The 54,296-nt window shown below is 72.6% G+C and carries 56 protein-coding genes and 3 pseudogenes (1 of these 59 running past the window's edge); 34 read left to right on the top strand and 25 right to left on the bottom strand.

Going from position 1 to position 54,296, the window contains the following annotated elements; genetic code table 11:
- Window positions 1-100 (top strand): annotated as a pseudogene (locus tag AB0M92_RS11640) (IS5/IS1182 family transposase); the annotation flags it as partial.
- Between the two features lie 315 nt (window positions 101-415).
- Here the strand turns inward: AB0M92_RS11640 and AB0M92_RS11635 are convergent.
- Together AB0M92_RS11635 and AB0M92_RS11630 are read right to left on the bottom strand one after the other, a co-directional pair.
- Window positions 416-1,168 carry a hypothetical protein gene (locus AB0M92_RS11635; protein WP_366101915.1) on the bottom strand — a complete coding sequence of 251 codons (753 nt, stop codon included), beginning with the start codon at window positions 1,166-1,168 and terminating at the stop codon, window positions 416-418.
- Window positions 1,169-1,248: 80 nt separating this feature from the next.
- Window positions 1,249-2,250, bottom strand: a complete 1,002-nt coding sequence (locus AB0M92_RS11630) for an NAD-dependent epimerase/dehydratase family protein (RefSeq protein ID WP_366101914.1) — start codon at window positions 2,248-2,250, stop codon at window positions 1,249-1,251.
- A gap of 171 nt (window positions 2,251-2,421) precedes the next feature.
- Here AB0M92_RS11630 and AB0M92_RS11625 point away from each other — a divergent pair, with 171 nt between their 5' ends.
- On the top strand, window positions 2,422-2,919 hold the full coding sequence (locus tag AB0M92_RS11625; RefSeq protein ID WP_366101931.1) for a MepB family protein: 498 nt from the start codon (window positions 2,422-2,424) through the stop codon (window positions 2,917-2,919).
- A gap of 9 nt (window positions 2,920-2,928) precedes the next feature.
- On the opposite strand, the gene AB0M92_RS11620 is transcribed toward AB0M92_RS11625, so the two are convergent.
- From AB0M92_RS11620 to AB0M92_RS11610, 3 genes are all read right to left on the bottom strand, one after another.
- A complete protein-coding gene (locus tag AB0M92_RS11620; protein ID WP_366101913.1) occupies window positions 2,929-4,032 on the bottom strand; it encodes a mechanosensitive ion channel family protein in 1,104 nt (367 codons plus the stop codon).
- 191 nt (window positions 4,033-4,223) lie between these two features.
- Window positions 4,224-6,962: an exo-beta-D-glucosaminidase gene (locus tag AB0M92_RS11615; RefSeq protein ID WP_366101912.1), complete on the bottom strand. Its 2,739-nt coding sequence runs from the start codon at window positions 6,960-6,962 to the stop codon at window positions 4,224-4,226.
- A gap of 19 nt (window positions 6,963-6,981) precedes the next feature.
- Window positions 6,982-7,683, bottom strand: a complete 702-nt coding sequence (locus AB0M92_RS11610; RefSeq protein ID WP_366101911.1) for a class I SAM-dependent methyltransferase — start codon at window positions 7,681-7,683, stop codon at window positions 6,982-6,984.
- A 286-nt stretch (window positions 7,684-7,969) separates the two neighbouring features.
- Here AB0M92_RS11610 and AB0M92_RS11605 point away from each other — a divergent pair, with 286 nt between their 5' ends.
- Window positions 7,970-9,142: an aminotransferase class V-fold PLP-dependent enzyme gene (locus tag AB0M92_RS11605; protein WP_366101910.1), complete on the top strand. Its 1,173-nt coding sequence runs from the start codon at window positions 7,970-7,972 to the stop codon at window positions 9,140-9,142.
- A gap of 114 nt (window positions 9,143-9,256) precedes the next feature.
- Window positions 9,257-9,838, top strand: a complete 582-nt coding sequence (locus AB0M92_RS11600; RefSeq protein ID WP_366101909.1) for a hypothetical protein — start codon at window positions 9,257-9,259, stop codon at window positions 9,836-9,838.
- 5 nt (window positions 9,839-9,843) lie between these two features.
- Here AB0M92_RS11600 and AB0M92_RS11595 read toward each other — a convergent pair whose 3' ends face one another.
- Entirely contained in the window at window positions 9,844-10,485 is a 642-nt protein-coding gene (locus AB0M92_RS11595; RefSeq protein ID WP_366101908.1) for an SRPBCC family protein, read from the bottom strand.
- Window positions 10,482-10,841, bottom strand: coding sequence for a metalloregulator ArsR/SmtB family transcription factor (locus tag AB0M92_RS11590; RefSeq protein WP_366101907.1), 360 nt, complete (start codon window positions 10,839-10,841; stop codon window positions 10,482-10,484). Before AB0M92_RS11590 ends, AB0M92_RS11595 begins: the two co-directional genes overlap by 4 nt.
- A gap of 128 nt (window positions 10,842-10,969) precedes the next feature.
- On the opposite strand from AB0M92_RS11590, the gene AB0M92_RS11585 reads away from it, so the two are divergent.
- Window positions 10,970-12,391 carry an NADP-dependent succinic semialdehyde dehydrogenase gene (locus AB0M92_RS11585; protein WP_366101906.1) on the top strand — a complete coding sequence of 474 codons (1,422 nt, stop codon included), beginning with the start codon at window positions 10,970-10,972 and terminating at the stop codon, window positions 12,389-12,391.
- A 34-nt stretch (window positions 12,392-12,425) separates the two neighbouring features.
- On the opposite strand, the gene AB0M92_RS11580 is transcribed toward AB0M92_RS11585, so the two are convergent.
- Window positions 12,426-12,779: a PRC-barrel domain-containing protein gene (locus AB0M92_RS11580; protein ID WP_366101905.1), complete on the bottom strand. Its 354-nt coding sequence runs from the start codon at window positions 12,777-12,779 to the stop codon at window positions 12,426-12,428.
- 141 nt (window positions 12,780-12,920) lie between these two features.
- Between AB0M92_RS11580 and AB0M92_RS11575 the strand changes: the two genes are divergently transcribed.
- Complete coding sequence (locus AB0M92_RS11575; protein ID WP_366101904.1) at window positions 12,921-13,610, top strand: HAD family hydrolase; 690 nt, start codon at window positions 12,921-12,923, stop codon at window positions 13,608-13,610.
- Window positions 13,611-13,689: 79 nt separating this feature from the next.
- Here the strand turns inward: AB0M92_RS11575 and AB0M92_RS11570 are convergent, their stop codons facing one another.
- Window positions 13,690-14,271 carry a helix-turn-helix domain-containing protein gene (locus AB0M92_RS11570; protein WP_366101903.1) on the bottom strand — a complete coding sequence of 194 codons (582 nt, stop codon included), beginning with the start codon at window positions 14,269-14,271 and terminating at the stop codon, window positions 13,690-13,692.
- 190 nt (window positions 14,272-14,461) lie between these two features.
- Here AB0M92_RS11570 and AB0M92_RS11565 point away from each other — a divergent pair, with 190 nt between their 5' ends.
- The gene (locus tag AB0M92_RS11565) at window positions 14,462-14,995 is read left to right on the top strand and encodes an ATP-binding protein (RefSeq protein WP_366101902.1); all 534 of its coding nucleotides are present in this window, start codon (window positions 14,462-14,464) and stop codon (window positions 14,993-14,995) included.
- On the opposite strand, the gene AB0M92_RS11560 is transcribed toward AB0M92_RS11565, so the two are convergent.
- Window positions 14,932-15,282: an STAS domain-containing protein gene (locus AB0M92_RS11560; RefSeq protein WP_366101901.1), complete on the bottom strand. Its 351-nt coding sequence runs from the start codon at window positions 15,280-15,282 to the stop codon at window positions 14,932-14,934. The genes AB0M92_RS11565 and AB0M92_RS11560 overlap by 64 nt on opposite strands.
- A gap of 264 nt (window positions 15,283-15,546) precedes the next feature.
- Here AB0M92_RS11560 and AB0M92_RS11555 point away from each other — a divergent pair, with 264 nt between their 5' ends.
- On the top strand, window positions 15,547-15,861 hold the full coding sequence (locus tag AB0M92_RS11555) for a helix-turn-helix domain-containing protein (RefSeq protein WP_366101900.1): 315 nt from the start codon (window positions 15,547-15,549) through the stop codon (window positions 15,859-15,861).
- A gap of 105 nt (window positions 15,862-15,966) precedes the next feature.
- Here the strand turns inward: AB0M92_RS11555 and AB0M92_RS11550 are convergent, their stop codons facing one another.
- Window positions 15,967-16,140 (bottom strand): CsbD family protein, encoded by a 174-nt coding sequence (locus tag AB0M92_RS11550; protein WP_366101899.1) that lies wholly within the window; start codon window positions 16,138-16,140, stop codon window positions 15,967-15,969.
- Window positions 16,141-16,375: 235 nt separating this feature from the next.
- On the opposite strand from AB0M92_RS11550, the gene AB0M92_RS11545 reads away from it, so the two are divergent.
- From AB0M92_RS11545 to AB0M92_RS11525, 5 genes are all read left to right on the top strand, one after another.
- On the top strand, window positions 16,376-17,422 hold the full coding sequence (locus tag AB0M92_RS11545; protein WP_366101898.1) for a hypothetical protein: 1,047 nt from the start codon (window positions 16,376-16,378) through the stop codon (window positions 17,420-17,422).
- Between the two features lie 74 nt (window positions 17,423-17,496).
- Window positions 17,497-17,874: a hypothetical protein gene (locus tag AB0M92_RS11540; RefSeq protein ID WP_366101897.1), complete on the top strand. Its 378-nt coding sequence runs from the start codon at window positions 17,497-17,499 to the stop codon at window positions 17,872-17,874.
- A 54-nt stretch (window positions 17,875-17,928) separates the two neighbouring features.
- A complete protein-coding gene (locus AB0M92_RS11535; protein WP_366101896.1) occupies window positions 17,929-19,401 on the top strand; it encodes an MFS transporter in 1,473 nt (490 codons plus the stop codon).
- Window positions 19,402-19,524: 123 nt separating this feature from the next.
- A complete protein-coding gene (locus AB0M92_RS11530) occupies window positions 19,525-19,680 on the top strand; it encodes a DUF6131 family protein (RefSeq protein ID WP_359173981.1) in 156 nt (51 codons plus the stop codon).
- Window positions 19,681-19,834: 154 nt separating this feature from the next.
- Window positions 19,835-20,230 (top strand): SH3 domain-containing protein, encoded by a 396-nt coding sequence (locus AB0M92_RS11525; protein WP_366101895.1) that lies wholly within the window; start codon window positions 19,835-19,837, stop codon window positions 20,228-20,230.
- Between the two features lie 21 nt (window positions 20,231-20,251).
- Here the strand turns inward: AB0M92_RS11525 and AB0M92_RS11520 are convergent, their stop codons facing one another.
- The gene (locus tag AB0M92_RS11520) at window positions 20,252-21,457 is read right to left on the bottom strand and encodes an aromatic acid exporter family protein (RefSeq protein ID WP_366101894.1); all 1,206 of its coding nucleotides are present in this window, start codon (window positions 21,455-21,457) and stop codon (window positions 20,252-20,254) included.
- A 266-nt stretch (window positions 21,458-21,723) separates the two neighbouring features.
- Here AB0M92_RS11520 and AB0M92_RS11515 point away from each other — a divergent pair, with 266 nt between their 5' ends.
- Complete coding sequence (locus tag AB0M92_RS11515) at window positions 21,724-22,479, top strand: VOC family protein (RefSeq protein ID WP_366101930.1); 756 nt, start codon at window positions 21,724-21,726, stop codon at window positions 22,477-22,479.
- Between the two features lie 49 nt (window positions 22,480-22,528).
- Here AB0M92_RS11515 and AB0M92_RS11510 read toward each other — a convergent pair whose 3' ends face one another.
- The 4 genes from AB0M92_RS11510 to AB0M92_RS11495 form a co-directional block, all read right to left on the bottom strand.
- Window positions 22,529-24,013: a cellulose binding domain-containing protein gene (locus tag AB0M92_RS11510; protein WP_366101893.1), complete on the bottom strand. Its 1,485-nt coding sequence runs from the start codon at window positions 24,011-24,013 to the stop codon at window positions 22,529-22,531.
- A 159-nt stretch (window positions 24,014-24,172) separates the two neighbouring features.
- Complete coding sequence (locus AB0M92_RS11505) at window positions 24,173-24,817, bottom strand: response regulator transcription factor (protein WP_366101892.1); 645 nt, start codon at window positions 24,815-24,817, stop codon at window positions 24,173-24,175.
- Window positions 24,781-26,055, bottom strand: coding sequence for a sensor domain-containing protein (locus AB0M92_RS11500; RefSeq protein WP_366101891.1), 1,275 nt, complete (start codon window positions 26,053-26,055; stop codon window positions 24,781-24,783). Before AB0M92_RS11500 ends, AB0M92_RS11505 begins: the two co-directional genes overlap by 37 nt.
- Window positions 26,052-26,846, bottom strand: a complete 795-nt coding sequence (locus tag AB0M92_RS11495; protein ID WP_366101890.1) for a CPBP family intramembrane glutamic endopeptidase — start codon at window positions 26,844-26,846, stop codon at window positions 26,052-26,054. Before AB0M92_RS11495 ends, AB0M92_RS11500 begins: the two co-directional genes overlap by 4 nt.
- 270 nt (window positions 26,847-27,116) lie before the next feature.
- On the opposite strand from AB0M92_RS11495, the gene AB0M92_RS11490 reads away from it, so the two are divergent.
- From AB0M92_RS11490 to AB0M92_RS11475, 4 genes are all read left to right on the top strand, one after another.
- The gene (locus AB0M92_RS11490; RefSeq protein ID WP_366101929.1) at window positions 27,117-27,680 is read left to right on the top strand and encodes a DM13 domain-containing protein; all 564 of its coding nucleotides are present in this window, start codon (window positions 27,117-27,119) and stop codon (window positions 27,678-27,680) included.
- Between the two features lie 136 nt (window positions 27,681-27,816).
- The gene (locus AB0M92_RS11485; RefSeq protein ID WP_366101889.1) at window positions 27,817-28,860 is read left to right on the top strand and encodes a glycosyl hydrolase family 18 protein; all 1,044 of its coding nucleotides are present in this window, start codon (window positions 27,817-27,819) and stop codon (window positions 28,858-28,860) included.
- A gap of 114 nt (window positions 28,861-28,974) precedes the next feature.
- Window positions 28,975-29,241, top strand: coding sequence for a hypothetical protein (locus AB0M92_RS11480; RefSeq protein WP_366101888.1), 267 nt, complete (start codon window positions 28,975-28,977; stop codon window positions 29,239-29,241).
- Between the two features lie 51 nt (window positions 29,242-29,292).
- Window positions 29,293-29,832, top strand: a complete 540-nt coding sequence (locus AB0M92_RS11475; RefSeq protein WP_366101887.1) for a hypothetical protein — start codon at window positions 29,293-29,295, stop codon at window positions 29,830-29,832.
- Between the two features lie 7 nt (window positions 29,833-29,839).
- On the opposite strand, the gene AB0M92_RS11470 is transcribed toward AB0M92_RS11475, so the two are convergent.
- Window positions 29,840-30,379, bottom strand: coding sequence for a DoxX family protein (locus tag AB0M92_RS11470; RefSeq protein ID WP_366101886.1), 540 nt, complete (start codon window positions 30,377-30,379; stop codon window positions 29,840-29,842).
- A 150-nt stretch (window positions 30,380-30,529) separates the two neighbouring features.
- Here AB0M92_RS11470 and AB0M92_RS11465 point away from each other — a divergent pair, with 150 nt between their 5' ends.
- The 6 genes from AB0M92_RS11465 to AB0M92_RS11440 all read left to right on the top strand — a co-directional run bounded on the left by AB0M92_RS11465 (window position 30,530) and on the right by AB0M92_RS11440 (window position 33,830).
- Window positions 30,530-31,006 carry a Rieske (2Fe-2S) protein gene (locus AB0M92_RS11465; protein ID WP_366101885.1) on the top strand — a complete coding sequence of 159 codons (477 nt, stop codon included), beginning with the start codon at window positions 30,530-30,532 and terminating at the stop codon, window positions 31,004-31,006.
- An 83-nt stretch (window positions 31,007-31,089) separates the two neighbouring features.
- Window positions 31,090-31,935, top strand: coding sequence for a hypothetical protein (locus tag AB0M92_RS11460; RefSeq protein WP_366101884.1), 846 nt, complete (start codon window positions 31,090-31,092; stop codon window positions 31,933-31,935).
- Window positions 31,936-32,021: 86 nt separating this feature from the next.
- Entirely contained in the window at window positions 32,022-32,402 is a 381-nt protein-coding gene (locus AB0M92_RS11455) for a VOC family protein (protein WP_366101883.1), read from the top strand.
- A gap of 150 nt (window positions 32,403-32,552) precedes the next feature.
- Window positions 32,553-32,819 (top strand): PqqD family protein, encoded by a 267-nt coding sequence (locus AB0M92_RS11450; RefSeq protein WP_366101882.1) that lies wholly within the window; start codon window positions 32,553-32,555, stop codon window positions 32,817-32,819.
- A 147-nt stretch (window positions 32,820-32,966) separates the two neighbouring features.
- Complete coding sequence (locus tag AB0M92_RS11445; protein ID WP_366101880.1) at window positions 32,967-33,260, top strand: YciI family protein; 294 nt, start codon at window positions 32,967-32,969, stop codon at window positions 33,258-33,260.
- Between the two features lie 93 nt (window positions 33,261-33,353).
- Window positions 33,354-33,830 (top strand): SRPBCC family protein, encoded by a 477-nt coding sequence (locus tag AB0M92_RS11440; RefSeq protein ID WP_366101879.1) that lies wholly within the window; start codon window positions 33,354-33,356, stop codon window positions 33,828-33,830.
- A 51-nt stretch (window positions 33,831-33,881) separates the two neighbouring features.
- On the opposite strand, the gene AB0M92_RS11435 is transcribed toward AB0M92_RS11440, so the two are convergent.
- Window positions 33,882-34,310, bottom strand: coding sequence for a universal stress protein (locus AB0M92_RS11435; protein WP_366101878.1), 429 nt, complete (start codon window positions 34,308-34,310; stop codon window positions 33,882-33,884).
- A 37-nt stretch (window positions 34,311-34,347) separates the two neighbouring features.
- Window positions 34,348-35,862 carry an APC family permease gene (locus AB0M92_RS11430; RefSeq protein ID WP_366101877.1) on the bottom strand — a complete coding sequence of 505 codons (1,515 nt, stop codon included), beginning with the start codon at window positions 35,860-35,862 and terminating at the stop codon, window positions 34,348-34,350.
- A 136-nt stretch (window positions 35,863-35,998) separates the two neighbouring features.
- Here AB0M92_RS11430 and AB0M92_RS11425 point away from each other — a divergent pair, with 136 nt between their 5' ends.
- Window positions 35,999-37,288 (top strand): Nramp family divalent metal transporter, encoded by a 1,290-nt coding sequence (locus AB0M92_RS11425; RefSeq protein ID WP_366101876.1) that lies wholly within the window; start codon window positions 35,999-36,001, stop codon window positions 37,286-37,288.
- A 129-nt stretch (window positions 37,289-37,417) separates the two neighbouring features.
- Here the strand turns inward: AB0M92_RS11425 and AB0M92_RS11420 are convergent, their stop codons facing one another.
- Window positions 37,418-39,064 carry a hypothetical protein gene (locus tag AB0M92_RS11420; RefSeq protein WP_366101875.1) on the bottom strand — a complete coding sequence of 549 codons (1,647 nt, stop codon included), beginning with the start codon at window positions 39,062-39,064 and terminating at the stop codon, window positions 37,418-37,420.
- Between the two features lie 263 nt (window positions 39,065-39,327).
- Window positions 39,328-40,026 (bottom strand): MerR family transcriptional regulator, encoded by a 699-nt coding sequence (locus AB0M92_RS11415; RefSeq protein ID WP_366101874.1) that lies wholly within the window; start codon window positions 40,024-40,026, stop codon window positions 39,328-39,330.
- Window positions 40,027-40,124: 98 nt separating this feature from the next.
- Here AB0M92_RS11415 and AB0M92_RS11410 point away from each other — a divergent pair, with 98 nt between their 5' ends.
- Window positions 40,125-40,589, top strand: a complete 465-nt coding sequence (locus AB0M92_RS11410; protein ID WP_366101873.1) for a DUF6194 family protein — start codon at window positions 40,125-40,127, stop codon at window positions 40,587-40,589.
- A 91-nt stretch (window positions 40,590-40,680) separates the two neighbouring features.
- Here AB0M92_RS11410 and katG read toward each other — a convergent pair whose 3' ends face one another.
- Entirely contained in the window at window positions 40,681-42,912 is a 2,232-nt protein-coding gene (gene katG, locus AB0M92_RS11405) for a catalase/peroxidase HPI (protein ID WP_366101872.1), read from the bottom strand.
- Window positions 42,913-43,127: 215 nt separating this feature from the next.
- Here katG and AB0M92_RS11400 point away from each other — a divergent pair, with 215 nt between their 5' ends.
- On the top strand, window positions 43,128-43,604 hold the full coding sequence (locus tag AB0M92_RS11400) for a Fur family transcriptional regulator (RefSeq protein WP_366101871.1): 477 nt from the start codon (window positions 43,128-43,130) through the stop codon (window positions 43,602-43,604).
- Here AB0M92_RS11400 and AB0M92_RS11395 read toward each other — a convergent pair.
- Window positions 43,538-44,140 (bottom strand): annotated as a pseudogene (locus AB0M92_RS11395) (WYL domain-containing protein); the annotation flags it as partial. The gene AB0M92_RS11400 and the pseudogene AB0M92_RS11395 sit on opposite strands and share 67 nt — an antisense overlap.
- 29 nt (window positions 44,141-44,169) lie before the next feature.
- Here AB0M92_RS11395 and AB0M92_RS11390 point away from each other — a divergent pair.
- Window positions 44,170-45,030: pseudogene (locus AB0M92_RS11390) on the top strand (winged helix DNA-binding domain-containing protein).
- Between the two features lie 6 nt (window positions 45,031-45,036).
- Here the strand turns inward: AB0M92_RS11390 and AB0M92_RS11385 are convergent.
- Window positions 45,037-46,218, bottom strand: a complete 1,182-nt coding sequence (locus AB0M92_RS11385; RefSeq protein WP_366101870.1) for an MAB_1171c family putative transporter — start codon at window positions 46,216-46,218, stop codon at window positions 45,037-45,039.
- Window positions 46,219-46,285: 67 nt separating this feature from the next.
- On the bottom strand, window positions 46,286-47,224 hold the full coding sequence (locus AB0M92_RS11380; RefSeq protein WP_366101869.1) for a GDSL-type esterase/lipase family protein: 939 nt from the start codon (window positions 47,222-47,224) through the stop codon (window positions 46,286-46,288).
- A 177-nt stretch (window positions 47,225-47,401) separates the two neighbouring features.
- Here AB0M92_RS11380 and AB0M92_RS11375 point away from each other — a divergent pair, with 177 nt between their 5' ends.
- The 6 genes from AB0M92_RS11375 to AB0M92_RS11350 all read left to right on the top strand — a co-directional run.
- Window positions 47,402-47,524, top strand: coding sequence for a hypothetical protein (locus AB0M92_RS11375; protein ID WP_366101868.1), 123 nt, complete (start codon window positions 47,402-47,404; stop codon window positions 47,522-47,524).
- Window positions 47,525-47,571: 47 nt separating this feature from the next.
- Window positions 47,572-48,390, top strand: a complete 819-nt coding sequence (locus tag AB0M92_RS11370; protein ID WP_366101867.1) for a helix-turn-helix transcriptional regulator — start codon at window positions 47,572-47,574, stop codon at window positions 48,388-48,390.
- A 169-nt stretch (window positions 48,391-48,559) separates the two neighbouring features.
- Window positions 48,560-49,963, top strand: a complete 1,404-nt coding sequence (locus AB0M92_RS11365; protein WP_366101866.1) for an amidohydrolase family protein — start codon at window positions 48,560-48,562, stop codon at window positions 49,961-49,963.
- A gap of 63 nt (window positions 49,964-50,026) precedes the next feature.
- Window positions 50,027-50,371 carry a hypothetical protein gene (locus tag AB0M92_RS11360; protein WP_366101865.1) on the top strand — a complete coding sequence of 115 codons (345 nt, stop codon included), beginning with the start codon at window positions 50,027-50,029 and terminating at the stop codon, window positions 50,369-50,371.
- A gap of 4 nt (window positions 50,372-50,375) precedes the next feature.
- Entirely contained in the window at window positions 50,376-53,048 is a 2,673-nt protein-coding gene (locus tag AB0M92_RS11355; RefSeq protein ID WP_366101864.1) for a vWA domain-containing protein, read from the top strand.
- A protein-coding gene (locus AB0M92_RS11350; protein ID WP_366101863.1) for an extracellular solute-binding protein crosses the window boundary here: on the top strand, window positions 53,045-54,296 show its 5' portion. 173 nt of this gene lie beyond the right edge of the window; the window shows 1,252 of its 1,425 coding nt (coding positions 1-1,252); its start codon is at window positions 53,045-53,047; the stop codon falls past the right edge of the window. The genes AB0M92_RS11355 and AB0M92_RS11350 overlap by 4 nt, the downstream gene beginning before the upstream one ends.

Genomic DNA, 54,296 nt, shown 5'->3' with positions numbered 1-54,296 from the left:
GAACTGGAAGATCCTCCGCGACTGCCGCCAGAAAGGAGACGGCCTCCACCACGCCGTCCAAGCCGTCGCCACCATGCACAACCTCGCCATGACACGGTGAAACAACAGGTCAAAAGCCACTCAGGCCCGCCCACGACAGACCTTCTGCAACACCCTTTAGGGAGTGTCGTCAAAGTGGCGTCGTCCGCCCGGGAGGGAGGGGTCGGCGGGGTCTGGTGCGTGCGATCGCGAGGCGGAGGAGGGAATCGACGCGGAGCGTCGGTGACCGACGACAACGCGGCGAGCGTGCGTGCCAGACCCCGCCGACCAGACGAGACTTTGACGACACGACCTAGGGGGTGCCGGGGGCCGCGGGGCGGGCGGGACTTCGCGGACACCCCCTGGGGGGACGGCCGGTCAGGCCACCCGCAGGAGGTCAGCCGTGGTTCAGGCAGGTGAGCGTCACGCTCTCGCTGCGCCCGGTCAGGCCCGCGTCCGGCACGTGCAGCGTGAGGTAGACGGTCACGGTCGACGAGTTGGCCATGACCGGCGCGCTCACCCCCTTGAAGAGGGACACGCTCACGATGCCCGGGGTGAATTCGGCCTTGCCCGAGGCGATCGGGTCGGCGCTGGAGTTGTACGTCCAGTAGTAGCCGACGCTGCCCTTTCCGCTGCCCGTGATCCTGCCGTCGAACTCGAACTTGGGCGGCGTGGTGCAGTCGACCGTCGTCCCGGACTTGGTCAGGGCCATCACCTCGACCTTGGTGACCTTCACGTCCCCCTTGCCGCCGCCCGGATCCTCCCGGGGCGGGGTGGTACAGGTGACGTGCCTGCCCTGCTTCGAGCCGCCGTCCCGGTAGTCGACGCCGTACGTGCCGTAGCGGACGCCCTGCCGGTCGAGTGAGCCGTCGCCGCTCACGGTGGCCCGGAAGGAGGACTTCCCCTCGACCCGCACCGACTGGTTCGGGGCGAATCCGCTGAGGTGGAGGTCGTAGCGCGCGTTCCCGGCCGGCTTGCCACCGCCACTGCCCGGACTCAGCTCGCAGGACGGAGCCGCCGGGACCCGGGCGGCCTCCGCCCCCACCGGGCGGCCCTGGGCCGCGACGGCGGGGGCGAGGGCGACCGAGGAGACGAGGAGCGGGGCCGCGAGGAGTACCAGGAGCCGGTGCCGGTTCGTCTGCCGATTCATCGTGCTGCCCTTCCTGAGAGGAAAGCCCCCGATGTCGGACCACCAGGATATCGGGCGGGCACGAACACGCCGAGGCGCCGCTAGGTGGTGGCGTCCGCCCCCGCCGCCAGCTCCGCCATGCCCGCCGCGAACGGCACCACGGGCCGCCAGTCCAGGACCCGGCGCAGGCGCGCCGAGTCGGCGGTGATGTGCCGGACGTCGCCCAGCCGGTACTCGCCCGTGACCACCGGGTCCGGGCCCCCGCACGCGGCGGCCAGCGCCTTGGCCATGTCGCCGACGGTCCGTGGATCGCCGCTGCCGACGTTGTACGGGGTGAAGCCGTCCGGCGCGCCGAGCAGGGCCTCCAGCGCCACCGCGTTGGCCGTCGCCACGTCCCGTACGTGGACGAAGTCCCGCCGCTGACCGCCGTCCTCGAAGACGCGCGGCGCCTCGCCCCGCGCCAGCGCGGAACGGAACAGCGCCGCGACCCCCGCGTACGGGGTGTCGCGCGGCATCCCCGGCCCGTACACGTTGTGGTAGCGCAGCGAGATCGCGGAGCCGCCGGTGGCCCGCGCCCAGGAGGCTGCGAGGTGCTCCTGTTCCAGCTTGGTGGTGGCGTAGACGTTCCGCGGGTCCATCGGGGCGTCCTCCCCGACCAGGCCGGGCGCCAGCTCGGCGCCGCAGCGCGGACAGCGCGGCTCGAACCGGCCCGCCGCCAGATCGCACTCGGCGCGCGGGCCGGGCCGCACCACACCGTGCGCGGAGCACGCGTACCGCCCCTCGCCGTAGACGACCATCGACCCCGCGAGGAGCAGTCTGCGCACCCCCGCCCCCGCCATCTCGGCCAGCAGGACCGCCGTACCGAGGCCGTTGGCCGATACGTACGCCGGCGCGTCGCCGAAGTCCTTGCCCAGGCCCACCTTGGCCGCCTGGTGGCAGACGGCGTCGATCCCGGCCAGTGCGTCGCGCACCTGGCCGGGATCCCGTACGTCCCTTCCGTCCTCCGCGAGATCGAACACCACCGGCTCGTGGCCGCGGCCGGCCAGCTCGGAGACGATGTGCGAGCCGATGAAGCCCGCTCCTCCAGTCACAAGTACGCGCATGATCCGACGCTATGCCCAGGGGCGCCCGTACCGGCGCCGTCCCGGCCGCACGTCACCGATCCGTAAGACCTGCCGGATCCATGACAGGGTGGGCGGATGACGATCCACCACGGCTCCGCCGACCCCCGCCCCCACCCCGCCGGCCCCGAGGAGTGGCCGGAGGCCGCCGGGATGCCCGGCGATCTCCTCGCGGCGAAGTCGCGCGTCTACGACCCGTGCGGATTCAGTTGCCCGCAGCCGGTTCCCGAGGCCGAGGGCGGCGCGTACGCCGCGCACGCGCTCACCCTGGACGGGCGTGCCGTCCGGTTCCGCGCGGCCAAGACGACGCCCACCAAGGTCGGCCAGTTCGTCACCGTGTGGGTGCGGTCGGCGCAGGGCCCCATCCGGCCCTTCGACACCGCGGACGGTGTCGACCTGTTCGTCATCAGCTGCCATGACGACGACGGCTTCGGCCAGTTCGTCTTCCCGGTGGAGGCGCTGCGCCGGCACGGCGTCGTATCGGTGGACGGCTCGGGCGGGAAGCGGGGCTTCCGCGTCTACCCGCCCTGGGTGGCCACCGCCAACCGCCAGGCCGACCGCGCCCGGGCGTGGCAGGTGGAACACTTCCTCCACCTGCCACGGGACGGCGCCGTCGACCTGGCCCGCGCCGAGGAGCTGTACCGCTCGTAAGGGCGCGGCTCAGCCGGTGGCGGCGGGCGAACGCGGCGGGGCCTCGCGCTGGTGCGGAACCGGCGGCAGCACCGGAGCGGCGGGCCCCTCGTGGTGGAGGGCGACCGTGCGGGTGGGCGCGGGGATGGAGATGCCCTCCGTCCGGAACCGCTGGTGCAGGCGCTTGATGAACTCGTGCTTGATCCGGTACTGGTCGCTGAACTCGCCGACGCCCAGGATCACCGTGAAGTTGATCCGGGAATCGGCGAACGTGTGGAAGCGGACCTTGCCCTCGTGGTCGGGGACCGCGCCGTTGATGTCGGCCATCACGCTGTCGACCACGTCGAGGGTGACCCGCTCCACGTGCTCCAGGTCGCTCTCGTAGCCCACACCCACCTGGACCAGGATCGACAACTGCTGTTCGGGCTGGGTGAAGTTGGTCATGTTCGTCCGCGCGAGACGGTTGTTGGGGATGATCACCAGGTTGTTCGACAGGTTGCGGACCACGGTGTTGCGCCAGTTGATGTCGACGACGTACCCCTCCTCCCCGCTCGTGAGGCGGATGTAGTCACCGGGCTGCACGGTCTTCGAGGCGAGGATGTGGACGCCCGCGAAGAGGTTGGCGAGGGTGTCCTGCAAGGCCAGGGCCACCGCCAGACCGCCGACCCCGAGGGCGGTGACCAGCGGTGCGATGGACACGCCCACCGTTTCGAGCGCGACCAGGACACCCATCACGAGGACCACGATCCGCGTGATGTTGACGAAGATGGACGCCGATCCGGCCACGCCGGTCCGCGCCCCCGCCACCGACTGGACGAGCCCCGCGACGACCCGGGCCGCGCTGATCGTGGCGATGAGGATGAGCACGGCGGTCAGGGACTGGTTCACGAACCCCAGCACCCGCGTCGTGAGCGGCAGGGTGGAGGCGGCCACCGCGACGCCGGCGATGACGGCCGCCCAGGGGGCCAGGGTGCGCAGCGCGTCGACGATGACGTCGTCCCCGCTCCAGCGCGTCCGCTCGGCGTGCCGGCCGAGCCACCGCATCAGGGCCCGCAGCAGCAGCCCGGCGAGCGCTCCCGCGGCGAGCGCGATCCCGGCCACCAGCCAGTCGTGCACGAGGAGTTCCCGGTTCAACGGACGCCCTCCGCTCGGCGCCGGACCGGGGCAGTGGCGACGGGCCGCGCGGGCCGTCGTATGAGGTGTGTCATCACCTTGTCACCTGTCAGTTTGTCGTGCGTGGAGCCGCGTTCGGGCGCGTGTACGCATTCCGGAACGGGCTGCCATCCTGCCCCATGACCTCGCAGCCCCGCGCAGGCGGGCCGGTGTCAGGCGGCCGGGACCGTGGCCGTCGGGGTGTTCCAGCCGGAGATCCGGATCCTGGGGGCGGACCCGTGCAGGTCCGCGGTGCGGTAGGTCGCCGTCAGGGTGGCCGACTCGCCGGGCCAGAGGCTGATCTGGTTGTCGGACCACCGGACGGGCAGGACGGGGGTGTCCTTCCCGTCGACCAGGTGGAGGTCGGTGAGCAGGGCCGGGGTGTTGCCGGTCCCGGTGTTCCGTACGGTGACGACCGTGGTGGAGGTCGAGGGCGCGTCGGCACCCGCGCTCGTCGTCGTCGCCGTGGCGGAGACGGTCGCCCGCGCCATGGACCGCAGCCCGGTGAGATCGGCGTAGGCCGTGGTCGGCGTGATGTACCAGTTGCTCTCGGTGTAGTCGAGGACGTCCCGGCGCGTGGAGAGCCAGTACACGTTGCGGCTCACCTCGCGCCCGTCGGCGTCCGTCAGGAGCAGCCGTGCGAGGTAGGTGGTGGACAGTCCGTCCACCGACGCCGGGACGGTCAGCGCGGTCGTCTTCGCGCCGTCCCCGCCGACGCCGAGTCCCGTCACGGTCCGGTCGTACTTCGGCGTCCCGTCGGTGTTGAAGAGGGAGACCCGGGCGGTCAGCCCCGACACCGGCGCCGCACGGCGGTTGACGACGGCCACCGTCCGGTCGTCGTACGAGTACTGGACGTGCAGCGGCTCGTTCGCCTTCTTCGCGCCGAAGTAGGCGCCGTTCTGGTCGAGGTAGCGGTCCACGAGCTGCCAGTGCAGCGAGGTCCAGCCGCTGTTGAACATCCAGTAGATCACCCCCGTCGACGGCTTCGAGGCGTCGGTGGCGTTGCGCGCGTACGCCTCGTACTGCGCGCGGACGTTCTCGTACTGGGCGAGCTGCGCCTTGGCGACGTAGTCCTCCAGGCCGCGCGGCGCGCCGTAGCGGCCGCTCAGCGCGTCGTCGTACACCTTGAGGGTGGCGTACGTACGGGACGGCGAGCGGTGGTACTGCGGCGCGGCCGGGTCCTTCCAGAGGGAGGTCAGCTCGGCCGGGGCCATCATGCGGCGCAGGGTGTCGAGGGTGGGGATGTCGGGGCCCGCGCTGGTCTCGGAGTTGAAGCCGGTCGCCCCGCCCTCCCGCTTGTCGTACCAGTAGCCGGGCGGCACCCACTCGTAGGGTCCCGGCATCCGCATCCCCGAGGCGCCCGTCAGCGGCGCCGACTTTGCGGAGGCGGCGGGGATCACCGGAGTCGGCCAGTCGGCGGCCTTCAGGGCGTCCAGGTAGCCCTCCTCGATCTCCGCGTCCGGGGCGAAGTCGCTGCCGATGAGGAACGAGATGACGCTGGGGTGATCGCGCAGGCGGGCCGCCTCGGCCGCCATCGAGGCCGTGGCGACGGCGTGGTCGGCCGCCGTCCAGCTCTCTCCGGCCTCGGTGCCGTTGACCTCGCCCTCCCATTTGGTGCAGCACTGCCAGCCGGGCAGGATGAGGATCCCGTACCGGTCGGCGAGGTCGAAGAACTCGTCGTGTTCGAGGTGCCCTTCCAGACGCAGGGTGTTGAGGCCCAGGTCCCGTGCGTACGCCAGCCGGTCCTCCGCGTAGGTGGCGTCCCAGCGCAGCAGCTCGTCCGGGGACCAGCCGGCGCCCCGGACGAGCAGCGGCCGGCCGTTGACCCAGTACTGGCGGGCGCCGTCCTTGTTCAGCGGTGCGCGCACGCTGCGGACCCCGAAGCCGTGGCGGATGCGGTCGCAGACGCCCGCGCCGGACACCGCGACGGACAGGTCGAGCTCGTACAGCTCCTGCGCGCCCATCCCGGCCGGCCACCACACCCGCGGCCGCTCCAGGCGCAGCTGCGGGGTGTCGGCCGGGGTGAAGGCCACCGTCTTCGTCTCGTGGGCGCGCAGGGGCACGTCCCGGCGGAAGGCGATCCCCGGCCCGATGGTGCCGGAGACGGCGGCGGTGACGGCCCCGGCCGTCTCGTTGCGGACCTTCGCCTTGACGGTCAGGTCCGCGGAGGCCAGGGAGGGCAGCGCCAGGCTCGTCACCACGTGCGCGTCGCGCAGGGCGACGGGGCCGCCGCGCCGTACGAGCACGTCGCGGACGATGCCCATGTTCTCGTCCGGCGGCGGCTGCAACCAGTCGAGCCAGCCCATGGTGAGGTTCTTGCGGGGATCGTTCGGCTTGACGCGGAAGGCCACCGCGTTGGCGCCGGCCCGCACGAGGGCGGTGACGTCGAGCTCGTGGTGCGTGTACGCGCCGGCGACGGCGGACGCCGTGGCGACCTGCTCGCCGTTGACGAACACGTCGGCCGCGGAGACGACGCCGCTGAAGTCCAGGTACGTGCGCGCGGACGCGTCGGCCACGGTGAACTCGGCGCGGAACCACCACGGCACGGCGAAATCGGCGGCCGGGATGTGCTGCTGGTCGGTGGAGTGGAACGGGTCGGGACGGGTGCCGTCCGCGACCAGGGCGGCGAGCACGGTGGAGCGGGACCCCGCCGGGTGCCAGCCGGTCGTCCGGTAGCCCGGGGCGGAGACGACGGCCGCCGCGTCCGGGACCTCGGCCGTCGACCGGATGGCGTACGCGGACAGGGGCGTGGTGCTTCCCGGCGTCCCGGAGACTTCGGTCACCGCCCGTACGTCTGCCGCGCGCGGGGAGGGAGCCGCGGCGGGAGCACCCGCGACGAGCGCGCCCAACAGGCCGAGCACGGCCAGGACCGAGGCCTGCCGGCGGACGACGCGGACACGGGAGGGGGACACGGTGGCGGCCTCCGGGAGGTCAGGCGGCGAGGGCGGAGGTGATCACGAGGGGCGGCGCGGCCCGCTCGGCGGTCCACGGGTGGCGGCGCACCAGACCCGGGTCGGCGAGGGCCAGAGCCTCGTCCACGGTGGGCCGGCGCTGGCTGACCTCGCGGAAGCGGGCGCTTTCGAGGAGGATCGGCAGCCGGTCGACGGGCCAGGCGTGGTTGCGTACCTCCTGCCAGCTCCCGTCGGTGCGCAGCAGCCGCAGCGGCATCTCCTCGCCCAGTCGGTACGAGGCCCCCGGAACGCCCACGCGCAGCGAGGCGTACTCCAGCTCCGTGCAGTCGGGGTCGGTGGTCAGCAGGACGAACGGGGCCCCGGGCCGCAGCAGGCGGCGGATCTCGGCGAACACCCCGAGCAGCGCCTCCTCGGTCGCCAGCGAGGCCAGCACGTGATTGCACATCACCGCGTCCGCGCACCCGTCGGGCAGGCCCGTCACCCGGCCGTCCCTGACCAGGTGGAACTCCGCGACCGCCGGCGCCGTGCTGCGGGCCAGCGCCAGCATCTCGGCGGAGGTGTCCACGCCCACCACCCGCGCGCCCAGTACGCGCGCCGCCCGGTCGGCCACTCGGCCCGGCCCGCAGCCGTAGTCCACGAGCAGCTCGTCCTCACCGATCCGGCGGGACAGGACCTCGAACACGAACGGATAGCCGAGCAGCCAGTTCGTGGCCGCCTCCATCGCCGAGTACGCCTCTGCCCCGGCAGGCCCGGACCAGGGGCCGCCCTCTTCCTCATGTCCCGCTGACCCGTTGTTCACAGCTCCCCACTATCGGCCCGGCGGGCCGGCCGGCGGTCGCGGCGCGCCCGTCCCGTCCCCCGACGGCGCCGGTCGGCCAAGTGGGGCCAGTACGCCGGTCGGCCAAGTGGGGCGAGTGCGCCGGTCCGCCGGGGCGGCTGATGTTTCCGGCCCCGCGAGGCGGGCAGGGTGGGGGCCTTCGGCCCCCGAACGACGCGAAAGGCACGCCATGACCTCGCCTGTCGGCAGCGAGCCGCTCCCCAACGCCCGCGAGCTGTTCGACATCCCCGACGGCCTCGCCTACTTCAACACCGCCAGCGTGGCTCCGACCCTGCGCACCGGCCTCGTCGCGGGCGAGGCCGCCCTGCTCAAACGCGCCCAGCCGTGGCGGCTCCTGGGACCCGACTGGTTCAGCGGGGCCGAGCGGCGCCGGGCGCTGTTCGCGGACCTCATCGGGGCCGCGGCCGATGACATCGCCCTCGTACCGGCGACCAGCTACGGGTTCGCGGTGGCCGCCGCCAACCTCACGGCGCGGGCCGGCGAGCGGATCCTGGTCCTCGACGGCGAGTACCCGTCCGGGATCTACACCTGGTGGCGGTTCGCCGAGCGGACGGGGGCCTCGATGCTCACCGTTGGGCGCGAGCCCGGCCAGACCTGGACCGAGGCCGTCCTCGACGCGCTCGACGCGCTCGACGAGGGCGTGGCCGTGGTCTCGGTGCCCCGGGTCCACTGGACCGACGGCGCCCTCCTCGACCTGGACCGGATCGCCGAAGCCACCCGGGCCGCGGGCGCCGCCCTCGTCATCGACGCCAGCCAGTCCGTGGGGGCCATCCCGATCGACGTGCACACGCTGAGGCCCGACTTCCTCGTCAGCGTCGGCTACAAGTGGCTGCTCGGCCCCTTCGGCCTCGGCTACCTGTACGTGGCCCCGGCCCGTCAGGACGGTCGGCCGCTGGAGGAGAACTGGATCGTGCGCAAGGACTCCGACGACTTCGGGCGGCTCGTCGAGTACCGCACCGAGTACCAGCCCGGAGCCCGCCGCTTCGACGTGGGCGCGCGCACCGCCTTCGAGCTCACCCCCATGGCGCTCGCCGCCCTGGAGCAGCTGTCCGCCTGGACCGTGCCCCGCATCGCCGTCACCCTGGCGGCCACCACCGCCCGCATCGCCTCGGCGGCGCGGGAACGGGGCCTGCCGGTCCCGGCGCCGCGCGGCCCGCACATGCTCGGCATCACGGTCCCCGACCGCCTCCAGCAGAGGGTGGTCGCGGCGCTGGAGGAGGCGAACGTGTTCGTCGGGGCCCGCGGCTCGGCCATCCGGATCAGCCCCCATCTGCACACCACCGGAGCCGACATCGAGCAGCTGCTGAGCGCGCTGGACGCCGCCTTGAACCGCTCCTGGTGAGAGCCCCCGGGCAGGGGCGACGGAGGACACCCCGGGGGGTCGCGTGACGCGGCGGAATCCTGGGGAAACCATCCCCGGGCCCGCGGCGTCCCTGCGGGGGAGGGGGTGGTGTTCATGTCAGAGGTCGAACCGAAGGTGTGGCGGCTCGCCGCGCTGGTGCCCGTCGTGGCGGCCGCGGCCGTGTACGGCTGGGCGCGCTGGTGCTACGCAGCAGCCTCGGCGCCGTCCGACGGGGTCGCGCTGGTGGGCGGAGCGGTCCTGGTGCTCGGGGCATCGGTGGTGTACTTCGCCTGCGTCCGGGGCAGCCGGAGCCTGTTCGGGGCGCTCTTCCTGGCGCTGGGGCTGCTGCTCACGGTGACGGCCACGGATCAGGCGCAGTCGCGCGCGGAGGTGGCCCCGTGCGTCGTCCGCGAGGTCAAGGAACAGGTGACGAGTTCCGCGGGCGAAGGGCCCCCGAATTCGCGGACCGTCTACCGCCACCTGCTGAACTGCCCCGGCGGCTACCCGGACGAGCTCACCGAGGAGCGGCGCCTGGCAGCCGCGGGCGGGGAGATCCGCGTCGCCTACGACCCCCGGCGCCGGGTGTCCCCGGCGCCGGAGGGCGAGGGCTCGTCCTGGACGGCCGGTCTGGGCGCCGTGGTCCTGCTCGTCCTGAGCACGCTGGTGGCCGCCGCGGGCCCCTTCCGGGACGAGTAGGCGGGCTATTGCGGCTTCGGGGGTACGTAGAACTCCGTCGTCGCCCGCACCGCCGGGGCCACGGCCGCCGCCGTCTCCCCGGAGGCGGTGTGCGCCCCGCCCCAGGCCTCGCTGCTGGCGGTCATGAAGGCCCGGGCGTCGTCGGACGCCATCCACGCGACCGCCTCCGAGGGGTCCACGGAATTGCCCTCCAGATGCATTCCGAGCCCCAGCACGGTGAGGTCCCAGCCGACGCCGACCGCCCCCGGCCCGTACCGGCCCCAGAACTCCGGCTCCACCACCGCCACGTGTTCGAGCTCCAGGACGGTCCGCTCCGGGCCCTCGGGCGTCAGCCGCACCTCCACCTCGCTGAACCCGGGCGCCTGGCCCATCACCCAGCTCACCCGCAGCAGCCTCGGCGGCTCGCACCGCAGGATCTTCCCGCCCGCGTTCCTCTCCGTCTGGTAGTGCCCGCCCTCGCGCAGGTCGCCGCTGACCGGGAGGAACCACCGCCCGAGCCGCGCCGGGCTCGTACAGGCGTCCCACACGTCCTCGGCGCCGGCCGGGTACGTACGGCGCAGCAGTACGGTCCGCGCCTCCTCGCCGCCCGCCTCGCGGCGGCCGACCTCGCGGTGGACGTCGTTGATCTGCCGGACGATGTCGCTCATCGCGCCTCTCCTCGTTCCTGTTCCCGCCGCTCTCGGCGGCCCCGCGCGAGCTCCGTGCCCAGCGCGTCCAACCGCTGCTCCCAGAAGCCGCGGAACCGGTCCAGCCACGCGTCGACCTCGCGCAACGGCTCGGCCCGGACCGCGTACAACCGCCGGGTCCCCTCCGCCCGCACCACGGCGAAGCCGCTCTCCCGCAGCACCCGCAGGTGCTGCGACACGGCGGGCTGGGAGATCCCGAACTCCTCCCGGATCACCTCGCTGACGGCGCCGGACGGCTGCTCACCGGCAGCGAGCAGCTCCAATATCCGGCGCCGTACGGGGTCTCCGAGTACGTCAAAGGCGTGCACGGCTCCCACTATGCCATCCACCACTTATATAAGCAACGACTTAGATAGGAGTCGCCCCGCGAGCCGCGCCGCGCGAACGGGGCGCGGCCGGTACGGTCCGGTTCGGTTCGACGCATCGAGGACGAGGAGGGCCGGACGTGCCCATCGCAACCGTCAACCCCGCCAACGGCGAGACGCTCAAGACCTTCGACGAGCTGGACGCCGGGCAGGTCGAGCAGCGCCTGGCGGCCGCCCACGCGGCCTTCCGCGCCTACCGCACGACGGGCTTCTCCGAGCGCGCCCGCCTCCTCGACCGCGCGGCCGAGCTGCTGGACCAGGAGCGGGACGACATCGCCCGCACGATGACGATCGAGATGGGCAAGCCGCTCGCCGCGGCCCGGGCGGAGGCGGCGAAGTGCGCGAAGGCCATGCGCTGGTACGCGCGCAACGCCGAGGCACTGCTCGCCGACGAGCACCCCGCGCAGGACGAGGTGGCGGACTCCGGAGCCTCCCGCGCCCGGGTCCACTACCGGCCGCTGGGCGTGGTCCTCGCGGTGATGCCGTGGAACTTCCCGCTCTGGCAGGTGGTCCGTTTCGCGGCGCCCGCCCTCATGGCGGGCAACGCGGGGCTGCTCAAGCACGCGTCGAACGTGCCGCAGACCGCGCTCTACCTGGGTGATCTCTTCCGGCGCGCGGGATTCCCGGCGGCGGTGTTCCAGACGCTGCTGGTGTCCTCCCGGGCCGTCGAGGGCATCCTGCGCGACCCCAGGGTCGCGGCGGCGACCCTCACCGGCAGCGAGCCGGCGGGCCGGGCCGTCGCCGCGGTCGCCGGGGACGAGGTGAAGAAGACCGTCCTGGAGCTGGGCGGCAGCGACCCCTTCGTGGTGATGCCGTCGGCCGATGTCGCACGGGCCGCCGAGGTCGCCGTCACCGCCCGGGTGCAGAACAACGGCCAGTCCTGCATCGCGGCCAAACGGTTCCTCGTGCACGCCGACGTCCACGAGGAGTTCACCCGGGCCTTCACGGCCCGGATGGCCGCGTTGACCGTCGGCGATCCGCTGTCGGAGTCCACGGACGTCGGTCCGCTCGCCACCGAGCAGGGGCGCGCCGACGTCGAGGCGCTCGTCGAGGACGCCGTGGGCCTCGGGGCGACGGCCCTGTGCGGCGGACGGCGGCCGAGGGACCTGCCGGAGGGCCTGGCGCGGGGCTGGTTCTACGAGCCGACCGTCCTCACCGGCATCACCCCGCAGATGCGCATCCACCGCGAGGAGGCCTTCGGCCCCGTGGCCACCGTGTACCGGGTGCGGGACCTCGACGAGGCCGTGGAGCTCGCCAACGACACGCCCTTCGGCCTGAGCTCCAACGTGTGGACCCGTGACGAGGCGGAACAGGAGCGCTTCGTACGGGACATCGAGGCCGGCGGCGTCTTCTTCAACGGCATGACCGCCTCCCACCCGGCGCTGCCCTTCGGCGGCGTGAAGCGCTCGGGGTACGGGCGCGAGCTCTCGGGCCACGGCATCCGCGAGTTCTGCAACGTGACCACGGTCTGGCACGCGGCCGAGCCCGGCAACGGCTCGTAGGCGCTGCCGGGCCGGAGGGGGGCCACCCCCGGGCTCAGGCCCGGTGCGACATGCCGCCGTAGTGGGCGACCAGGGCGCTGTGGTAGTCCGCGTCCCCGAGGTGCTTCTCCCTGTCGAACTCGGGCGCGGACTTGATCTGCTCCTTGGTGAGGTCGACGTCGATCCTGTGCTCGTCCACGTCTATGAGGCTGACGGTTCCCGCCGGCAGCAGTACGTGTTTGCCGAAGATCCACGGGCCGGTGTCGACGACCAGGTAGGACGAGTCGACCTCGTCGGAGTGCTTGTCGACCTTGCCGATGGAGCCGTCCAGCGCCTCGACCTTGTAACCGGTCAGGTCGGTCCCCGCCAGGCGTCCCGACGTCTCGCGGTAGATCCACAGATTGATCATGGCGTTTCACTCCTCCGTCCTGCTCGACCGTTCCACCGGCGCGCCTGCCCGCCCGGCTCCGCCCCACACCTCGGGCCGGGCATGCGGGGGGCCCCTGGGGGTAGGCGCAACGCGGGCGGTCCGGCGCGAAGGAGGGCACGTATGCACCGCGTGAATCGCAGGGGCCGGGAGAACCGAGCGGCTCTGTTCGACGTCGACGGAACGCTCGCCGACACCAATCACCTGCACGTCGTCTGCTGGTGGGAGGCGCTCCGGCAGGCGGGGCACGACGTGTCGATGCACGCCGTCCACCGGGCGATCGGCCTGCCGGGCGAGGACCTGCTCGTTCATCTGCTGGGCGACGGGCAGGAACGGGACACGGGCGAGGACGAGGCGCTCAGCGCCGCGCACGACACGCTCTACGGCACGTACTTCGACCGGCTGCCCCGGATCGACGCCGCGGACGAACTGCTGCGGGCGCTCGACCGGCGCGGCTGGCGGGTCGTGCTCGTCACCTCCGCCGGCAGCGGAGAACTCGACGCGCTCAGGCGGGCCGTCGGCGCCGACGACGTCATTGCGGCCACCGCCGGCTCCGACGACGTGGACGAGGGCAAGCCGGCGCCCGACCCCGTCCACCACGCCCTCGATCTCGTCGACGCGCCCGCGCACGCCTCCGTGTTCGTCGGCGACACCGTGTGGGACATGAAGGCCGCCGCCCGAGCCGGAGTCGCGGGTGTGGGCCTGCTGTGCGGCGGAATCCCGCGCCTCGACCTCGAAGAGGCCGGAGCCCGCGCCGTCTACCGGGACCCTGCCGACCTCCTCGGCCGGCTCGACCGGAGCCCCTTCGCCTGAGCTGCAAGCGGCGAGCGGCGAGCGGCAAGCGGGGAGCGGGGAGCCGCAGCCGCCCGCCGCGCGCCCGCGTGCTCCGGAGTCAGGACGCGGCGTTCTCCCAGCCGTCTTCCAGCAGGTCGAACACCTCGTGCAAGGCCTTCTGCGGATCGTCGTGGCCGCGGGCCAGGCTCGGGCTCGCCATGACGAAGCGTGCCAGCGCGGCGGTGCGGACATCGCCCTCGGGGACGCCGGTGGCCTCCGTGAGGGCGGCGAGCAGCGCCTTCTCGTGCCGCAGCCACATCCGGTCCAGGTGCTCCTGCAGGGCGGGCGTCGATTCCACCAGCTTCGTGAGCGCGGCGAACTCGGGGGAGCCCTGACCGGTCCCCACGAGGGTGTGCGCCAGGTGGTCGCGCAGGGCGCGCAGGACGGACTGGCCCGGGGACCGGTCGCGGACGGCCGCGACCAGGGCGGCCTCCTTGCCCTCGTCCTCGTCGAAGACGAGCGCCTCCTTGCTCGGGAAGTGCTTGAACAGGGTCGTCACCGCCACGTCCGCCGCCTCGGCCACGTCCCTGACGCCCACGTCGTCGAAGCCGCGCTCGGTGAAGAGCCGCATGGCGGCGTCGGCCAGAGCCTTGCGGGTCTGGGCCTTCTTGCGCTCGCGGCGCCCCGTCGTCCCGGTCATGCCGACCATCCTACCGCGCGGCGGCTAGCGGCTAACTAACACCATCCGTTGCGCTTTTGGGCGGGCGCGTCCGTCGCCGCGCCGAGCCTCGGCAGGGCCGGTCGGGCAGGTTTCATTCCGGCATCGGGGGTAGGGGCCCATGGGGGAGCGGGGGCGCTGGCGCGGAACCGGAGGCAACGTGGAGCCGGAGATGAGCGAGCCGACGGGATCAGGGGTCCGGACGAGGCGGCTCGGCCTGTACGGCGCGGCCACGGTGGTCGGGCGCTGTCGCACCTTCTGCCGCAGCGTGTTGGCGGACTGGGCCTGGCCCCCACCGGAACACCCGGACGGGCTCACGCAGGAGCAACGCGACGCCGTCGTCGAGGACGTCCTGCTGTTGGTCTCCGAGGCGGTGACCAACGCGGTCAGGCACGGGGGAGGCCCCACGGAGCTCGTGCTGAGGCTCGGCGCGCGCGGCCCGGATGCCGCCCTTCCCCGCGCGGACGATCTGCGGATCGAGGTCAGCGACGCCAGCCGCGCGTATCCGCGGCTGAGGACCCCGACGGTGCGGGGGACGCCGGGCGGATACGGCCTGATGATGATGAACCTGCTGGCCAGGCGCTGGGGGGTGGTGCCCCGCGGCGGTGGCAAGACCGTCTGGTTCGAGGTGGCGGCCCCGTATCAGGCGCGGGCCTGGCCGTCCCCGGCCGGATGCGCACCGGGGCCGGAGCCGTTCGGGAAGTAGGCGAGGGTGCCCGTCAACTCCAGCAGCCGGTGTACCCGGGGACTGATGTTGCGGACCCGGAAGCGCGGGACCTGCTGCACGGGGTCGGCGCCCGCCTCCAGGCGGACCCGCAGCAGGACGTTCAGGCAGGCGCAATCGCAGAAGGTGACGTCGGCGAGGTCGAGCACCAGCCCGCGGGCGTAGGCGCCCAGGGCGGAGACGAGGACGTCCCGGAGTTCCGAGGCGCAGTCCTGGTCGATTTCTCCGGCCAGGACGACGAGTGCGCCGCCCTTGCCGTCCGGTTCCACACGGATGGTCGACCGTTCGTCGTCAGCCCGTGCCGACCTCGCGCTTTCCCGAGCTGGAGACATCTCCCGACTCCCTTGGCCCAGTCGGATCGCTGCCGTCTCGATCGTGCGCCGGGCGCGGTCGTACGTCAAGGATTACTGGAAAACTATTTCGCGTCTTCTCTTACACGTCTTGGATTACGTGTCTTGGGTTACGCGATTCATTTTGCGCGAACCGCCTTGCACGACTTGTCTCACACGAATGGTGCGGCGCATGATGGAGCCATGGAAAGCAGCTCCGAGCGCCGTCCGTCCTGGACCTTCCTGACGAATCACGCACGGGTCCTCGTGGCGATCTCCCGGGATCCCGGGGTCCGGTTGCGCGATGTCGCGGCCACCTGCGGACTCACCGAGCGGACGGTCCAGGCGATCGTCGCCGACCTCGAAACGGACGGCTACCTGAGCCGCTCGCGCGACGGCAGGCGCAACCGGTACGAGATCGCCGAAGGCGCGATGTTCCGGCACCCGGCCGAGGCCGGCCACGAGGTCGCCGGCCTCCTCTCCCTGCTCGCCGACGACACGCCCTCGCTGAGGCGGTAGCGCACCGTTGCACCCGGGCGGTCGGGCGACGCGCACGCGCAGGCCTCCCGCACCGCAAGGGTGCCGGGAGGCCTGTCTCGTGAGCCCGTCTCCTGAGGGAGCCAGTCAGTCCTTGAAGGTGTCCTTGATCTTCTCCTTGGCCTGACGGGCGTCGCCCTTCGCCTTCTCGGCGCGGCCCTCGGCGGTCAGCCGTTCGTTGCCGACAGCCCGGCCCGCCGTCTCCTTGAGCTTGCCCTTGGCCTGCTCCCGCTTGGCCTTGGCCTTCTGTTCACCGGACATGGTGGGTCCTCCACTGGGAAGGGAACTGCGGACGCTCTGGCGTCTGACCCGTATGGCCCGCGGTAAACCCGCCGCCGGAGCCCGTGGCCGCCCACGGGCGTCCGGACGCCGGACGGAGGACACCCGTACGGGGGAGAAGGGGGCCACCGGCCAGGGCGGTGGGGCAGGAAGCGGCGCGGGGGTGCGAAGTTGCCCGTGACGCCCGGTGGTCACGGCCGTCGCGTCTCGTCCCCGGATGTCCGAGGAGCCGGCCATGGTCCTGCGTCCCGTGCCGCACACGAGCCCGTCCGGCGCGGTCGGGCGCCGTTCCCTGCTGCTGGGCACGGCCGCCTGGTGCGCCACGGCCGCCGGCTGCACGAGGGGTGCGGGGACCCCGGCCGCCGCAGGAGTGCGTACGCCCGCCGAGGCCGCGCACGCCACCGCCCCGGCGACCTCGGGGGCGCTTCCCGCCGCCGTTCCGTGGCGGCCGGGGCCGGGCGAGATCGAACCCGCTGTCAAACTCGCCGCCGTACGGCTCGTCGAGGCGCTCGGGACCTGGCCGGCGGGCCGGGGCGGCCCGCGCAACGCCACGGCCCGTGCCGCGGCACTGGGCATCTCCGCACCCCTGGCCGCCAGGTTCGCGGCCGGAGCGGGCCCGCTGACCCCCGCGGCGGACCAAGCGGTCGTCCGCGTGATCGACGCCCAGTACGGCGGCCTCCTGCCCGACACGGCGAGCGTCCTGATCCCCTGCGCCCAGTCCACCCGTACCGGCTCCACCGTCCGCGAGGGCGGAACCACCGTCGACGTACGGCTGGAGCGCACTTCCGCGGGCTGGTCGGTCACCGCGCTGCACCCCGGCCGGCCGGGACCCGCGGCGACACCGAGCGCCGCCGCGCGGGCCGTGCTGGCCCAGCCCCGGATCGAGCTGCCGCCCGGCTCGGCCGCGGACATCCGCAGCGGCGCCGTGCACGAGAGCGTGCTGCGCGCGATGCTCCGGCTCGCCGACACCTACCGGGTCTCGGTCAGCGTCGTGCGGTCGGGACACCCGATCGACGTGTTCGGGACGAGCCGGCCGAGCGACCACCCGCTCGGCCGGGCCTTCGACGTCTGGGCCGTCGACGGCCGACCCGTCGTCGACCCCGCGACGCCCCGGAGCCTCGTCACCGCCTTCATGCGTGCGGCGGCGGCCGCGGGCTCGTACAACGTCGGCGGCCCCGTACGACTTTCGGGCGGCACCCGGCCGAACCAGTTCTTCTCCGACGCCACGCACCACGACCACGTGCACATCGGTTTCGCCGCCTGAAATTCGCCCTCCCCGCCCCGGCGCACGGGTGAACACGCCCGGCCCGGGGCCGGATGCTTGTAGCATTCCTGCCCATGTCGAAGCCTGACGACCTGCTCGTTGCCATCGCCGCCGCTGTGGAATCGCAGCAGACCAATCAGATGTCCTTGACCGTCCTGGTGGACGGCGCCGTCATCACCGGCCGCCTGGCCCCCGAGAGCGCGTGGCGCCGCCGGGTGGCCGAGGTCCTCGCCGACTCGGACCGGCTCGGTACGTTCGCGAGCCTGTTCATGGACGCCGACGACGGCGATCCCGTACCGAAGACCCCGCCGACACCCTCCTACCTGCACTTCCACGTCGCCCGCATCCTCCAGGGCACCGTGGGCATCCCCGAGACCGGAGGGATGTACCGGATCGCCATCAAGGACGTCAGCGCCTGGACGATGGGCGACTTCAGCTACTCCGAACCGTAGACCTCACTCCGGCGGCCCCGTTTGGGCCGGTGCCGCCAGGGCAGTCGCACACACATGTCTGAGCTGGACGAGCGGGAGACGGCGACCGTCACCACCAAGATCCCGGCACGCCTGGACCGGCTGCCCTGGTCGCGGTGGCACTGGATGATCGTGGTCGGCCTGGGGACCGTATGGATCCTGGACGGCCTCGAAGTCACGGTCGTCGGAAGCATCGCGGGCCGGCTGTCCGAGGAGGGCAGCGGCCTCGACATCACCGACGCCCAGGTCACGGGCCTTGCGGCCGCGCTGTACGTGGCGGGGGCCTGCTCGGGTGCGCTGGTGTTCGGGCGGCTGACGGATCTGTACGGCCGCAAGAAGCTCTTCCTGGTCACCCTGGGCGTCTACCTGGCGGCGACGGCACTCACCGCGGTGTCGTTCTCCGCCTGGTGGTTCTTCCTCTTCCGCTTCCTCACCGGATTCGGCATCGGCGGCGAGTACGCGGCCATCAACTCCGCCATCGACGAACTCATCCCCGGCAAGTACCGGGGCCGGGTCGACCTGATCATCAACGGCAGCTTCTGGCTCGGCGCGGTGGCCGGCGCGCTGCTGTCCGTCCTCGCGCTGAACGTGAACATCCTCCCGCCCTCGGTCGGCTGGCGGCTCACCTTCGCGCTCGGCGTGGTCCTGGGCCTGGTGATCCTCCTCGTACGGCGTCACGTGCCGGAGAGTCCGCGCTGGATGTTCATCCACGGAAGGGCGGAGGAGGCCGAGCAGCTCGTCACCGAGATCGAACGGCGGGTGGAGGCGGAGAAGGGCGAACCGCTACCCGAGGCCGCGGAGTCCATCACGGTCACCCAGCGCCACGGCATCGGATTCGGCCTCATCGCGAAGACCGTGTTCCGCTCCTACCCCCGCCGCGCCGTCCTGGGGCTGTCCCTGTTCATCGGCCAGGCGTTCCTGTACAACGCCATCACCTTCGGGTTCGGCAGCATCCTGATCCGCTTCTTCGACGTCTCCAGCACCGTCACGGGCTACTACTTCGCCGTCGTCGCCGTCGGGAACTTCTTCGGCCCGCTCTTCCTCGGCCGGCTGTTCGACACCTGGGGCCGCCGCCCGATGATCGCGGGCACCTACGTGCTGTCGGGCCTGCTGCTCTTCGGCACCGCCTGGCTCTTCGGCGCCGGAGTGCTCAACGCCGTCACGATGACGGCATGCTGGTGCGTGGTCCTCTTCTTCGCCTCGGCCGGGGCGAGTTCGGCGTACCTCACGGTCAGCGAGATCTTCCCGATGGAAACGCGGGCCATGGCCATCGCCTTCTTCTACGCGATCGGAACGGCGGCCGGCGGCATCTCGGGTCCCCTGGTCTTCGCCGGTCTCACGTCGAGCGGCGTGGTCTCCGACACGGTGCTGGCCTTCTGCATCGGCGCCGCGCTGATGGTGGCCGCGGGGATCGTGGCCGTCTTCTTCGCGGTGGCCGCGGAAGGCAAGCCCCTGGAGCAGATCGCGACCCCCCTGTCGGCCCGCGACACCGGCGGCGGGGCCGCCTGACGGCCGTCGGCGTCCCTCCCCGTACTCCGTGGATTTCCTGCCTCCTCCAGGCATGAAACGCGGCGTGGATGGTACACGCAGGGTGTTCCGGTGCTTCCAGGTGCCGGGCGCTTGGAGGTAGTCGTGATTATCCTCGGAGTGATCCTTCTGATCATCGGCTTCGTCACCGGAATCTCGATTCTGTGGACGATCGGTCTGATCCTCGCCGTCATCGGCCTCATCCTTTGGGTGCTCGGCTCCGTCGGGCACGCGGTGGGAGGGCGCAACCACTACTGGTGACCGCCGACGGACCGTGCCATTCGGGGAACCGCTGCGCCATTGGGGCGAGTGGGCGGCAGGTCGCCGGACCGGGGGGCGTCTCCCGAGGCAATGTCGAAAGCGGGCCGGCCGGGACAGGCGGGCCGAGGCATGCGCCACGGGACGGGAGACACACATGGGGCAGCACAACAAGCGGGCTCAGACGGTGATGGCGATGGCCGCCCTGGGGATGGGGCTGCTGCTCCAAGGCGCCCCGGCGGCCGTGGCGCAGCCGGTGCCGGGCGAGGCCACGGCCGCCGCGCCCGCCGCGCCCGAAACCTCCGTCGAGTCCGCCCAGTCCGCGCACGTGCAGGGCGTGGTGGTCAGCCGCGTCACCCTCCACGTGCGGGCCAGGGCGACGACCTCCGCGAAGGTGCTCGGCTCGCTGGAGCCGTTCGAGAAGGTGCAACTGTCCTGCCAGGCCAAGGGCTCCTCGGTCGAGGGCAACAACATCTGGTACCGGCTGCACGGGGAGCCGGGCTGGGTCTCGGCCCGCTTCGTGCACAACTACACGCCGGTCCGGTGGTGCTGACGGGCTGCGCGCCGACGCGCCCTACCGGTCGGCGGGCGAGCGGTCGCGCCACAGCCGGCTGAGCCACGGGCGACGGACGCGCTGCGCGCGCGAATGCCGGTCGAGCTCCTCCACGAGCCGTTCGGAGCGCTTCTCCACGCCCAGTTCGTCCAGCACCCGGTCGGCTTCCGCGAGCAGGGCCCCGTACAGCTGCCAGGTCCCGGGCCTCGCTCGCGCCTCCTCCTGCAGCAGTCGCGCGGCCCGCTGACGGCTGAGGCGCGCGGCGGCCAGCTCCTGCGTCAGACGGACCTCCGCCTCCTCGGCGCTCGCGCTGATCTGAGCCGTGATCAGCACGGCGAAGTTCTCGACGGCGCTCGCCATGTGGGCGAACAGCTCACGCAGCGCCTCGGCGAGGTGGTCCTGGAACAGCGGGCCGTCCGTACGCGTCTTGGCCAGGTCGGTGAGGGTGCGGCAGCAGACGCGCAGGACGACGGCGCAGATCTCCAGCGTGTCCAGTCCGGTGCGCAGCACCAGACGGAAGAGGAGACCCTCCTTCACGCGGGGATTGAGCCGCAGGCTGTCCTCGGCCTGCCGCAGCGCCGCGTCCACGCCCGTGATGTCGTTGTCCAGCCGCCGGGCCTCGTGCAGCCGGGCCGCCGCCTTCTCCACCGGGGTGTGCTCCGCCAGCTCGTCGCCGAGGTGGACCAGCAGGTCGCGCATGCGGCCGGCGAGCGAGGTGATCGCCTCGCTCGCCGGCGCGACCCACACGGGCGGCGCGAGGAAGACGTTGAACAGGAGTCCCACGACCGCCCCGATCAGCGTCTCCAGGACCCGGTCCCAGGCGGTGGCCGCCACCCGCGTCACGCCGAGCACCAGCATCGCGCTGATCGCGACCTCGGGGACGAACTCGTCGACCCGCACCAGATGGCCCACGACGAGCGAGGTGAGGATGACCAGGCCCAGGCTCCACCAGGTGAGGCCGACGAGGGCGCTGAACCCGATGGCGACGAGGACGCCCGCGACCACCGAGTTCACCCGGCGGATGCCGGTGGTGAGGGTGGTGTAGAGGGTGACCTGGACGACGAGCAACGCGGTCAGGGGTGCGGTCAGTGGCGCCGGTTCGCTGCTCAACCAGAGCGCGACGACGTAGGACACCACGGCCGCCGCCGTCGACCGGATGGCCTGTACGACGACGGGCTCACGGCGGCGGCTGACGAGGGTGCGTACGGTGACGATGACTTCGGGCATACGTGCGAGCCTTCCCGGAGTCGGCGGCACCACGCGTCACATAGATCACTTAAGCACCACCGTACGCGAGGCGGTCCGGGCCGGCTCCCCCCGGCCGGGGCGGCTGCCCCGTATGGCCCAGGGGTGTCTTCCGGCCCGCGCGGCCCGGCCTCGAAGCCGGTCACCCGGCCCGGGGCTAGGGTGGGTCGGGGGGAGGTCGAGGGAGGTCGGAGCAGGTGTCGACGTCAAGCCATGAGGTGTTCGGGGCGCCGTGCTGGGTCAGTCTGATGACCGGCGACCTCGATGCCGCCCAGCAGTTCTACGGCGCCGTGCTGGGCTGGGGGTTCCGCCCCACCCGCCTCGGCGAGGGGTTCTGCGTCGCGATGCGCGACGGGATCCCGGTCGCCGGAATCGGCGGGCTCGCCCGCAGCCTGGGGGTGCCGGTGGCGTGGACCCCGTACTTCGCCGTCGACGACGCGGACGTCACCGCCGCCCGGGTGCGCGAGCGCGGGGCCACGATGGGGGTGGGCCCGCTGGCCTTCGGGACCGGGCGGGCCGCGCTCGCGGCCGACCCCGACGGGGCGGTCTTCGGGTTCTGGCAGGGCGAAGTGATCCCGGACTGGACGGCCCATCCCCGCGGCGCGGCCGCCTGGCTCGAACTGCGCACCCGCGACGCGTTCGCGGCGGCCGTGTTCTACGGCGAGGTCCTCGACTGGGCCTGCGAGCGATCCGGGTGCTGCGACGTCTCGTACGAGCAGGACCACGTGGTCATCCGGCGCGGCCGCGACACCGTCGCCGTGATCAGCGGCGGAGCCGTCGAGGAGGCCCCGGACCCGCAGGTCCGGCCGCGCTGGCACGTCCACTTCGACGTGCCGGACCTCGAAGCCGCGGTCGAGACCGCCACCCGGCTCGGCGGCCGCACCGTCTCACCCGTGCACACCACGCCCGCGAGCCGCCGGATCACCCTGGCCGACCCGGACGGCGCCCTCTTCACGATCGTGGCCCTCCAGAACGGGGCGGGGCCCACCACACGGCTCGGATGACGCAGGCGGTTCGCCGATGCCCGGGCCGCGCCAGTCCTATGGCGTGTCCCTAGCCGCGGGCGGCGAAGGCCTTCGTGAAGGCCAGCGGCTCCTGGAGTACGGACGAGCACGTCGCGTCCGCGGAGTTCTTCGCGCCGCCCGGGCACTGCTTGTCACGGGCGCCCGACCACATCGCGAGCCAGCCGAGGCCCTTGGAGCGGGCGAAGTCCACGAGCTGCTTGGCATCGTCCGGCGTGAAGACCTCGACGGCGACGTCGTTGACCCCGATCATCGGCGTCACGGCCACCGCCTTCCACGCCGCCGCCTCGCTCAGGCCCAGCACGCCCTTGATCTGCGCCTGCGTCGCGGTGGCCGCCTGGATGGCGTAGCCGCCCATGTCACCGCCGTACGCCGGGCCGTAGTCCATCGCCATGATGTTGACGGCGGACACCGCCACCCCGTTCCGCTTCGCGTTGGCGATCAGGTCGACGCCCGGCTGCGTCAGCCCCTCCGGCATCACGGGCAGGGTGAACGAGACGTCGAGCCCGGGATGTGACTTCTGCAGCTGCGCGATGGCCTGTGCGCGCCGGGTGTTCGCCGCCGTGTCGGGCAGGGCCGCACCCTCGATGTCGAAGTCCACCTTGGTGAGCCGGTACGTGTCCACCACCTTGCCGTACGCGGCGGCGAGATCGGCGGCGGAGCCGCACGCCAGGCCCAGCTCGGACCCGGCCGCACCGCCGAACGACACCCGCACGTCACCGCCCTTGCCCCGCAGGGCGGAGATCTGCGAGGCGACCCGGTCGTCCCCCAGGGACGTGACGCCGCCCCAGAGCGGGGAGCAGCCGCCGCCGGAGGTGATGAAGGCCAGGTTGAACTCCTTCACGCCCGTCTTGGCGGCCGTGTCGAGCAGGTCGAAAGCCGGGTAGAGCGAGGTGTCCACGTACGGGGCGAACCCGGCCGGCGCGGTGGTGCCGCCCGGGCGAACGGTCGGAGTCGGCTTCGCCGTGGGCGCGGTGGTGGCCGTCGGTGTGGGCGCGCTCGTCGGCTTGGCGGTGGGCGAGGCGGAAGCCGTCGGGGCGGTGGTGGGCCGGCCGCTCGGGCTGGGCGTAGGTCCGGTCGCGGGAGAGCACTTCTCCTTGTTGATGAGGCACCCCGTGGGACTGCCCGCGTCGGCGCTCGCCGTGGTCACGAACCCGACGGTGACCGAGCCGCCGGCCGCGAGCCCGGCCGTGTCCCACTTGGCCGGTCTGACCGTCACGTGCTGCCCGTTGACGGTGTGTTCGCCGTTCCAGAGGGAGGCCAGGGAGGTCCCGGCGGGCAGGTCGAACTCAAGGGTCCAGTCCTTGAGCGTTCCGCCGCCGTGGTTGGTGACGACGTACTGCCCGGTGTAACCGGTGGTCCAGCCGCTCGACTTGGTGAAGACCGCGCCGACCGAGGCCGCCTGTGCGGTACCGGTCAGTGCCAGGGCGGTGCCCCCGACGGCCGCCGCGACGGCCAGCGCCGCGGCCGCCTTCGTCTTGGCGCTCGTCGTACGGCGATGGGAATGGCCAGCCATGAGGACCTGCCTCCGTGCTCGGGGGATGAGGAACGAGCAGCACGCTAGCGAGGCCAAAACGGACGAATGTACGGTTCGGGCCCCGCCGGCGCGTTCTTGAGGCCGCCTTAAGGAGTGGATGGGGGAGGGTTAATGACCACGGAACGGAGGGCGACCGCGTCAGCGCTTCAGGTAGGCGAGCACGGCCAGGACCCGGCGGTTGCCGTCCGGGGACGCTCCGATGCGGAGTTTGGTGAAGATGCTCGCGGTGTGCTTGGCCACCGCGCTCTCGCTGATGTGCAGCCCGCCGGCTATCGCCGCGTTCGACCGGCCCTCGGCCATCAGTTCGAGGACGTCGTGCTCCCGCGGGCTCAGCCCGTCCGTCAGCCCCCGGGCGTCACCGCGGGCCAGCAGCCTCGCGATGACCTGTGGATCCATGACCGTACCGCCGGCGGCCACGCGGCGTACGGCGTCGACGAACTGGCCGGTGTCGGTGATCCGGTCCTTGAGCAGATAGCCGATGGCGCCGGCGCCGTCCGCCAGCAGTTCGTTGGCGTAGAGCTGCTCGACGTACTGGGACAGCACCAGGACGGGCAGGCCCGGGCGTCTGCGCCGAGCCTCCAGCGCCGCCTGCAGACCCTCGTCGGAGAACGTCGGCGGCAGCCGTACGTCGACCACCGCGACGTCGGGCGCCTCGTCCAGCAGTGCCCGCAGGAGGGCGGGTCCGTTGTCCACCGCCGCGACCACCTCGCAGCCGTGGTCCTGGAGGGTGCGGACCAGGCCGTCCCTCAGCAGGAAGAGGTCTTCGGCGAGGACAACGCGCATGGGATCTCCAGCGTCACGGTGGTCGGGCCGCCCTGCGGGCTGTGCAGGACGAGGATGCCGTCGAAGGTACTCAACCGGCGCCGGACCCCGCGCAGTCCGGTGCCGCCCGCGGACTCGTCCGCGCCGCCGCGGCCGTCGTCGGCGACCGCGATCCGCAGCAACGCGCCGTCGACGTGCTCCATGAGTACGCTCACGCCCCGGGCGCCGGAGTGCTTCGCGGCGTTGGCCAGCAGCTCGTTGACCGCGAAGTACGCGGCGGATTCCAGTGGCGCCGGGAGCCGGCCCGCCAGCCGGTCCTCGACTTCGACGTCGAGGAAGCTGTCGAGCGCCAGCGAGCGCACGGCGTCTCCCAGACCGCGGTCGGCCAGGACCGGCGGGTGGATGCCGCGGACCAGCTCCCGCAGGTCCCGCAGCGCCCTGGCGGAGGTCTCCCGGCCCTCCGACAACAGGACGCGGGCAGCGGCCGGATCGGTGTCGACGAGCCGGGCGGCGCGGTCCAGCGTCATGCCCAGGGCGACGAGCCGGGCCTGCGCCCCGTCGTGCAGGTCCCGCTCGATGCGGCGCAGCTCCGCCGCCTGGATGTCGAGCGCATCGGTACGGGTCTCGGCCAACCGCACCACGCGCCGCCTGAGTTCGGTGGTGGCCGAAGCGGACAGCAGGCGCCGGGTCCAGCGCGCGTGGAGCCGGAGTACGGCGGGCGCGCCGAACACGCCGGCGGCGATGAACCCGAGCCCCGGCACCAGCGCGGCGAGCATCGTCGCCGTGCTCTCCACCGGGACGAACGCGTACCAGTTGGCGTCGCCCAACCGCTGCCACACCAGCGGCTGCACCAGCACGCCGAAAGCCCCGTACCCGACGAGCGCGAGGGGTACGGCGACGAGCGGCCCGCCGATCGCCGGCTCCAGCCAGGCCCAGGCGAGGTCACGCCAGAACCCCTCGTTCCCGAGGACCGCGGCAGCGCGCGCACGGCGGTTCCCGGCGCGGTCCAGGGGCAGCGGCGCGAGCGGGCCGACGGGGAGGCCGTCGCGGTCGGCGGCGCGCCGGCGGGCGCGGTCGGACAGCGCTCGCAGCGCCTCGGCGGCGGGCGGCAGCAGCGGGAGACCGGCTCCGACGGGCAGGAGCAGCAGGGCGAGGACCACGAGCCCGCCGACGGCGGACACGGCGAAGGCGTACAGGCCGAGCAGCTGGCACCGCACGAGGGAGGTCCACGGGCGGGCCCTCGCGGCGTGATCCGTCAACGCGCGGGACCTGTCGGACGTTCGGCCCCCAGGGCCCATGTGGCGGCGGCCGCCAGGCAGGCCAGAGCGAACAGCGCCATCGGGAGTACGGCTCCTGATTCCTCGTCCATGAACAGCAACAGACCCAGGTTGATCAGCATATGAAATCCTCCTGCGAACAGCAGCCGCGACCCCCCGCCCATTCGCTCCAGGGCCGACCCCAGCACCACCGACAGGGACACCGTCACCAGCAGGAACGCCGCCGCATATGCGGGCACTTGAGCGAACACCGGGACGTGCCAGGCGCCCCAGAGCAGCCCCACCGCGAACGACGAGGCGAGCGGGCCGCACCGCGTGCGGAGCAGGGGCCGGAGCAGACAGCGCCAGCCGATCTCCTCGCCGCAGGCGCCGACGAACTGCGCCACGACGATCACGGCGAAGGGGCGGCCCGGCGAGCCGGGGCCGGTGAACCGGACGTCCCCGGTGAGGACCGCGTACGCCGGCACGCAGAGGGCGATGATCAGGGGCGCGGTGACCAGCAGCAACACGCCGCGGTGGCGGGGCCGTTCCGATGCGCTCAAGGTGCCGGCCAGCAGCTCGCGGGTCGCGCGAGGCCACAGCAGCGCGAGCACCGCGACGGCGAGCGCCGGTCCGAACTGCGTCAGTTGGAGCACCTCGGCCGGGATCGGGGTCCCCGCCTGGGCGGCGCCCAGCGCGCCGGCCGCCACGAAGGCGACGACGAGGAACACCGCGATCTTCGCGCCGAACCCGGGTTCCGGTATCGCAGGCGCCTGCTCGTAGGCGTTCCCCATGTCGTGAGCCTCCGTCGTCGGGGTGTAACGGGTACGCCGTCGACGATGCCGTGCGTGCGAGCCGGTGCCGCTGTACGCAGCTGCCCGATGGGGTGTACCTGCGTACACCCCGCACCGGTCCCCGAGCCGGTGGCCGTTCGACGTAAGGGTTTCGTCATCCCGGGATCGTGGCGCCCGGATCCCCCGCCCGCATTGAATGGAGGGGTACGGAACGACGACGAGGGGCAGCCAATGGCGGGGACGACGACGGACGCGGTGCCCGGCACGGGCATGGGTACGGGCACGGGTTCGGGCAGGCGCAGGCGCCGCCGGCTGCTGACCGGGGTGCTGATCGCGGCGACGCTGGTGCTGGGCCTGGGACTGTACTGGGCCGAGCCGTGGAAGCTCTGGCAGGACTCCACCGTCAACGAGGCACTGCCCAGCGCCTCCGCGGCCCCGGGAACGCCGGGTCCGCGGACCGCCCCGGCGCCGGGACCGGGACCGCAGACCCTCGCCCAGGGTTCGCTGATCAGCCACGAGCACGGCACCACCGGCACGGCGAAGCTCATCAGGCTGCCCGACGGCTCGCGCACGCTCCGCCTGGAGAACCTCGACACCAGCAGCGGTCCCGACCTGCGCGTATGGCTGACCGACGCGCCGGTGAAGGAAGGTGCGGACGGATGGTTCGTCTTCGACGACGGCAAGCACGTGAGCCTGGGCAAGCTCAAGGGCAACAAGGGCGACCAGAATTACGAGATCCCGGCCGAGGTGAACCTCGCGGACTACTCCAGCGTCACCATCTGGTGCGACCGCTTCAACGTGTCCTTCGGCGCAGCGGCCCTCCGGGCGGCCTGATCCGCACGACGCACGTCGCGGCGGGCCGCGCAACCACCCCCGGCGGCCACCTGCCCGTCCGGGTCCGCCGAGCCGCCACTCGTCTGCCCGACGTGCCGTCACCCGGCCCGCGAGCGGCGGGCGTCAGGGTCGGGGCATGAAGATCGCGCTCGCCGCCCTCCTCTCGGCCGCCACGCTCACCCTGACGGGGGCCGCCCCCGCGCCCGCCGGATCGTACGCGCCCACCGCCCGTACGGTGTCCGCCTGGCTGCCCTGGTGGAACATCGAGACCGGCTACCAGGACGCCCGGGCCCACGCCGACCAGCTCCACACCGTCAGCCCGTTCTGGTACGCCACCTCCTCCGCGACCGCCGTCGACGACGAGGCGGGGGCGGGCGACCGCCGCATCATCGACGGCCTCCGCGCCAAGGGCGTCAAGGTCGTCCCGACCGTCACCGAAAGCCTCGACGCCGCCGCGATGGCGGCCCTGCTGGGCGACCCCTCCCGCCGTGTCGCGCACGTCGACGCCCTGATGGACGTCGCCACGAGCCGCGCCTACGACGGGCTCGACCTCGACTACGAGCGGATGACCGAGACGCAGGACGCGACGCTGCGCGAGCAGGTCCGCACCGGCTACAACGCGCTGACCACCGAACTCTGCGCCCGCCTGCACGCCTTGGCCAAACAGTGCGTCATCACGGTCATGCCCCGCACCCGCGACACGGGCCTTGCCTTCGACTACGCGCACCTCGGATCGGTCGCCGACCGGCTGCGCATCATGGGCTACAACCTCCACAACGCCCTACAGGCACCGGGCCCGCTGTCCTCCCTCGCCTGGTACGAGGAGTTCCTCACCCACGCCACCGCCCACGTTCCCCGCGAGAAGCTGGAGGTGGCCCTGCCCGCCTACGGCTGGAACTGGGCGGTGGGCTCCATCGCCCGCGCGAAGCACGTCACCACCCGGGAGGCCGAGGCCCTGCGCCGCGCTGTGGGGGCGCCGTACACGTACGACACCGCGTCCGGCACCCCGCACTTCACGTACACGGACGACGACGGCGACCGGCACGAGGTCTGGTACCAGGACGCCCGCGGTACGGCCGCCCACCTGGCCGTGCTCACCCGGTTCGGCATCCGCGCCCCGGGCCTGTGGGCCCTGGGCTTCGAGGCCGCCGATGTGTGGCCCGTGCTGGCCGGGCGGTGAACGCGTGGCCGGGGCGCAGAAGTGACGATCCGGTCTCGGATGCGGTGATCACCGTTGCTTCCGCCGCCGACGGTGCGTTTGGCGGTCATGGAAGCAGCTTCTACGCGTCCAGTCGTGTCCCCGGACGTTTCTTTCGCAGAGCTCAACGGCGCGTACTGGATCGACTCCGATTCCTCCCCGCACGGCATGCAGGAGTGCGCCCAGTGCGCCCTCCTGCGCGAGTCGTCGGCCGGGGAGCCCCCGGCCTTAAGGGAGGGCACGGCGGCGGACGCCCCCTGCCGCGCCGGCATCGGCTGGGCCCTGACGACGGGACGGCCGTTACTGGTGACCTGCGCGGCGATCACCGTCACCGCGGCGCTCGTCACCGTGGCGCTGGGCTGACGGGCCGGGCCGGGCTTTCGGAGAGCCGGTCCGTGCGCGTAGCGTGGTCGCATGACTACGACACCGGCTGAAGCGGGCGGGCCGAAGGTGCCGCCGTCCTCCCCGCCGCGTCCGCCCGTGGACGGTCGCCGGGCCATGGACCGGGCCCGGCCGCGGATGGAGATCCGCAACCGGCAGACCGCGGGGCTGACGTTCCGCGCGGACCCGTGGGCGGCGAAGAAGGCCGGTGCCCGGGCCACGGCCACGGTCCGGGCCTGGGGGTACGCGCACCTCGACGAGCCGGATCTCGACGCCGCCGTACGGAGTCTGGTGCGGGCGGCGGTCGCCGACGGCGGGAAGCGGATCAGCGTCCACCTCGCCGACCAGGACCACCGCGTCCTCGCCGTCGCGCTCAGCCACGTCGCCGGCGCCGCCCCCGGCGGGGACGACGTGCTCACCGAACTCGCCGCCCTGCGCACCGTGGTGAGCTGCGGCAGCGACCTCGCTCCCGACGGGCGCAGGGTGTGGGCCCTGCTCGACGCCGCGCCGCGCCCGCAGCGGGAGCGGCGGTCCGGGCCTGCCGCGGGCACCGACGCCGACGCGGGGGTGTGAGGGCGGTTCAGGACGAGGCCACCGTGGCCGGGTTCGGGCGGCCGGACCTCGCCCGCCTCGATCCGGACGCGCGCCTCCCGAGGCGCCGGTGCAGCAGCGCGTCGAGGGAGAGGGCGGGCGCGCCCGCCAGGATCAGCGGGATCCAGGCCACCAGGTACACGAGGTCGTTGCCGTAGTAGTACGGGGTGGTCGGCCAGCTGACGGTCAGCCACAGGCTCAGCGAGATCAGCGCGCCGCCGAGAGCGGCGACCCGGGTCAGCAGCCCGGCCAAGGCGCCCAGCCCGACGGCCAGTTCCCCGAGGGCCATGGCGATGCCGAAGGCCACCGGGCTCTGGGAGGAGAGCTCGACCAGACCCGGGAGCGCGGCGGAGTCGCGAACGGCCTCCATTTGCTGTCCGATCGAGCCGTCACCGCTGACGGACAGGAACGCGGCGTCCGTCAGCTTGTCCAGCCCGGCGTAGACGAAGGTGAAGCCGAGGAAGAGGCGCAGCGGCAGGAGTGCGTACTCGGCCGCTCGCGCGCGCAGGTCGGAGGATGTCGTAGTCACATCCTGCACACGCGGGAACCCGCCTCGCGGTTCGGCCGTATTCGGTTGCGGACGCGGTGAACCACCGGCCGCATCCCCGCGTGTTCCTGCTGAGGCTGGGGTGACAAGGGATCCTCCGGTCCGTTTCCGGTACGAGAAGGAGATACGGCCATGGGTGACACCACGCGTCGGCGCACGGTTCTCGCGGCGGGCGCCGCCACGCTGGCGGGCACGGTCCTGAGCGGCTGCGGCAATGACGGCGGCACCGGGGCGGCGGCCGACGACGCACCCGGCAACGCCCCCGGCAGCGCACAGGGCGAACCCTCGGCGGGCGCCGCGGCCGGCGGGGGCTCCGGGGGAGGCCAGGCGCTCGCGCAGACGGCGGACATCCCGGTCGGCGGGGGGAAGGTGTTCAAGGACCAGAAGGTGGTGGTCACCCAGCCGATGGCGGGGCAGTTCAAGGCCTTCTCGGCGACCTGCACCCACCAGGGCTGCTCGGTGGCGACGGTGAAGGACGGAAACATCGTCTGCCCGTGCCACCAGAGCCTGTTCAAGATCTCGGACGGCACGGTCGCCGGAGGACCGGCGACGCGCCCGCTGGCGGCGGCGAAGATCGCAGTCGAGGGCGACAAGATCACCCTCGCCTAGGCGGGGGGCCCACGGCCCCCGGCCGCTCGGTCCGCCGCCGGGTCAGCGCGCCCGGCGGGGGACCGGGCGGCATGGTGGATGGCGTGGACGTTGATGTGGATGCGGTGGCCGCCGAGCTGTACGGGCTGGCTCCGGAGCGGTTCACCGAGGCCCGGAACGAGCGGGCGGCGCGGGCGCGAAAGGCCGGGCAGGCCGGGGCGGCCAAGGCCATCGGCGCGCTGCGCCGCCCGACGCGGGCGGCGTACGCCTCGAACCTCCTGGTGCGGCGGCGCCCGGAGGAGGTCGCCGCCTTCCTTGAGCTGGGCCGAGCGCTGCGCCGGGCACAGCGGTCGTTGGACGGTGGAAGTCTCCATGCCCTGTCCCACCAGCGGCACGTCGTGGTCGCCGCACTGGCCCGAACCGCCCGGCAGCTGGCCGAGGAGGAGGGCCAGGCGGTCGGCGAGAGCGTCGCACACGAGGTGGAACAGACCCTCCGTGCGGCCCTGGCCGATGCCGACGCCGCCGGGCAGTGGTCCGGTGGACGGCTTTCCACCGGGTTGGACCCGCCGGTCGGTTTCACGGGTCTCCCCGAGACGGCCCCCCTCCGGCCGCGGCCCGACCGTCCGGCAGAGCAGAAGCGGAAGCCGGAGCGGAAGCCGGAGCAGAAGCGGGCGACGGGGCCGAAGCCGAAGCCGGAGGCCAAGCCGAAGCCGGAGCCGTCCCGCGAGGCGGAGCAGCGCCGTGCCCGGGCCGAACGGGCGCGGGCCGAGGCCGCGGCACGGGCGACGGAGCTGCGCGCGGCCGAGCAGCTGGTTGCCGAAGCCGACGCGCGTGTCGCAGACCTGGAGGGGCAGCTGCGCGAGGCCCGGACCGGGCGGGCCGAGGCACGGCGCGCGCTGTCCGGGGCCACGGACCGCGCACGCGACGCCGCCCGTGCGGCGCGGGAGTAGGCCGTCGGGCGACCGGGGGTGTTCGGAGGGACACTGGACCCAGGGGCCGATGCCGGATGTGCTGCGGCGAACGGAGGACAGCCACCATGCTGGGAGACAGCAAGGGATTCAGCGGCTACTCGGTGGACGACATCGAGGGGGCCAGGGGTTTCTACGGTGAGACGCTCGGACTGCGGGTGTCCGAGGAGAACGGCCTGTTGACCCTGCACCTGGCAGGGGGCACCGACGTGATGCTGTACCCGAAGGAGAACCACGAGGCCGCCACCTTCACGGTGTTGAACTTCCCGGTGGACGACATCGACCGGGCCGTCGACGAACTGACCGCCCGCGGTGTGGCCTTCGAGCGGTACGAGGCGTTCGGCCAGGACGCGAAGGGGATCGCCCGCGCGACGCCGGGTCCCGCGATCGCGTGGTTCAAGGACCCGGCCGGGAACGTCATTTCCGTCCTCCAGCCGAACGGCACGTAGCCGGGGCCGTCCGACCGGACCGGGGCCGGACGGCCCGACCATCCCACGGTGGGTGGCAGCAGCCCGCAGGGGGTGGCTAGCCCCATGGTCGAGTCCTCGTCGCGCCGCGATGCTTGAAGCACTTGAGGCGGACTCGAACGAGGAGACGACATGCGGATCGTGGCAGCGGACGGCGTGACCGGAACGGCCCTGGCGGACGGTCGGATGAAGGTACGGACGGCAGAGCGCGGCGAGTTCCGCTGCAGCCCCGTCGGCTCGGCGATGTGGGTGGCCCTGCGGGTCAACGACGGGTTCCTGGATCTGGCCGCGTCCTCCCTCGCCGACGCCTGGCAGACCGACGAGGTCAAGGTGCGTACGGCGATGAGCGCCTGGGCCGAGCGCCTGATGGACGCGGGCCTGCTCAAGGCCGCGGCGTGAGCCCGGGCCGGCCGACAGGGTCCGGCCGTAGACGGTCGGCGGGTCGGCGTGGTGCCGGGGGCGTACGTCTGCCGGAGCGGGCCGCGCTCCACCCGACCGGGTGAGGGGGCTCGCAGCGGTCCTTGATCATCCAGTACGGTCCGGGGCATGTTCATCGTCACCGTTGCCTACACGGCACCCCTCGAAGACGTGGAACCCTGGCGGCCGGCCCACGGCGACTGGCTGAAACAGCAGATCTCACGGCGGACGCTCCTGGTGGCGGGGCGGCAGAAATCGCTGGCCGGTGGTGTGTACCTCGCCCCGCAGATGCCCGTGGAGGACCTCGGCCGCCTCCTCGCCACGGATCCGTACGTCGTCAACGGCGTCGCCGACCACACCGTGATCGACTTCACCCCGCACCTCGTCGTACCCGGCCTGGAAGCCCTCACGGCGTACGAGTGAGCCGAGGCGTCCGGCCGCCGGCGCCGCGCACGGTTCCACCGCGGCCGCGTGGACGCGCTCGCGGACCTCAAGAGAGCTCTGGAGCGACCGCACATGGACAGCACGACGTTCCTCTACACGACCTACATCCGTACGACCCCCGAACGGCTCTGGCGGGCCCTGACCGAGCCGGCCTTCACCGACCGCTACTGGGGCGTCTCCTTCGAGAGCGACTGGGCGAAGGGCTCAGGCCTCGTCTGGAAGCAGGGCGGAGCCACCATGGCCGACGCCGAACAGGTCGTGCTCGTCTGCGAACCCTTCCGGCGGCTGTCGTACACCTGGCACACGTTCACCGAGGAGTGGGCCCGGGCCGTCGGCATCAGCGAGGAGGTCCGTACCCGGATCGCGGCCGAACGCCGCTCCACGGTCACCTTCGACGCCGAGCCGGAGGGCGAGCTCGTGAAGCTGACCGTCACCCACGAGTTCGACGCCGACGGCATCTTGCACGGCATGTGCAGCCAGGGCTGGCCGCCGATCCTCTCCAGCCTCAAGACCCTGCTGGAGACCGGCGAGCCCCTGCCGACCGCCTGATCCCCACCGCCTGATCCCAACCGGCCGATCCGCGCCGGCCGATCCGCGCCGCTACGGTCCGGTGTCGCCCGCCGTCGGTACGCACAGCACCGGCACCGGCGAAAGGTGCAGCAGCTTGTGCGGGGTCGAGCCCAGCAGGGCGCCGCGGATGGGGCTGTCGCCCCAGCTGCCGACGATGATGACCCGCGCGTGGTGGCGCTCCGCGGCATCGAGCAGGGCCTGGGCCGGTTTCTCGTCCACCACCTCTACCGTCGACGGGACACCGGCCTCGTCGGCGGCCTCGACGGCCCGGGCCAATGCGCTGCGACCCGCCTGGCGGACGGCTTCCCGGTGGGCCCGGTACTCCTCGCCGGCGGCGCCGGGCGCGGCGGCGCCGTAGACGAGGACGAGCGGCTCGCCGAACGCGGCGGCGACCTCAAGAGCCACGTGCAGGGCTCGCTCCGCGCCGGGCGACTCGTCGTACCCCAGGACCACGGACATCAGGCACTCCTCCGGGTGAATCCGTACCGAACGGCGGCTAGGGGGCGGTCTTCCCGCCGTGGACGAGCGCCGGGTCCACCACACTGCGCCGCTCCCGCCAGAACCTGCCGTCCCGTACCCGCCAGAAGCACATGATCAGCACGCCGGCCACGGCGATCCCGATTCCGATCACCAGCGGCGGCCCGAGCCCGAACCAGGAGACCCCGCTGTAGGAGTTCTCCGGATTCGACATGTCGCCGATCGACTCCACCAGCAGCCAGCCGAGGAGCCCCGCCCCGATCAGCGGCCCGACGCCGATGAGCAGGAAGTTGTGCAGGTTCTCCAGCAGGTGGCGGCGGTAGTACACGGCGCAGGCCACACCCGTCAGCGCGTAGTAGAAGGAGATGAGCAGGGAGAGCGCGGTCACCGAGTCCAGGAGCGCGTTCTCGCTGATCTGGTTGACGACGAGGTACCAGGCGATGGCGATGCCGGCGACCCACCACGTACTGACGTCGGGGGTCAGGAACCGCGGCTGGATGTGCGCGAAGGAATGCGGCAGCGCGTGCCGGCGGGCCATGGACAGGGCGGTACGGGAGGCCGGGATGATCGTGGTCTGCGTCGATGCGAGGGCGGACGTGCTGACGGCGAGGAGCACCATCCAGTCCCAGCCCCCCATCACCTCGTGCGCGAGGACGGCGAAGACGGCCTCCTCGTCGTCCGCGTGCGCGGCGAGGAACTCGGTACCGGCGTACGCGACGACGGCGAATCCGACGGCCAGGTACGTCACCAGCAGCACCACCGTCGACCAGATGCCGGCCTTGCCGGGCGCGGTCGCGGAGTCCTTCATCTCCTCCGTGAGGTTCACGGCGGACTCCCATCCCCAGTAGATGAACACGCCGAGCAGCAGGCCTGCGGTGAGGGCGTTGCCGCCGGCTCCGAAGGGGTTGAGCCAGGTGAGGGACGGTTCGACGGAGTCGAGGGTGCTGGTGCCGGCGTAGACGCGGTAGATCGCGACCACCGCGAAGAGCAGCAGGAAGACGACCTGGGCGAGGATGAGGACGTCTTGGATGTGGGCCGACAGCTCGGTGCCGATGACGCAGATGGCGGTCATCGCGAGGATCACCACGACGGTGAGCGTCTGCCGGATCACCGTGTGGCTGGCCCAGTCGTCGAGGCCCACGGCGAGCAGGCCGAAGTTCACGGCGACGTCGGCCAGCGAGCCGATGACCAGGACGCCGGTCATCGTGATCGCCCAGCCGCCGAGCCAGCCGGCCCACGGGCCCATGGCCCGCGTCACCCACGAGAACGTCGTCCCGCAGTCCTGGTCGACCTTGTTGAGGTAGTAGAAGGCGGCGGCGATCAGCAGCATCGGGACGAACGACGCCAGCATCACGCCGGGAGCGTAGATCCCGGCCAGCGCCACGATCGGCCCGATGGCGGCGGCCAGCGAATAGGCGGGCGAGGTGGAGTTCAGGCCGATCACGAGCGCGTCGAGGAACCCGATCGCGTTGTGTTTCAGCTCCGCGTCCGGCATCTGCGCACCCGCTGCGCCGTCGGCACTGTCCTGGGCCATGTACGCATCGTCGGGCACCGGACGGCGGCGCGCGAGGCGCGTGGTCTGTCCGGGGCCCGGCCGGGAAGGGCCTCTTGCGCGTCCGACACCGAGTCGCTTGGGTGACCGGGGCACCAGGACGGAAGGCGGCAGACGCATGGCGGACACGCTCCGGAGCGGCACGGATGAGAGCGGGAGCGGGAGCGGGAACGACTCCCCGGGCAGGGCGAGCTGGCGCCACATCGGCCCGGGCATCGTCGTCGCCGCTACCGGCGTGGGCGCCGGGGACCTCGTGGCGACGCTCATCGCGGGCGGCACGTTCGGCTACACCCTTTTGTGGGCGGCGGTGATCGGCTGCCTGGTCAAGATCTCCCTCGCGGAGGCGGCCGGCCGCTGGCACCTCGCCACCGGACGCACGCTCTTCGACGGCTGGCGCAGCCTCGGAGCCTGGACCACGGTCTACTTCGCCGGGTACGTCATCGTCTGGGGGTTCGTCTACGGCGCCGCCGCGATGTCCTCCAGCGCCCTCCCGCTCGCCGCCCTCTTCCCCGACACGATGGACCTCAAGGCCTGGGCCGTGCTGTGCGGCCTGGTGGGCCTGGTCTTCGTCTGGTTCAACCGCTACGCCGTCTTCGAGAAGGTCATGACCGTCCTGGTCGCAGTCATGTTCCTCGTCACCGTGTACCTCGCGATCCGCGTCACGCCGCACCTCGGCGAGGCCCTGGCCGGCCTCGTGCCCGTCCTCCCGGACGGTTCGCTGATCTACACGCTGGGCCTCATCGGTGGCGTCGGCGGCACCATCACCCTCGCCGCGTACGGCTACTGGGTGAACGCCAAGGGGTGGACGAACGCGGGCTGGATGAAGGTCATGCGCCTCGACAACCGGGTCGCGTACGTCACCACCGGCGTCTTCGTCGTGGCCATGCTCTTCGTCGGGGCGGAGCTCCTGCACTCCTTTGGAGTGGCGATCGCCAAGGGCGACCGCGGGCTGCTCGACCTCACCGACGTCCTGGCGGACCGCTACGGAACCGTGACCGCCAAGCTCTTCCTCATCGGGTTCTTCGCCACCTCCTTCACCTCCCTGATCGGCGTGTGGCACGGCGTGAGCCTGATGTTCGCCGACTTCGTGACGAAGTACCGCCCCTCCCTGACCCCGGCCGGCACGCCCCGGGAGAAGTCCCTGCCCTTCCGCGCCTACCTGCTCTGGCTCACCTTCCCGCCCATCAGCCTCCTCTTCCTCGACCAGCCGTTCGGGCTCGTCATCGTGTACGGCGTCATCGGCGCGTTCTTCATGCCGTTCCTGGCCCTGACCTTGCTGTGGCTGCTCAACAGCGCCCGCACACCGGCCGACTGGCGCAACGGGACGCTCAGCAACGTCATGCTGGCGGCCGCGGGCCTGCTGTTCGTGGTGCTGTGCGCACAGCAGGTACGGGAGCTGCCCTGGTGAGCCGTGCCCGAGTCCTCACGGGTGCGGCCCGGCCCGCCGGTGGGGCGGGCACGCACGCGTCTGCCCCGGGAAGGCACCCTTGGAGAGGGGCTTTCCCGGGGCAGACGCCGGTTCATGACCGCCGGTGCGTCAGTTCGTCTGGTAGACGCCGAAGATGTCGACGACCAGGTCGATGTTGTCCCAGCCGCGGTTCCAGAAGTCGACGATGCCGTTGTTGCCCATGCCCGCCTGGACCAGGTTCGGGACGGTCTCGCCCCGCTTCCAGTTCAGGTTGGAGGAGTTGGGCGGGGTCGGCCAGATCGCCCAGTCGTTGTCGTAGGCGTTCAGCGAGTTCGGGTCCGGGGACACCGTGAGGTATCCGTCGCCGCGCGTGTTGGTGACCGTCGTGTTCAGCACGTACGCCGTGTTCTGGGGGCGCGAGCTGGACAGCGGCATGTAGATGTAGCCCTGGCCCTCCAGCTGGCCGTACGGCCAGTCCGCCGGGTCGCGGGTGTCGAGCAGCCGCTCCGGCAGGAACGGCAGGTAGGCGCCCTGGCTGTCCGCGCTGTAGTAGCCCACCACGTCGACGATGACGTCGGCGCCCTTCCAGGCACCGTTGCGGATCTTGATCGAGCCGTCGGCGCCGACCGGCACGATGACCGAGTTGGCGACGGTCTGGCCACCGCGGAAGTTCAGGTTGGACGTGGCCGGGGCCGCCCCGCCGCTCGGGTAGACGGTCAGGTGGCCGTCCTCGCGCGGGTTGGTGACGGTCACGTTCAGCGCGACGGCCGTGGCGCCGTACGGGATGCCGCCGGTGCCGGCCATCTTGACGCCGATGGTGCCCTGGCCGGCGACCTGACCCCGGGGGCCGCCGAGGCCCTCGCGGGTGTCCAGGAAGCGCGAGGGGTTCAGCGAGGTGTAGCCGCTGGAGGAGGTGCGGGTGAAGTAGCCGGTGACGTCGGCGATGAGGTCGACCGGCTCCCAGCCGCCGTTGTACAGGTCGACGTAGCCGTTCTTGTTGACCGGGACGATCACCAGGTTCGGGACGGTCTGGCCGGCCGAGAAGTTGACGTTCGACGTGGTCGGACGCTCGCTGCCCTCGGGGTAGACCGTGACGTGGCCGCCGCTGGTGGTGTTGGTGGCGGTGACGTTGAGGACCACGGCCGTGACGCCGGCCGGGATCGAGCCGTTGCCGGAGATCTTGACCCGGGAGGTGGCGTACGGGGCGACCTTGCCCTTGGTCGTGCCCGTGCCGTCACGGGTGTCCAGGAGGCGGGTGGGCGCGTACGGGGTGAAGTCGGAACCCGGCGTCGCGACGGCCAGCACGTTCGTGCCCCGCACGCCCGTGCCGTCGGAGAGGGTGACCGTGATGGTGTACGAGCCGATCTCCGCGTAGGAGTGCGTCTCGGTCGAGTCGGTCGGCCCGTTGGCACCGTAGGTGACGCTGGTGCCGTCGCCCCAGGCGACGTTGACCGAGAGCGCCGTGCCCGCGTCGCTCATGACGCCGAGGTCCAGGCTGATGCCGCGGGCGCTGGTGCCCTTGGCCGTCAGGGAGACCGTCGGCTCCGCGGCGGCGCCGCTCTCGGACTGCGGGGCGGCGCCGGCCGTGCCGTTGCCCTTGGCGGCGGGCGAGGTGTGGACCGTGCGCTCGGCAGGGCTCTTGACGGTGGCGAAGTTCGACGCCGCGACCTTGTTCAGGTCCACGTCGGGTGCGGACACGCCGTGCGGGCCCGTGGCGCCCGGCGTCGCCGGACCTGCGTGGGCGACCCCCGGTATGAGACCCACACTGGCTGCCACGACGGCAGCGGACATTACGAGTCGGCGATTGCGCACCGGCCCCCCCATTGTCGGTAAACGCTTGAACAGGTTCGAAAGAGTGCTCAGAGTACACAGCCGCAGGGCGTCGATTGAGCGGGGTGCCCCCGTGGGTCGCCACCCGCCGCCCGCTGCCGGAAGAGCGCGTTGAGATGCTCGCCGCGATCACCCGGAAAATCAAGGAGATAACGCTGAAGGCGGCGTGGCCCGCGCCACGCTCACCGGGCGTCACCCCGTGCGCGTACTCAGCCGTCGGCTTCAGAACGGCCGAGGAGGGGCAGGAGGGCCGCCGAGGCTTCCAGCAGGGCCCGGGAGCGCGCCGCGATGCCCGCCTCCCGGGCCGCCAGCGCCGCTTCGAGGGTGTCCCACCGGTGCCCGGCGCGCAGCTCGGGCATCAGAGCGCGCAGTGGCTCGATCCGGTACCCCGCGCCGCGCAGCTGGTGGACGATCCGGGCATCGCGGACCTGGGCCGGTGAGTAGCGCCGGGTGCCGCGGCCGTCCCGCCGGTCGGGCACCACGAGCCCCTCCGCGTCCCAGTGCCGCAGGGTCGAGGCGCGGACGCCGAGGGCCGCGGCCAGCTCGCAGACGCCCATGGCGTCCGCCGGGCGCACCTGCGCGATCGGCTCGGCCGAGATCGCCGCGGCCGCCTCCCGGGCGAGCGCCAGCTCCGTACGCTCCCGGTCGAGCCGGGCGTGCACCGCGTCGAGCCGGGCGAGCAGCAGGGCGGGGCTCTCGTGCGCGGCGCGGACGACCTCCTTGGCCTCCACCGGACCCGTACCGGCCGCGAGGGCCCGGTAGGCCAGCGCCGAGTTCAGGTGGACCTCTCCGTAGACCCGGTAGCCCGAGGCCGTGCGCGCCGCCGGCGGCAGCACGCCGTCGCGTTCGAGGTTGCGGACCTGCTGCACCGAGTACCCGGCCTGCCGTGCGACGTCTGCCGTGCGCATCGGCGGCGATTTGAGGGTTGGCACCCGCCGCTCCCTTCCCTCTCCGGTGTCTCGGGGTCTCAAGTCTCCACAAGGACTTCAATGGAACGCTTGCGGACATGACCATCGACGGCATCATCGACTTCGTGGGCGGCCTGGACGGCGTCCTGACCCTCAGGCCGGGACCCGGCGACGGATCGCCCGAGATCAGCTGGGGGGACACGTTCTTCCACCACGCGCCGGACGGCACGGTCCCGAGCGCCGCCCAGCCCTTCGCGACCATCGTGACCAAGGACTATCCGGGCGAGGTGTCCTCGCGGCTCGACCGGCCGGACGCGTTCCGCGTCAACGTTGCTGCCGGGAGGGAGGAGTTCGTCCGCTGGACGGGCCGTGCACCGCAGGATCCGGCGGGCGACGGGGATCCCGGCGCCGCCGACGCCGTCATGGCCCATCCCGTCTACGCCTCCGCCGGCTGGCTCGCCGTGGTGAATCCGGGCCGGCGGACGGACGAGGCCCTGCGCGCGCTGCTGCGCCACGCCCACCGCCTGGCGCGTGCGCGCCACGAGCGGCGCCGGGGCCGGTAGCCGCCCCGCTACCCGTGCCGAAGACGTCCGGGCCGGTCCGGTCAGCCGACGGGACGGCTGCGGACCGACCCGGACGTCGGAGTCGGAACGGTCAGACGAGGTCGAACCGGTCCAGGTCCATGACCTTGCCCCACGCGGCGACGAAGTCCTTCACGAACTTCTCCTTCGCGTCGTCGCTGGCGTAGACCTCAGCCAGCGCACGCAGCTCGGAGTTCGACCCGAAGACGAGGTCGGCCCGGGTCCCGGTCCACTTCACCTCGCCCGTGCCGGCGTCGCGGCCCTCGAAGGTGTTCGCGTCCTCGGACGTGGCCTTCCACGTCGTACCCAGGTCGAGCAGGTTGGCGAAGAAGTCGTTCGTCAGCGACTCGGGGGTCGCGGTGAACACGCCGTACGAGGACTGCTGGTGGTTCGCGCCCAGGACGCGGAGCCCGCCGACGAGGACCGTCATCTCGGGGGCGCTCAGCGTCAGCAGGTTCGCCCGGTCGAGCAGCAGGTACTCGGCCGGCAGCCGGTTGCCCTTGCCGAGGTAGTTGCGGAAGCCGTCCGCGACCGGCTCCAGCGCGGCGAACGACTCCACGTCCGTCTGCTCCTGCGTCGCGTCCGTGCGGCCCGGGGTGAAGGGGACCTCGACGTCGAAGCCGGCGTTCTTGGCACCCTGTTCGACGGCCGCGCCGCCGGCGAGGACGATCAGGTCGGCGATGGAGATCTGCTTGCCGCCGCTCTGCGCCGCGTTGAAGGACTCCCGGATGCCTTCCAGGGTGCGCAGCACCGTCGCCAGCTGGTCGGGGTTGTTGACCTCCCAGCCGGCCTGCGGCTGGAGGCGGATGCGCGCGCCGTTGGCGCCGCCGCGCTTGTCGCTGCCGCGGAAGGAGGAGGCGGAGGCCCACGCGACGGAGACGAGCTCGGACACCGACAGGTCCGAGGCGAGGATCCGGCCCTTCAGCGCGGCGACGTCGTCGGCGTCGACGAGCGCGTGCGTCACGGCGGGGAGCGGGTCCTGCCACAGCAGCGTCTCGGACGGGACCTCCGGGCCGAGGTAGCGCACGATCGGGCCCATGTCGCGGTGGGTCAGCTTGAACCATGCGCGGGCGAAGGCGTCCGCGAACTCGGCGGGGTTCTCCAGGAAGCGCCGCGAGATCTGCTCGTAGGCCGGGTCCACGCGCAGCGAGAGGTCGGTCGTCAGCATCGTCGGCGCGTGGGTCTTCGACGCGTCGTGGGCGTCGGGGACGGTGCCCGCTCCGGCGCCCTCCTTCGGCCGCCACTGGTGCGCGCCGGCGGGGCTCTTGAACAGCTCCCACTCGTAACCGAAGAGGATCCGGAAGAAGCTGTTGTCCCAGGCGGTCGGAGTGTCGGTCCAGATGCCTTCGAGGCCGCTGGTGATCGCGTCGGCGCCCTTGCCGGTGCCGAAGCTGTTGCTCCAGCCGAGACCCTGCGATTCCAGCGGGGCGGCCTCGGGGTCGGCGCCGACGCTGTCCGCCGGGCCCGCGCCGTGGGTCTTGCCGAACGTGTGGCCGCCGGCGATCAGGGCGACGGTCTCCTCGTCGTTCATCGCCATCCGGCGGAACGTTTCACGGATGTCGCGGGCCGCGGCGAGCGGGTCGGGGTTGCCGTTCGGGCCCTCGGGGTTGACGTAGATGAGGCCCATCTGGACCGCGCCGAGCGGGTTCTCCAGCTCCCGGTCGCCGGTGTAGCGCTCGTCGCCGAGCCAGGTGGTCTCGGGACCCCAGTACACGTCCTCGTCGGGCTCCCACACGTCCGCACGGCCGCCGGCGAACCCGAACGTCTCGAAGCCCATCGACTCCAGGGCGACGTTGCCGGTGAGGATCATGAGGTCGGCCCACGAGATGCTCCGGCCGTACTTCTTCTTGACCGGCCACAGCAGCCGGCGGGCCTTGTCCAGGTTCCCGTTGTCCGGCCAGCTGTTGAGGGGGGCGAAGCGCTGCTGTCCGGCCCCGGCGCCGCCGCGGCCGTCGCTGATGCGGTACGTGCCGGCGCTGTGCCAGGCCATGCGGATCATGAACGGGCCGTAGTGGCCGAAGTCGGCCGGCCACCAGTCCTGCGAGGTCGTGAGCACCTCGGCTATGTCACGTTTCACCGCGGGGAGGTCGAGGGTCTCGAACGCCTCGGCGTAGTCGAACTCCTCGCCCATGGGGTTGGCCACGGCCGGGTTCTTCGCGAGGATCTTGACGTTGAGCCGCTCGGGCCACCACTGGCGGTTGCCGCCGCCCTGGGTCGGGTGCGCGGCGCGGTCGTGCGCGACGGGGCAACCGCCGCCGGGCTCCGTCTTCGCGTCTACGACGATTGCATCATGGTTCTCAGACATGGGAATCCTTCCAAACCGGGCGGATCACGCTGCTAAGGAAAGGGGCGGTGGAAGCGTTGTGCGGGCGTGGCTGCGGTGAGGGTTGGCTGCCGACCGAACCGATCCTACGATGGACGCATTCCAAGTCAAGAAGAGCACCAGTTGCATATCCGATAGGGATCCGGACACTTTCCTGAAAGCCGGGTATCCCGCCTGACCTGATGGGGTGAACCGATATGAGTGACCTGCTGGGGCGACTGCGGGAGCGCGGCTGGCGTCTGACCTCCCAGCGGCGCGTCGTCGCGGAGGTGCTCGACGGGGAGCACGTGCACCTGACGGCCGACGAGGTGCACGCCCGCGCGGTGGAGCGGCTGCCGGAGATCTCCCGGGCCACCGTCTACAACGCCCTGGGGGAGTTGGTCACGCTCGGTGAGGTCGTCGAGCTGTCGACGGACGGACGCGCCAAGCGCTACGACCCCAACGCCCGCCACCCGCACCACCACCTGGTGTGCTCCCGCTGCGGCACCATCCGCGACGTGCACCCGGCGGGCGACCTGATGACGGGGCTGGCGGCAGAGGAACGGTTCGGCTTCACGGTGTCGAAGGTCGAGGTCACCTACCGCGGCCTGTGCCCGTCCTGCGCCGCTCAGGACGCCGGCGGGGCGGCCGGCGCGGCCGCGGCCGAGCGGAGTGGTCCCGCGGCGCCGGTGTAGCGGCGGGCCAGGTGCGCGAAGGCCTCCTTGAGCTCGGGCGGCCCGACGACCTCGTTGTCCGCGTCGAACCGTCCGATGGCCGAGGCCAGGCCGGTCCACGACCAGGAGCCGAGGACGAGCCGGCAGCGGTCCGGGCCGAGTTCCTCGACCATCCCGTCGTGGGTGTACGGGGACACCGTGGACGCCGGCAGGTCGAGGATGACCTCGCCACGGCAGGGGCGGCCGCCGGATTCGTCGTAGCCCTGGAACCTGCGGCTCACGAAGGCGGCCACCTCGCCCCCCGGCACCCGGCGCGGACCGGTTCCGGCGGCCGGCGCGCCCTGCGCAGCCGCGGCCCGCGGCGCGGGGGCGTAGTCGAAGCGCAGCACTTCGCGCGCGCGGACGGCGGCGCTGACCGCCATGAGCACCTTGCCGTCGACCGGCGGCTCGGGCCGGACGGCGGGCCGCTCGACCGCCGTGAACCCCCCGTCGGGCCCCTTCGCGGCCACGATGGGGTAGCCGAGCTCGCGCAGGCGGTCCTCGTCGCGGCGCACCGTAACCTGCCGAACGATGAGAAGGAACGCCGATGACGGTTCTCGACGCCCGGGCGCTGGGCCGTGCCACGCTCGCCCGGCAGCTGCTGCTCGATCGCGCCGACCTGCCGGTCGTCTAGCGGCGCGAGCTCGACGGAGTGGACCTCGACGAGCTCGCCGCAGCAGGTCGGGCCGTCATGGCCGACGACGAACCCCGCTCGATGACCGAGCTCGCCCGCGCACTGGCCCGGCGCTGGCCGGCACCAGGGCCGCGAGCACTGGGGGAGATGCTGATCGCCGCACTCGTCCCGGTCGTGCAGGCGCCGCCGCGCGGACTCTGGCGGACGAAGGCCGGCGTGCGCAACGTCCTGCTCTCCTCCTGGCTGGGCCGCGAGATCGACCCGCCCTCCCCGGACGGCTCCGACCCCGTGGGCCAGGCACTCGTACGGCGCTACCTGGCCGCGTTCGGCCCCGCCGCCTCGGCGGACCTGCGCGCCTGGTGCGGCCTGGCCGGACTGCCGGCCGCGGTGGCCGCCGTGCGCGAGGAGTTGGTGTCGTTCCGCGACGAGCGGGGCCGGGAGCTGCTGGACCTCCCCGACGCGCCGCGCCCCGACTCCGGCACACCCGCCCCCGTGCGGTTCCTGCCCGCGTTCGACAACGCGATCCTCGGCTACGACGACCGCAGCCGGATCATCGACGACGCCCACCGCGGGCTGTCGGTGGCCGGTGAGCGCGTCGCCCTGGTCGACGGCCGGGTCGCCGCGACCTGGAACGTCGAGGGCGCCACCGTGACGGTCACCCCGCTGCGCGGCCTCTCGGCCGCGGACCGCACCGCCGTCGCCGAAGAGGGGAGCCGGCTGGCGTCGTTCCTCTGCGGCGACGAGGGCGGCCGCGTGCGGATCACCCGGACCTGACGTCCGTCAGACGGTCTGGCGGAAGGAACGGACGGTGGGCGACTTGGCCAGCGCCCGCGACATCCGGACCAGGCCCGACGGGCTGTTCGGTGAGGTCAGCACGGGGCTCGCAGCCTCCGGACCGAGACTCCCCGGCGTGTCGCGCGCCCGGCCCCAGAGGACGATGGCCGTGGCCAGCGCGACGGCGTCGGCCACGGCCGCGGCCTCGTCGGCCGGACGGCCCGCCTCCAGCTCCTCCCGCAGCGCCCTCTCCCGTACGCCGGAGCGCAGGTACGGGCTGACCGTGAGGATGCCGTCGTGGATGTCCGACTCGCGCTGCGTCAACCGGATCTCGATGGGAGTCCAGGGCCCGCCGCCCAGGGCGATGCTGTGCCGCGTCGCCCCGCGCAGCTCCCGGGACAACGGGCGGAGCTGGGCGTACCGGCGCCACATGCCCCACCGGCTCGTGACGTGCTGGGAGACGAGCGGCAGGACGAACCCGGTCGCCACCAGCAGCGCGGACACGGAGGCCAGGGCAGGCGCGACCTCCATGCTGAGGACGTCCCAGTCGCCGCCCGCCCAGCGGGCCCCGATCGCGCTGAACTTCGCGATGTCGTAGAGGAGGTTCAGCACGTACCCGAAGGCGATCAGCCCCAGCCCGGCGCGCAGCGCGCCGTGGACCTCGCGGGCCCAGCGCCGGCACAGGAGCGTCATGGTGACCGCCGCCGTGGTGTGCGCCGCGAGGTAGAGGAGGATCATCTCCCGGATGTACGGCGTGCACGCGTAGTACGTGTCGAGATCGCGCAGGCGCTCGACGGGAGCCTCGCCGAGTGCGAAGAGCACGTTGACGGCCACGATCACCGCGAGGGTGACGATGTGGCACAGCCGGGACCAGCGGCGGGTGCGCTCCGCGTCCTGCGGGCCGCTGCTCCAGCGGAAGATGAGCACGATGTTGGCCCCCGAGAAGGCCGTGATCAGCGAGAACACGAGCGGCGCGGCGGCGTTCGGGACGCCCGTGTACCTGTTGACCGCGACGAGGGTGGGGATCGCCGTGGCGGCGAACACCGCGGTGGCCAGGACGAGCAGGGCCAGGACGGACCGCAGGAGTTCGTCGCGGGGGTTGCGCCAGAGGGCGGGGAGTTTGAGGCATGCCGCCAGCAGCAGCAGGGCTCCGGGCAGGTAGAAGCCCAGTCCGTTCGAGTCGTTCACGCCGTGCCCTGCTGTTGGTGCCGGTGGTCTTGTCGGTGCCGGTGGTTCTCGTGCATGGCCGGGCGGCTCAGCAGCCGGAGGCGCTGAGGTGCCGGTACAGCGCCTCATGCCCTTCGGCGGTGGGATGGACACCGTCGAGGAGCAGTTCGGGCCTGCCGCGCAGCGGCTCCCACAGGTCGAGGAAGTCGACGTGGTGCTCTTCGCACCAGGCCCGCACGGACGCGCGCAGCGCCCGTACGCGCGCCTCGGTGAAGCACAGGCCCTCGTAGTCGCCGGTGCGCGTCTCGTCGATCCACGCCGGTCCCACGACGACGAGCCGCGCGTTGTGGCTCAGGGCAGTGGCGGCGAGCGAGCCGAGGTGCTCCGCGACGTGCGCCGGACCGTCGTGGCGCGCGTGCGGGGAAGCGAGCCGTACGGCGCAGTCGTTGAGGCCCGCGGCGACGAGCAGGGTGTCGGGCAGGCGCGGACCCAGCAGTGCGGGCGTCTGCCGGCTGACGTCGGAGAGGAAACTGCCCGGTACGGCCAGGTTGAAGACGCGGTGGGCAGTCTCGTTCCCCGCGATGTGGGCGGCCGCCAGCCGGCTCGTCCACCCTCCCCGCGGGTCGCAGCGCCCGTAGGCGATGCTGTCGCCCACGACGACGATCCGCTGGGCCGAGCGCAGCGGGTCCGCGTCCAGGTAGGCCCAGGCGCTCGCCCCGGAGGTGAGGACCACCCGCCGGCGGGCGTAGTCGTCGACCTCGTACGCGTCCGCGGCGGCCAGGTCCCGGTCGGTGAGGTGCAGGACGGCGCCCTCGACCGACGAGCCCCGTTCGCGCTCCAGGATCAGGTGCACGTCGAGACCGCTGGCGGCGATCACGGCGGGGTCGGTGATCGGGAGCGACCTGGTGGTGTGGCCGGCCAGGGACGCCGGGGACATGGGTACGGCCCGGCCGAAGAGAGCGGTCTGGACCCGCTCGTCCCTCAGCGTGCCGAAGGAGAACAGGGTGTGAGGGCGTGATTCGGACACTGGGAGCCGGGTGGCCTTTCTTGAAATGACTGGTCAACTCACCCTAACGGCCGACTCCAGACGACCGAAAACAGCCCCCGGCTCCTTGGTGGCCGCACGTGGGAATGCGCGGAACTCGCCCCGTCCGCCCGGTCTCCACCACTGTGATCGGGCCAACTCGCTACCGGTGGGCGGGCGATGACGGCTGTCTTCCGGCAGTACGCGCGGGAAATGCGCCAGGACTTCGACCACTTCGCCATCTCGATGGCCCGCAGCCAGACGGCCACGGACGCGGCGCCCGCGCCGTCGCGGGCCGGCTGAGGGCGGGCCCGTGTCCGGTCGTCGCCCGGCTCCACTACGTTGGGGGGATGAGTGACAGGACTCCGCTGGGAGAGTTTCTGAGGGCGCGGCGCGAGGGGCTCAAGCCGTGTGAAGCAGGGCTGCCCGCGTACGGCAGGCGGCGGGTGCCGGGGTTGCGCCGGGAGGAAGTCGCCCTGCTCGCGGGCGTGAGCTCCGACTACTACATGCGCCTGGAACAAGGCCGGGAGACCAGCCCGTCGCCGCAGGTCATCGACGCGCTCGCCGCCGCGCTGCGGCTCGACGAGGAGACGCACGAGCACCTGCGCCGCCTGCCCCGGGCGCCCCACCCGCGCCCCGGCGCGCCCTCCGCCGGCCAGGACCGGGTCAGCCCCCAGCTGCGGCGGCTCCTCGACAGCTGGCCCGACACCCCCGCCTTCGTCCTGGGGCCGGCCCTGGACGTCCTGGCGCACAACGCCCTCGCCGCCGCCCTGCACAGCGGATTCCGGAGCTTCGACAACCTGGCCCGCATGGTCTTCCTCGACCCGGCCGGCCGCGACTTCCACCAGGACTGGGCGCGGGCCGCGCATTCCTGCGTGTCCGAGATCCGCGCCGCCTACGGACTCGATCCCGATGGCCCGCGGATCAACGAGGTCGTCGACACGCTCCGCGCGAAGAGCCCGGAATTCGCCGAACTGTGGTCCCGCCACGAGGTGAAGGGCAAGACCCGGCAGGCCAAGGTGTTCGCACACCCCGAGGCCGGCCCCCTGGAGATCCAGTTCTCGGCCTTCACCGTGAACGACGCCCCGCACCAGCAGCTGGTCGTCTACCAGGCCGAGCCGGGCAGTGCCACGGCGGCTGCCCTGGCCCGGCTCGGTTCCCGAGCCTGAGGCCCGTTGCCAAATTCCGCGGACGGCGGGTGGGTGCGGTGCGCGGACCGAGGGTGGGTGCGGGGCACCGGGGATGACGGCGGCCTGGTTCCGTTTCCGCACCGCGAGGAGGCTGGTGGCTCGGCAGCAGCGACCACCGCCGCTGCGGCGTACGGAAAGAAGACCTCCCATGACCGTCCACGACACCAGCAGCGACGCCCTCCTCGCCCGGATCCGGAGCCTGCCCGCCGACCGGCGGCGCATCCTGTTCACCGGCGCGACCATCGTCACCATGGATCCCGGCCTCGGCGTCATCGACCGCGGTGATCTCCTCGTCGAGGGCGACACGATCATCGCCGTCGCCCGCCACCTCCACGCGGACGACGCCGTCGTCATCGACGCCGACGGCACGATCATCACCCCCGGCTTCGTCGACACCCACCGGCACGCCTGGCAGGCCCAGCTGCGCCGGATCATGCCGGACGTCGACGACCTGGGCGGCTACGTCATGTCCACGCTGGCCGGCCACGCCACCGTCTACCGGCCCGAGGACATGTACGTCGGCACCCGGCTGGCCGCCCTCACCGCGATCGACAGCGGCATCACCACGATGCTCGACTTCTCCCACAACTCCCGCACCCGCGAGCACTCCGACGCCGCGATCCGGGCCCTCCTCGACACCGGGATCCGCGGCGTACACGCCTCCATGGGCCCGCACTTCGGCGCGTGGGACCGGCAGTGGCCGGGCGATCTGACCCGCCTCAAGGACACCTACTTCAGCAGCGACGACCAGCTCCTGACCCTGCGCCTGGCCACCCTGGCCACCGACGAGATCGCGGGCCCCGCTCTCGCGTACGGCCCCCGACTCGCCCGCACCGCGCGGGACCTGGGCATCGGCGTCAGCGTCGACGCGGTGTTCGGCACCGCCTCCTCCGAGGCGGTCCTGCGCTGGGCCGAGGACGCGATCCTCGGTCCCGAGGTCACTCTCATCCACGCCACCGGACTGACCCCCGAGGCCTGGAAGGCCATGGCGGAGACCGGCGCCACCGTGGCCCTCGCTCCCACGTCCGACGCCCAGATCGGTCTGGAGACCGCGATCCCCGCCGTCGACGAGGCGCTCGCCGTCGGCATCCGCCCGGGCCTCAGCATCGACGTGGAAGTCGCTCTGGCCGGCGACATGTTCACACAGATGCGGACCCTCCACGCCATCCAGCGGATGCGCGCGGTCAACGCCGCGTACGGCACCGACCGGCAGCCCTCCCGGATCACCACGCACGACGTCCTCGACTTCGCCACCCTCCAGGGCGCCCGTACCAACGGACTCGCCGGCGTGACCGGATCACTCACCGCGGGCAAGAAGGCCGACCTGCTCGTCATCCAGGCCGAGGACCTCAACAACATGCCGCTGAACGACCCGATCGGCACCGTCGTCCTGGGAGCCGACGCGCGCAACATCAGCGCCGTCCTGATCAACGGCGAACCCCGGAAGTGGAACGGGCAGGTCCTCGACGTCGACCTGCCGGCGCTGCGTCGCGAGGTGCGAGCCTCGCGCGATCACGTACTGAACGCCCCGCACCTGGGGCCCCGTTCGTGACCAACGACTGCCCTCGACCCAACCCACGTGCCATCATGTCGAGTTGTGGCTGAGGGGGAGGCTATGGCGAATACCGCGATCCGCGTGCGCCTCACGCAGGGTGCGAGCGAGAACGACATCGGGGCGCTGAAGGCGTGGCTCGAACGGGAGCAGAAGCTCGAAGCGCTCCGCATCAGCGGCAGGCTGGAGATCCAGGAACGAGCGGGGGCGGCGGACGGGCCCGGCAGCCCGATGGGGGCCGGCACGGACATCGTGCTGGTGCTGATCGGAGCGGCCGCCCCCAGATTGTTCGACGAGGTGTTCGATCAGGTGAAGAGCGGGGTCCGCGCGTGGCGCGAGAACCGCCGCTCCGTGGAACGGGGCGAACCCCCAGAGGTCGACGTGGAGCCGGGCGGCGACGGGAGATAGCTCCGTGGCGCGCTTCGACCCGCGCGGGAAGGCGAACCGGGCGCTGCTCGTCGGAGTCGGAGACTACGACTTCACCCGGCCCGAGCACCCCTTCGGCGTATCGGGCGACCTGCCGGCGGTGGAACACAACCTCGACGGACTGCAACAGGCGCTCCGCGCCGGAGGGGTCTTCACCGAGGACGCGATCACCGTCACCCGCCCGCGCACCGTGGACGAGTTCGACCGGCACCTGGACGCCGCCGTCGACGCGGCGGAAGGGCTGCTCCTGCTGTACTTCTCGGGCCACGGAGCCGTGCCCAGTACGGGCGACGAGCTGTGGCTGCTGATGCGGCGGGCGACGATCGTCCCCGGCACCGAGTCCGTGTTCCGCGGAGCCGTGCCCTGGAAGAGCGTCCTCACCGTGCTGTCCCGGGCGCGAGCGGAGCAGGTGGTCGTCATCCTCGACTGCTGTTACGCGGGCAACGCGTCGGCGGCGTGGGACGCGCTCGGCACCGCCCAGCGGCAGCGGACCTCGCTGCTGATGAGCGTCCAGGCCAACAACCGCATCGACGCGGGCGACGCAGACACCTCCACGCCGTTCACCGCACAGCTCGTACGCCTCCTGCGCAACGGCGAGGTCGGCTTCGACGAGCTGGCCGACCGGCTCAGGGCCCACATGTCCGCGCACCACACGACGCTGCGCGAGCCCCCCGAGCCGTGGGAACCGCAGAGCCGCCCGGCCACCTCGGGGACCGACGTACTCCTCGCCGCCCCGCCGGTCCGCTCGCCGGGCACGCCCCCGCCGCCGCCGCCGCCGTTGCCACCGGCCCCGCCGACGCTCTTGGCGGAGCCGTACGAGGCCGGCGGCCGGCGGCTCGCCCCGAAGCCGGGTCGGGCGCGCGGCGGGTTACGGGCCGTCGCCCGAAGACCGGTTGGGCGGGGCGGGTTCGTCCCCCTCACCGGCCGCCGCAGGCTCGCGGCCGTCATCGGCGTGCCCGCGGTGATCGCCGGCTTCGTCGCCACCGGCCTGGCCGTCCTCGACGGCGGGGACGCCACCCCCTGCAAGCCGCCGCTCGAACTGCGGCTGCTCACCGACCCCGATCTCGAACCCACCCTCCGCAAGGCGGCGGAGGCGTACCTGACGTCGAACGCGAACAGGACGGGAGACGGCTGCAGGCGCAGCGGCATCACCGTCTACAGCGCCGGGGCCGCCGCCACCGTCACCGCTTTCAACCGGCAGTCCGATCCGTGGCAGCGGCCGACGGGCGACGACACCAACCCGCAGCGCGACATCGGCCCCCAGCCGGACATCTGGATCCCGGCCTCGTTCGCGAGCGCGGACCGGGCCCGCCTCGCGTCCCCCGAGCGGTCGTACGTCTCCCTGGAGGCCGATCCGGAGCCGTTCGCCTACTCGCCGGTGGTGCTCGCCGTACCGCAGAACCTGGCGGCGGAGCCGGCCGCCGAACGGGTGGGCAGCCTCGCGGCCCTGACGGAAGCCGTCAGGAAGCGGGGGGCCGGGGCCGAAGTGCGGCGCACGGATCCGGAGAACACCGACGCGGGCCTCCTCGCCACGATCGGCCTGTACGGCGGCTCGGGGGAGCGGGACCCGGCCTCGGCCGAGCGCGGCGTGGCCCAGGCGGGACCGCCCTCGCGCACCGGCGCGGAGCTGCTGTGCACCCTGCCCGACGACGACGCGGTCGACGACCGCACCTCCGCCCTGGTCCCGGAGTTCCTGCTGAAGACCGGGGTGGGCTGCGACAGCGCGACGCGGACCGGGCGGCTGGCCGAGTACCCCGTCGACGTCCCGGGTCTGAGCCCGACGTTCGTACGGGTGCGCTGGAAGGGCGCCGACCGGGACGAGGGCCCGCGGGACGAGGCCGCGGAGGGGTTCCGTACGTGGCTGACCGGCAAGGGGGGTACGCGGGCGTCCGGGTCCGCCGCCCCCGGCGGACCCGCCGTGTTCGGGCAGGACGGCTTCCGCGGCGGATCGGGGGCCCACCGACCCCTCGCCGGCGGCGACTTCGGGGCGCTCGCCGACCCGGGCCTGCTCCCCGGCCCCGCCCTCCCGACCGCGATGACCGACGCGCTCAAGCGCTACCGGGAAGCCAACGGACCGGGCAGGGTGCTCTTCCTGCTCGATTCCTCCGGATCCATGGGTGGTCTGTGGGAGGGCCCCGGCGGCGCACCCGGCATCATCGCCCAGTCCCTCGCCGGACTCGGCGGCCAGGACGAATACGGAGTGTGGGGCGTGGCCACCGAGCCGGGCAGCTCCCGCCCGTACGGCGAAGTGCTGCCCTTCGGCAAGCACGAGCGCGAGCAGGCACAGCACGCGATCCCCGCTTCGGCGCAGGTCAAGGACGTGGAAGCCGACCCCTACCGGGCGCTGGTCGCCGCGCTGGAGTACATGGCGCAGCGCGGCACCGACGACCACCGTCCGCAGCTGATCGTCTACCTCACGGACGACGAGGACAACAACCGGCTGACCGAGGGCGGCCGGCTCGGCGATCTGCTCGCCTCCGCGCGGGCGAGGAGGACACCGGTGGTCATGGCCTCTCTGGACAGCGGCGGGTGCGACAAGGGCAAACCGGACGCGGCCGTCTCCGAGGCGAGCGGCGGCCGCTGCCTGGACACCAAGGGCGACCTGGTCGCCCGGGTGCGGGACGAGGTCGCCAGGACCGGGACGGGGGACGAGGGATGAGCCGCGGCCCCGGACGCGTACGGCGCGCGGCGTCGGGCGTACTCCTCTTGCTGCTCCTCGCCGCGGGCTGCGACGGGGGTGGAGCCGAGGGCGCCGGCGACGGCCGGCCGGCCGCCTCGGGCGCCGCCGACGTCCCGGGCGAGATCGTGCTGGCCAGCGGCCGGGACGTGACCGGCAAGGGCGGGGTCCGCCAACAGCTCATCGCGGAGTGGAACCGGCAGCAGGAGGCCAAGGGAGTCGCCTACCGGGCCCGCCTCGTCGAACTGCCCGGCTCTGCCGACCAGCAGCGCAGCCAGCTGCTCGGTGCGCTGCAGTCCGGCAGCGCCGAGTACGACGTGGTCAACCTCGACGTCACCTGGGTACCGGAGTTCGCGGCGGCGGGGCTCGTCCAGCCGCTCCCCGAGCGGCTGGTGGACGACGACGTCATCAAGTCCGTCGCGGGTACGGCCCGTTGGGGCGGAAAGGTGTACGCCGCGCCCTTCAACAGCGACGTGGGGCTGCTGTTCTACCGCCGCGACTACCTGACGAGCGCCGGCGTCACCACACCGGATCTCGGCAAGGGCGCCGGGTGGCCCGTCGTCCAGCAGCTGATCGGCGTGCTCGACACCGCCCGCAACAAGCTGCCAGCCGTCTACGCGAAGGGCTGGACCTCGCAGCTCGACGCCTCGTACGAAGGGCTCACCGTCAACGGCATCGAGGCCTTCGCCTCCGCCGCGGACGGATTCACCCTCACCGACCAGGACGGCCGCTACACCGGTTCCGTGGCCGACCTTCAGGCGGGACTGGACGAGCTGCGCAACCGTACGCAGGCCGCGTACACCCTGCCGGACGCCGTGCACTCCGACGAGGCGGACACGCTCACCGACTTCGCCGCCGGCCGTACCGGCTTCCTCCGCCACTGGCCGTACGCGTACCGCACGCTCCACCAGTCCCTGTCCGAGCAGCAGCTCGGCGTGGCGCCCCTGCCCGGCAAGTCGGTGCTGGGTGGCCAGAACCTGGCCGTGGCCAGGGGCTCGCAGCGGACTGCCGCCGCGCTGCAGCTCGTCGAGTTCCTCACCGGGAAGGAGAGCGAACGCTGTCTGCTCGACGCGGGGTTCGCGGCCACCCGCATCTCCGCGTACGTGGACGGCGCCCGGACCTGTACCACGGCGAAGCCGGCCGGCCAGGCGACCGCTTCCCCGACGGGAGAGCGCACCGACCGGATGCCGCGGGACGGGAACGGCCGCCCCGCGTACGCGCGCGGCACCC

It is taken from the genome of Streptomyces sp. NPDC051582 (genome assembly GCF_040681715.1).
Lineage (GTDB): Bacteria > Actinomycetota > Actinomycetes > Streptomycetales > Streptomycetaceae > Streptomyces.
The sequence above is the reverse complement of the archived record's forward strand: the minus strand, read 5'-3'. Positions and strand labels throughout refer to the sequence as shown.

Excerpts from the sequence above, each read along its gene's own strand:
- AB0M92_RS11475 (WP_366101887.1), top strand. The coding sequence starts at position 29,293 with ATGACTACGACACCGGCTGAAGCGGGCGGGCCGAAGGTGCCGCCGTCC.
- AB0M92_RS11580 (WP_366101905.1), bottom strand. The coding sequence starts at position 12,779 with ATGATCAATCTGTGGATCTACCGCGAGACGTCGGGACGCCTGGCGGGG.
- AB0M92_RS11540 (WP_366101897.1), top strand. The coding sequence starts at position 17,497 with ATGTCGAAGCCTGACGACCTGCTCGTTGCCATCGCCGCCGCTGTGGAA.
- AB0M92_RS11490 (WP_366101929.1), top strand. The coding sequence starts at position 27,117 with ATGGGTACGGGCACGGGTTCGGGCAGGCGCAGGCGCCGCCGGCTGCTG.
- AB0M92_RS11430 (WP_366101877.1), bottom strand. The coding sequence starts at position 35,862 with ATGGCCCAGGACAGTGCCGACGGCGCAGCGGGTGCGCAGATGCCGGAC.
- AB0M92_RS11630 (WP_366101914.1), bottom strand. The coding sequence starts at position 2,250 with ATGCGCGTACTTGTGACTGGAGGAGCGGGCTTCATCGGCTCGCACATC.
- AB0M92_RS11625 (WP_366101931.1), top strand. The coding sequence starts at position 2,422 with ATGCCCGGCGATCTCCTCGCGGCGAAGTCGCGCGTCTACGACCCGTGC.
- AB0M92_RS11455 (WP_366101883.1), top strand. The coding sequence starts at position 32,022 with ATGCTGGGAGACAGCAAGGGATTCAGCGGCTACTCGGTGGACGACATC.
- AB0M92_RS11465 (WP_366101885.1), top strand. The coding sequence starts at position 30,530 with ATGGGTGACACCACGCGTCGGCGCACGGTTCTCGCGGCGGGCGCCGCC.
- AB0M92_RS11605 (WP_366101910.1), top strand. The coding sequence starts at position 7,970 with ATGACCTCGCCTGTCGGCAGCGAGCCGCTCCCCAACGCCCGCGAGCTG.
- AB0M92_RS11635 (WP_366101915.1), bottom strand. The coding sequence starts at position 1,168 with ATGAATCGGCAGACGAACCGGCACCGGCTCCTGGTACTCCTCGCGGCC.
- AB0M92_RS11525 (WP_366101895.1), top strand. The coding sequence starts at position 19,835 with ATGGGGCAGCACAACAAGCGGGCTCAGACGGTGATGGCGATGGCCGCC.
- AB0M92_RS11425 (WP_366101876.1), top strand. The coding sequence starts at position 35,999 with ATGGCGGACACGCTCCGGAGCGGCACGGATGAGAGCGGGAGCGGGAGC.
- AB0M92_RS11520 (WP_366101894.1), bottom strand. The coding sequence starts at position 21,457 with ATGCCCGAAGTCATCGTCACCGTACGCACCCTCGTCAGCCGCCGCCGT.
- AB0M92_RS11510 (WP_366101893.1), bottom strand. The coding sequence starts at position 24,013 with ATGGCTGGCCATTCCCATCGCCGTACGACGAGCGCCAAGACGAAGGCG.
- AB0M92_RS11570 (WP_366101903.1), bottom strand. The coding sequence starts at position 14,271 with ATGACCGGGACGACGGGGCGCCGCGAGCGCAAGAAGGCCCAGACCCGC.
- AB0M92_RS11505 (WP_366101892.1), bottom strand. The coding sequence starts at position 24,817 with ATGCGCGTTGTCCTCGCCGAAGACCTCTTCCTGCTGAGGGACGGCCTG.
- AB0M92_RS11565 (WP_366101902.1), top strand. The coding sequence starts at position 14,462 with ATGAGCGAGCCGACGGGATCAGGGGTCCGGACGAGGCGGCTCGGCCTG.
- AB0M92_RS11435 (WP_366101878.1), bottom strand. The coding sequence starts at position 34,310 with ATGTCCGTGGTCCTGGGGTACGACGAGTCGCCCGGCGCGGAGCGAGCC.
- AB0M92_RS11600 (WP_366101909.1), top strand. The coding sequence starts at position 9,257 with ATGTCAGAGGTCGAACCGAAGGTGTGGCGGCTCGCCGCGCTGGTGCCC.
- AB0M92_RS11440 (WP_366101879.1), top strand. The coding sequence starts at position 33,354 with ATGGACAGCACGACGTTCCTCTACACGACCTACATCCGTACGACCCCC.
- AB0M92_RS11515 (WP_366101930.1), top strand. The coding sequence starts at position 21,724 with ATGACCGGCGACCTCGATGCCGCCCAGCAGTTCTACGGCGCCGTGCTG.
- AB0M92_RS11375 (WP_366101868.1), top strand. The coding sequence starts at position 47,402 with ATGACGGCTGTCTTCCGGCAGTACGCGCGGGAAATGCGCCAGGACTTC.
- AB0M92_RS11415 (WP_366101874.1), bottom strand. The coding sequence starts at position 40,026 with ATGCGCACGGCAGACGTCGCACGGCAGGCCGGGTACTCGGTGCAGCAG.
- AB0M92_RS11360 (WP_366101865.1), top strand. The coding sequence starts at position 50,027 with ATGGCGAATACCGCGATCCGCGTGCGCCTCACGCAGGGTGCGAGCGAG.
- AB0M92_RS11450 (WP_366101882.1), top strand. The coding sequence starts at position 32,553 with ATGCGGATCGTGGCAGCGGACGGCGTGACCGGAACGGCCCTGGCGGAC.
- AB0M92_RS11555 (WP_366101900.1), top strand. The coding sequence starts at position 15,547 with ATGGAAAGCAGCTCCGAGCGCCGTCCGTCCTGGACCTTCCTGACGAAT.
- AB0M92_RS11400 (WP_366101871.1), top strand. The coding sequence starts at position 43,128 with ATGAGTGACCTGCTGGGGCGACTGCGGGAGCGCGGCTGGCGTCTGACC.
- AB0M92_RS11610 (WP_366101911.1), bottom strand. The coding sequence starts at position 7,683 with ATGGAGGCGGCCACGAACTGGCTGCTCGGCTATCCGTTCGTGTTCGAG.
- AB0M92_RS11365 (WP_366101866.1), top strand. The coding sequence starts at position 48,560 with ATGACCGTCCACGACACCAGCAGCGACGCCCTCCTCGCCCGGATCCGG.
- AB0M92_RS11445 (WP_366101880.1), top strand. The coding sequence starts at position 32,967 with ATGTTCATCGTCACCGTTGCCTACACGGCACCCCTCGAAGACGTGGAA.
- AB0M92_RS11595 (WP_366101908.1), bottom strand. The coding sequence starts at position 10,485 with ATGAGCGACATCGTCCGGCAGATCAACGACGTCCACCGCGAGGTCGGC.
- AB0M92_RS11370 (WP_366101867.1), top strand. The coding sequence starts at position 47,572 with ATGAGTGACAGGACTCCGCTGGGAGAGTTTCTGAGGGCGCGGCGCGAG.
- AB0M92_RS11545 (WP_366101898.1), top strand. The coding sequence starts at position 16,376 with ATGTCCGAGGAGCCGGCCATGGTCCTGCGTCCCGTGCCGCACACGAGC.
- katG (WP_366101872.1), bottom strand. The coding sequence starts at position 42,912 with ATGTCTGAGAACCATGATGCAATCGTCGTAGACGCGAAGACGGAGCCC.
- AB0M92_RS11485 (WP_366101889.1), top strand. The coding sequence starts at position 27,817 with ATGAAGATCGCGCTCGCCGCCCTCCTCTCGGCCGCCACGCTCACCCTG.
- AB0M92_RS11575 (WP_366101904.1), top strand. The coding sequence starts at position 12,921 with ATGCACCGCGTGAATCGCAGGGGCCGGGAGAACCGAGCGGCTCTGTTC.
- AB0M92_RS11410 (WP_366101873.1), top strand. The coding sequence starts at position 40,125 with ATGACCATCGACGGCATCATCGACTTCGTGGGCGGCCTGGACGGCGTC.
- AB0M92_RS11550 (WP_366101899.1), bottom strand. The coding sequence starts at position 16,140 with ATGTCCGGTGAACAGAAGGCCAAGGCCAAGCGGGAGCAGGCCAAGGGC.
- AB0M92_RS11535 (WP_366101896.1), top strand. The coding sequence starts at position 17,929 with ATGTCTGAGCTGGACGAGCGGGAGACGGCGACCGTCACCACCAAGATC.
- AB0M92_RS11495 (WP_366101890.1), bottom strand. The coding sequence starts at position 26,846 with ATGGGGAACGCCTACGAGCAGGCGCCTGCGATACCGGAACCCGGGTTC.